56 protein-coding genes (2 of these 56 running past the window's edge) are annotated in these 57,671 nt (G+C 48.3%); 45 read left to right on the forward strand and 11 right to left on the reverse strand.

What is annotated here, in order from left to right; all coding sequences use genetic code 11:
• The 11 genes from BT105_RS09880 to BT105_RS09930 all read left to right on the forward strand — a co-directional run.
• Nucleotides 1-1,496, forward strand: partial view of a GGDEF domain-containing protein gene (locus BT105_RS09880; protein WP_072300601.1) — the 3' portion only. The gene continues 289 nt to the left of window position 1, outside the view; only the last 1,496 of its 1,785 coding nucleotides appear in the window; the start codon falls outside the window, past its left edge; the stop codon is at nucleotides 1,494-1,496.
• Nucleotides 1,497-1,938: 442 nt separating this feature from the next.
• Nucleotides 1,939-2,364: an Hsp20/alpha crystallin family protein gene (locus tag BT105_RS09885; protein WP_028516057.1), complete on the forward strand. Its 426-nt coding sequence runs from the start codon at nucleotides 1,939-1,941 to the stop codon at nucleotides 2,362-2,364.
• Nucleotides 2,365-2,741: 377 nt separating this feature from the next.
• The gene (locus BT105_RS09890; RefSeq protein ID WP_177243959.1) at nucleotides 2,742-3,563 is read left to right on the forward strand and encodes an HAD family hydrolase; all 822 of its coding nucleotides are present in this window, start codon (nucleotides 2,742-2,744) and stop codon (nucleotides 3,561-3,563) included.
• Between the two features lie 94 nt (nucleotides 3,564-3,657).
• Nucleotides 3,658-5,388, forward strand: coding sequence for an indolepyruvate ferredoxin oxidoreductase subunit alpha (gene iorA, locus BT105_RS09895; RefSeq protein ID WP_028516059.1), 1,731 nt, complete (start codon nucleotides 3,658-3,660; stop codon nucleotides 5,386-5,388).
• A gap of 313 nt (nucleotides 5,389-5,701) precedes the next feature.
• Nucleotides 5,702-5,929 (forward strand): hypothetical protein, encoded by a 228-nt coding sequence (locus BT105_RS09900; RefSeq protein WP_072300603.1) that lies wholly within the window; start codon nucleotides 5,702-5,704, stop codon nucleotides 5,927-5,929.
• A complete protein-coding gene (locus BT105_RS09905) occupies nucleotides 5,907-6,305 on the forward strand; it encodes a hypothetical protein (RefSeq protein ID WP_072300604.1) in 399 nt (132 codons plus the stop codon). Before BT105_RS09900 ends, BT105_RS09905 begins: the two co-directional genes overlap by 23 nt.
• Before the next feature lie 26 nt (nucleotides 6,306-6,331).
• Nucleotides 6,332-6,907 carry an indolepyruvate oxidoreductase subunit beta gene (locus tag BT105_RS09910; protein ID WP_072300605.1) on the forward strand — a complete coding sequence of 192 codons (576 nt, stop codon included), beginning with the start codon at nucleotides 6,332-6,334 and terminating at the stop codon, nucleotides 6,905-6,907.
• Between the two features lie 222 nt (nucleotides 6,908-7,129).
• Nucleotides 7,130-8,437: a phenylacetate--CoA ligase family protein gene (locus BT105_RS09915; protein WP_072300606.1), complete on the forward strand. Its 1,308-nt coding sequence runs from the start codon at nucleotides 7,130-7,132 to the stop codon at nucleotides 8,435-8,437.
• Nucleotides 8,438-8,507: 70 nt separating this feature from the next.
• Nucleotides 8,508-8,732, forward strand: a complete 225-nt coding sequence (locus BT105_RS09920; RefSeq protein WP_072300607.1) for a hypothetical protein — start codon at nucleotides 8,508-8,510, stop codon at nucleotides 8,730-8,732.
• 143 nt (nucleotides 8,733-8,875) lie between these two features.
• Nucleotides 8,876-9,310: an amino acid-binding protein gene (locus tag BT105_RS09925; RefSeq protein WP_028516066.1), complete on the forward strand. Its 435-nt coding sequence runs from the start codon at nucleotides 8,876-8,878 to the stop codon at nucleotides 9,308-9,310.
• Between the two features lie 123 nt (nucleotides 9,311-9,433).
• Nucleotides 9,434-9,868 (forward strand): zinc ribbon domain-containing protein, encoded by a 435-nt coding sequence (locus BT105_RS09930; protein ID WP_072300608.1) that lies wholly within the window; start codon nucleotides 9,434-9,436, stop codon nucleotides 9,866-9,868.
• On the opposite strand, the gene BT105_RS09935 is transcribed toward BT105_RS09930, so the two are convergent.
• Entirely contained in the window at nucleotides 9,869-10,285 is a 417-nt protein-coding gene (locus BT105_RS09935) for a putative ABC transporter permease (protein ID WP_072300609.1), read from the reverse strand. It abuts the gene before it with no gap.
• Between the two features lie 78 nt (nucleotides 10,286-10,363).
• Here BT105_RS09935 and malQ point away from each other — a divergent pair, with 78 nt between their 5' ends.
• The 9 genes from malQ (at nucleotide 10,364) to BT105_RS09975 (ending at nucleotide 17,904) form a co-directional block, all read left to right on the forward strand.
• A complete protein-coding gene (gene malQ / locus BT105_RS09940; protein ID WP_072300610.1) occupies nucleotides 10,364-11,836 on the forward strand; it encodes a 4-alpha-glucanotransferase in 1,473 nt (490 codons plus the stop codon).
• Between the two features lie 145 nt (nucleotides 11,837-11,981).
• Nucleotides 11,982-14,327: a glycogen/starch/alpha-glucan phosphorylase gene (locus tag BT105_RS09945; protein ID WP_072300611.1), complete on the forward strand. Its 2,346-nt coding sequence runs from the start codon at nucleotides 11,982-11,984 to the stop codon at nucleotides 14,325-14,327.
• Between the two features lie 446 nt (nucleotides 14,328-14,773).
• Nucleotides 14,774-15,211: a hypothetical protein gene (locus BT105_RS09950; RefSeq protein WP_072300612.1), complete on the forward strand. Its 438-nt coding sequence runs from the start codon at nucleotides 14,774-14,776 to the stop codon at nucleotides 15,209-15,211.
• A 4-nt stretch (nucleotides 15,212-15,215) separates the two neighbouring features.
• On the forward strand, nucleotides 15,216-15,710 hold the full coding sequence (locus tag BT105_RS09955; RefSeq protein WP_072300613.1) for a hypothetical protein: 495 nt from the start codon (nucleotides 15,216-15,218) through the stop codon (nucleotides 15,708-15,710).
• A gap of 514 nt (nucleotides 15,711-16,224) precedes the next feature.
• Entirely contained in the window at nucleotides 16,225-16,347 is a 123-nt protein-coding gene (locus BT105_RS15360; protein WP_278289636.1) for a hypothetical protein, read from the forward strand.
• Complete coding sequence (locus BT105_RS09960) at nucleotides 16,337-16,543, forward strand: helix-turn-helix transcriptional regulator (RefSeq protein ID WP_028516074.1); 207 nt, start codon at nucleotides 16,337-16,339, stop codon at nucleotides 16,541-16,543. The genes BT105_RS15360 and BT105_RS09960 overlap by 11 nt, the downstream gene beginning before the upstream one ends.
• A gap of 11 nt (nucleotides 16,544-16,554) precedes the next feature.
• Nucleotides 16,555-16,986, forward strand: a complete 432-nt coding sequence (locus BT105_RS09965) for a hypothetical protein (protein WP_072300614.1) — start codon at nucleotides 16,555-16,557, stop codon at nucleotides 16,984-16,986.
• Between the two features lie 20 nt (nucleotides 16,987-17,006).
• A complete protein-coding gene (locus tag BT105_RS09970) occupies nucleotides 17,007-17,432 on the forward strand; it encodes a DUF2178 domain-containing protein (RefSeq protein ID WP_072300615.1) in 426 nt (141 codons plus the stop codon).
• 28 nt (nucleotides 17,433-17,460) lie between these two features.
• Nucleotides 17,461-17,904 (forward strand): DUF2178 domain-containing protein, encoded by a 444-nt coding sequence (locus BT105_RS09975; RefSeq protein WP_072300616.1) that lies wholly within the window; start codon nucleotides 17,461-17,463, stop codon nucleotides 17,902-17,904.
• A 320-nt stretch (nucleotides 17,905-18,224) separates the two neighbouring features.
• Here BT105_RS09975 and nifJ read toward each other — a convergent pair whose 3' ends face one another.
• Complete coding sequence (gene nifJ / locus BT105_RS09980) at nucleotides 18,225-21,752, reverse strand: pyruvate:ferredoxin (flavodoxin) oxidoreductase (protein WP_072300681.1); 3,528 nt, start codon at nucleotides 21,750-21,752, stop codon at nucleotides 18,225-18,227.
• Nucleotides 21,753-22,590: 838 nt separating this feature from the next.
• Between nifJ and BT105_RS09985 the strand changes: the two genes are divergently transcribed.
• Together BT105_RS09985 and BT105_RS09990 are read left to right on the forward strand one after the other, a co-directional pair.
• On the forward strand, nucleotides 22,591-23,028 hold the full coding sequence (locus BT105_RS09985) for a SpoVA/SpoVAEb family sporulation membrane protein (protein WP_072300617.1): 438 nt from the start codon (nucleotides 22,591-22,593) through the stop codon (nucleotides 23,026-23,028).
• Nucleotides 23,029-23,123: 95 nt separating this feature from the next.
• On the forward strand, nucleotides 23,124-23,402 hold the full coding sequence (locus tag BT105_RS09990) for a sporulation transcriptional regulator SpoIIID (protein WP_431767979.1): 279 nt from the start codon (nucleotides 23,124-23,126) through the stop codon (nucleotides 23,400-23,402).
• A gap of 236 nt (nucleotides 23,403-23,638) precedes the next feature.
• Here BT105_RS09990 and BT105_RS09995 read toward each other — a convergent pair whose 3' ends face one another.
• From BT105_RS09995 to BT105_RS10010, 4 genes are read right to left on the reverse strand one after another with little or no spacing between them, the layout of a single operon-like run.
• On the reverse strand, nucleotides 23,639-25,012 hold the full coding sequence (locus tag BT105_RS09995; protein WP_072300619.1) for a DUF4340 domain-containing protein: 1,374 nt from the start codon (nucleotides 25,010-25,012) through the stop codon (nucleotides 23,639-23,641).
• Nucleotides 25,012-26,559, reverse strand: coding sequence for a Gldg family protein (locus tag BT105_RS10000; RefSeq protein WP_072300620.1), 1,548 nt, complete (start codon nucleotides 26,557-26,559; stop codon nucleotides 25,012-25,014). Before BT105_RS10000 ends, BT105_RS09995 begins: the two co-directional genes overlap by 1 nt.
• Nucleotides 26,560-26,565: 6 nt before the next feature.
• Entirely contained in the window at nucleotides 26,566-27,315 is a 750-nt protein-coding gene (locus tag BT105_RS10005) for an ABC transporter permease (protein ID WP_072300621.1), read from the reverse strand.
• 2 nt (nucleotides 27,316-27,317) lie between these two features.
• On the reverse strand, nucleotides 27,318-28,358 hold the full coding sequence (locus tag BT105_RS10010; RefSeq protein WP_072300622.1) for an ABC transporter ATP-binding protein: 1,041 nt from the start codon (nucleotides 28,356-28,358) through the stop codon (nucleotides 27,318-27,320).
• Nucleotides 28,359-28,939: 581 nt separating this feature from the next.
• Here BT105_RS10010 and BT105_RS10015 point away from each other — a divergent pair.
• The 16 genes from BT105_RS10015 to spoVM all read left to right on the forward strand — a co-directional run bounded on the left by BT105_RS10015 (nucleotide 28,940) and on the right by spoVM (nucleotide 45,381).
• On the forward strand, nucleotides 28,940-31,504 hold the full coding sequence (locus tag BT105_RS10015) for a glycoside hydrolase family 48 protein (protein ID WP_072300623.1): 2,565 nt from the start codon (nucleotides 28,940-28,942) through the stop codon (nucleotides 31,502-31,504).
• 173 nt (nucleotides 31,505-31,677) lie between these two features.
• The gene (locus BT105_RS10020; RefSeq protein ID WP_028516084.1) at nucleotides 31,678-32,556 is read left to right on the forward strand and encodes a YicC/YloC family endoribonuclease; all 879 of its coding nucleotides are present in this window, start codon (nucleotides 31,678-31,680) and stop codon (nucleotides 32,554-32,556) included.
• Nucleotides 32,557-32,559: 3 nt separating this feature from the next.
• On the forward strand, nucleotides 32,560-32,817 hold the full coding sequence (locus tag BT105_RS10025; RefSeq protein WP_024861623.1) for a DUF370 domain-containing protein: 258 nt from the start codon (nucleotides 32,560-32,562) through the stop codon (nucleotides 32,815-32,817).
• Complete coding sequence (gmk, locus tag BT105_RS10030) at nucleotides 32,810-33,415, forward strand: guanylate kinase (RefSeq protein WP_028516085.1); 606 nt, start codon at nucleotides 32,810-32,812, stop codon at nucleotides 33,413-33,415. Before BT105_RS10025 ends, gmk begins: the two co-directional genes overlap by 8 nt.
• On the forward strand, nucleotides 33,408-33,617 hold the full coding sequence (gene rpoZ, locus BT105_RS10035) for a DNA-directed RNA polymerase subunit omega (RefSeq protein WP_028516086.1): 210 nt from the start codon (nucleotides 33,408-33,410) through the stop codon (nucleotides 33,615-33,617). Before gmk ends, rpoZ begins: the two co-directional genes overlap by 8 nt.
• A complete protein-coding gene (priA, locus tag BT105_RS10040; RefSeq protein WP_242940117.1) occupies nucleotides 33,578-36,067 on the forward strand; it encodes a replication restart helicase PriA in 2,490 nt (829 codons plus the stop codon). The genes rpoZ and priA overlap by 40 nt, the downstream gene beginning before the upstream one ends.
• A gap of 18 nt (nucleotides 36,068-36,085) precedes the next feature.
• Complete coding sequence (gene def, locus BT105_RS10045) at nucleotides 36,086-36,556, forward strand: peptide deformylase (RefSeq protein ID WP_028516088.1); 471 nt, start codon at nucleotides 36,086-36,088, stop codon at nucleotides 36,554-36,556.
• The gene (gene fmt / locus BT105_RS10050; protein ID WP_072300625.1) at nucleotides 36,553-37,482 is read left to right on the forward strand and encodes a methionyl-tRNA formyltransferase; all 930 of its coding nucleotides are present in this window, start codon (nucleotides 36,553-36,555) and stop codon (nucleotides 37,480-37,482) included. The genes def and fmt overlap by 4 nt, the downstream gene beginning before the upstream one ends.
• Before the next feature lie 12 nt (nucleotides 37,483-37,494).
• Nucleotides 37,495-38,262 (forward strand): zinc metallopeptidase, encoded by a 768-nt coding sequence (locus BT105_RS10055; protein ID WP_081367857.1) that lies wholly within the window; start codon nucleotides 37,495-37,497, stop codon nucleotides 38,260-38,262.
• A complete protein-coding gene (rsmB, locus tag BT105_RS10060) occupies nucleotides 38,262-39,554 on the forward strand; it encodes a 16S rRNA (cytosine(967)-C(5))-methyltransferase RsmB (RefSeq protein WP_072300626.1) in 1,293 nt (430 codons plus the stop codon). Before BT105_RS10055 ends, rsmB begins: the two co-directional genes overlap by 1 nt.
• Before the next feature lie 9 nt (nucleotides 39,555-39,563).
• Complete coding sequence (rlmN, locus tag BT105_RS10065) at nucleotides 39,564-40,622, forward strand: dual-specificity RNA methyltransferase RlmN (RefSeq protein WP_072300627.1); 1,059 nt, start codon at nucleotides 39,564-39,566, stop codon at nucleotides 40,620-40,622.
• Nucleotides 40,619-41,344, forward strand: coding sequence for a Stp1/IreP family PP2C-type Ser/Thr phosphatase (locus tag BT105_RS10070; RefSeq protein WP_072300628.1), 726 nt, complete (start codon nucleotides 40,619-40,621; stop codon nucleotides 41,342-41,344). Before rlmN ends, BT105_RS10070 begins: the two co-directional genes overlap by 4 nt.
• A gap of 16 nt (nucleotides 41,345-41,360) precedes the next feature.
• On the forward strand, nucleotides 41,361-43,715 hold the full coding sequence (gene pknB / locus BT105_RS10075) for a Stk1 family PASTA domain-containing Ser/Thr kinase (protein ID WP_072300629.1): 2,355 nt from the start codon (nucleotides 41,361-41,363) through the stop codon (nucleotides 43,713-43,715).
• Nucleotides 43,715-44,593: a ribosome small subunit-dependent GTPase A gene (gene rsgA, locus BT105_RS10080; protein WP_177243960.1), complete on the forward strand. Its 879-nt coding sequence runs from the start codon at nucleotides 43,715-43,717 to the stop codon at nucleotides 44,591-44,593. The genes pknB and rsgA overlap by 1 nt, the downstream gene beginning before the upstream one ends.
• Nucleotides 44,590-45,240, forward strand: coding sequence for a thiamine diphosphokinase (locus tag BT105_RS10085; RefSeq protein ID WP_072300630.1), 651 nt, complete (start codon nucleotides 44,590-44,592; stop codon nucleotides 45,238-45,240). Before rsgA ends, BT105_RS10085 begins: the two co-directional genes overlap by 4 nt.
• A gap of 24 nt (nucleotides 45,241-45,264) precedes the next feature.
• On the forward strand, nucleotides 45,265-45,381 hold the full coding sequence (spoVM, locus tag BT105_RS15425; protein WP_143186570.1) for a stage V sporulation protein SpoVM: 117 nt from the start codon (nucleotides 45,265-45,267) through the stop codon (nucleotides 45,379-45,381).
• A 40-nt stretch (nucleotides 45,382-45,421) separates the two neighbouring features.
• On the opposite strand, the gene BT105_RS10090 is transcribed toward spoVM, so the two are convergent.
• From BT105_RS10090 to BT105_RS10110, 5 genes are all read right to left on the reverse strand, one after another.
• A complete protein-coding gene (locus BT105_RS10090; RefSeq protein ID WP_072300631.1) occupies nucleotides 45,422-46,618 on the reverse strand; it encodes an ABC transporter permease in 1,197 nt (398 codons plus the stop codon).
• Nucleotides 46,608-47,792, reverse strand: a complete 1,185-nt coding sequence (locus BT105_RS10095; RefSeq protein WP_072300632.1) for a transglutaminase domain-containing protein — start codon at nucleotides 47,790-47,792, stop codon at nucleotides 46,608-46,610. Before BT105_RS10095 ends, BT105_RS10090 begins: the two co-directional genes overlap by 11 nt.
• Nucleotides 47,793-47,856: 64 nt before the next feature.
• The gene (locus BT105_RS10100) at nucleotides 47,857-49,134 is read right to left on the reverse strand and encodes an adenylosuccinate synthase (protein WP_072300633.1); all 1,278 of its coding nucleotides are present in this window, start codon (nucleotides 49,132-49,134) and stop codon (nucleotides 47,857-47,859) included.
• 740 nt (nucleotides 49,135-49,874) lie between these two features.
• Nucleotides 49,875-51,254: a diguanylate cyclase domain-containing protein gene (locus BT105_RS10105; protein ID WP_072300634.1), complete on the reverse strand. Its 1,380-nt coding sequence runs from the start codon at nucleotides 51,252-51,254 to the stop codon at nucleotides 49,875-49,877.
• A 131-nt stretch (nucleotides 51,255-51,385) separates the two neighbouring features.
• On the reverse strand, nucleotides 51,386-52,249 hold the full coding sequence (locus tag BT105_RS10110; RefSeq protein ID WP_072300635.1) for a ComEC/Rec2 family competence protein: 864 nt from the start codon (nucleotides 52,247-52,249) through the stop codon (nucleotides 51,386-51,388).
• 198 nt (nucleotides 52,250-52,447) lie between these two features.
• On the opposite strand from BT105_RS10110, the gene BT105_RS10115 reads away from it, so the two are divergent.
• From BT105_RS10115 to mutS, 7 genes are all read left to right on the forward strand, one after another.
• Nucleotides 52,448-52,936: a dockerin type I repeat-containing protein gene (locus tag BT105_RS10115; RefSeq protein WP_072300636.1), complete on the forward strand. Its 489-nt coding sequence runs from the start codon at nucleotides 52,448-52,450 to the stop codon at nucleotides 52,934-52,936.
• 150 nt (nucleotides 52,937-53,086) lie between these two features.
• Nucleotides 53,087-54,460 carry a tRNA (N6-isopentenyl adenosine(37)-C2)-methylthiotransferase MiaB gene (miaB, locus tag BT105_RS10120; RefSeq protein ID WP_072300637.1) on the forward strand — a complete coding sequence of 458 codons (1,374 nt, stop codon included), beginning with the start codon at nucleotides 53,087-53,089 and terminating at the stop codon, nucleotides 54,458-54,460.
• A gap of 5 nt (nucleotides 54,461-54,465) precedes the next feature.
• The gene (locus tag BT105_RS10125; RefSeq protein WP_072300638.1) at nucleotides 54,466-55,242 is read left to right on the forward strand and encodes a hypothetical protein; all 777 of its coding nucleotides are present in this window, start codon (nucleotides 54,466-54,468) and stop codon (nucleotides 55,240-55,242) included.
• A 107-nt stretch (nucleotides 55,243-55,349) separates the two neighbouring features.
• Nucleotides 55,350-55,757 carry a YlbF/YmcA family competence regulator gene (locus BT105_RS10130; protein WP_028516101.1) on the forward strand — a complete coding sequence of 136 codons (408 nt, stop codon included), beginning with the start codon at nucleotides 55,350-55,352 and terminating at the stop codon, nucleotides 55,755-55,757.
• An 18-nt stretch (nucleotides 55,758-55,775) separates the two neighbouring features.
• On the forward strand, nucleotides 55,776-56,384 hold the full coding sequence (locus tag BT105_RS14835) for a hypothetical protein (protein ID WP_143186571.1): 609 nt from the start codon (nucleotides 55,776-55,778) through the stop codon (nucleotides 56,382-56,384).
• Between the two features lie 3 nt (nucleotides 56,385-56,387).
• Complete coding sequence (locus tag BT105_RS10145; protein WP_072300641.1) at nucleotides 56,388-56,696, forward strand: hypothetical protein; 309 nt, start codon at nucleotides 56,388-56,390, stop codon at nucleotides 56,694-56,696.
• 13 nt (nucleotides 56,697-56,709) lie between these two features.
• A protein-coding gene (gene mutS / locus BT105_RS10150; protein WP_072300642.1) for a DNA mismatch repair protein MutS crosses the window boundary here: on the forward strand, nucleotides 56,710-57,671 show its 5' end (the start). Its footprint extends 1,657 nt past the window's final position; only the first 962 of its 2,619 coding nucleotides appear in the window; its start codon is at nucleotides 56,710-56,712; its stop codon lies off the right edge, out of view.

Here is a 57,671-nt window from a genome sequence, read left to right on the forward strand (position 1 = left end):
AGCCTATGTACAGCATGAATTTCAGCGACGTTTTCTCGCTGGAGTCCCTTGCCTACAGCCGTCAGCGAAAGCTCTCGGAGTACCGCTATGTGCTGAGCCTCATATCCGACCTTGCATTCGAGTACAGCTTCGAGACAAAAAAGATACGCATATATATGTTTGACTGCTTCCGCGAGATAGTCCTTGTGGACGAGGAGCTGGAGCAGTGGCGGAAGAACGCCATAGATTCAGGCTATGTCCTGACGCGCTACATCGAGACATTCAACTCCCTTTGCAGGGATATCAGCAGCGGAGCCTACCGCTTCGACCATGAGCTGGAGACCTCTGTGCTCACCGAGGGCAAGACCAAGGAGGTCTGCCTTTTCCGAGGTCTTACACGTTACGACGATCCCGAAAACCGCAAGGTGACAGGTATAATCTCGGTAGTGAGCTCCCGTGGCAGGGGCAAGGAGGTCAATCTCGCCCTTGAAGCCAACAGGGATTCACTGTCGGGACTTCTCAATAAACGTGCCATAACTGCCTTTGCGCAGGAGATACTGGCGGAAGAACCTCACCACAGCGTACACCTCGTTATTCTTGATATCGACGACTTTACCGATATAAACAACGGCTACGGACACCTTTTCGGCGACGAGGTCATCTACACCGTGGCAAGTATAATCAAGACCGAAATCGGCTCCCGCGGCATTGCAGGCAGGATAAGCGGCGGCGGTTTCCTCATCGTTTTGGAGGAGATACGTGACGAGGAGGACCTGCGAAGCATTCTCCGCGCTATCCGCACTAATATCGAGTTTTCATTTACGGACAGGTTCGAGAAATTCCGCCTGACCTGCTCTATGGGAGTTTCTACCTACCCCATTGACAGCAGGAGCTACGACGAGCTTTTCATGCAGGCTGACAAAGCCCTGTATATCGCACAGGAAAAGGGACAGAACCGCTACGTCATCTACGATGTGGTGAAGCACGGTCCTGTTGAAAAGGACATGGGCAACAGGATAGCCTTTCTCAGCGGAAAGGGCGAGTCCTCGGAGAAGCTCAGCTTTGTGGGCGGACTGGCGGAAAGCCTTGTTCTTGGCAGGATACCCGATATATCCGTGCTTTTGGAGCAGGTGAGAGTTCAGTTTGACCTTGACGATATCTGCGTATTTTCGGGCAGTGATATGGGACTTATGCTCAGCTGCGGAAATGCGGCTCTGAAAAACGCGGCTTATCTCCTTGAAAACGGCTATACAGACCGATTCACAGGGGACGGGCTCTTTGTTATCGACAACGTCAACGAGCTTGAAGGACGCGACGACAACGCCTTTGCACAGCTTGTAGCGCAGAATATCGGCGGTGCGGTGCAGTACCTCATCACCGAGGACGGCATGATAAAGGGAATGATTTCGTTCTGCTACATCGGGCGCTTCAAGAAGTGGTCGGTGGCTGACATAAACTACTTCGCCATAATCGGCAGAGTCATCTCGGCGATACTGAAAAAGCAGGCGTATATCTGATTCCATAGACGTTATGCACTAATAACCGATAGCTGTTTTGTTTATTCATACAAAGTTTTCAAAAAAATGCAACAAAACGGGCTTCTCAGGAGACTTATACAGTAGAGACTATTTTTTTGAACCGTATTTTTCATATATAATAATTAGGGGGTTATATTATGGAAGAAGCATTGGCGGCTGTTTCAGCCATAGTTCTGCTATTAGGCTGCTATGCAGGCTGCGGCAGGGATAAAAAGAAGAAAAAAGACGATTAGCACTCTCGCATTGAGAGTGCTAATTTTCATTGTACTGTCACATAACCTTGATATTCCTTTCAAATAACCGCTGTATCATATAGACAATGAAACGAAAGGAAGCGATACCAATGGAAAGCGTGAAAAGTGTATATTATAATGAAAACTGCATAGGATAAATATGAAATTATCAATTGGAGGTATGATTTATGTATGGACTTACACCTTTCGGCGGCACAGGCTTTGGTCTGTGGGACGCATTCAATGACTTTGACAAGAATTTCTTCGGCGGCAGTATGCCGATGAGCAGCTGCAAGACCGATATCCGCGACGACGGCGACAAGTACGTCCTCGAATCGGAGCTCCCCGGCTTTGAGAAAGAGGATATCAAGCTCGACCTTAGCGGCACACAGCTCACCATTACGGCTGAGCACAGCACAAACAACGACGAAAAGGACGACAAGGGCAATTATATCCGCCGCGAGCGCACTTTCGGCTCGTATAAGAGAAGCTTCAATATCGGCGATATTGATACAGAGGGAATCAATGCGGAATACAAGAACGGTATCCTGACCATTGAGCTCCCGAAGAAAACTCCAGAAGCTCCTGTCGCAAAGAGACTGGAAATCAAATAAGGCAAGCCTGCCAATAACCATATAACACCACTCCATAAGCCCGTAAGAAGCTGCTTCTTACGGGCGTTTTTTTATTAGTGATTAGTGCTTAGTGATTAGTAAGTAGTGAGTAGAAAGTAGTGAGTAGTAGGGGCGGCGTTTCGCCGCCCGCATAATTTTCATAAAATGTGCCGTAAGCGATGTACGATTAACGGTTCTGACAGGTGTAAGCGAGCTGGCTCAGCTCGTTTATGCAGGATTAACATTCCAAAGGGATAAAATCCGTCGGAATGTACAAATCTATTTCTGACAAAAAATATATCTTCACTTTTCTCGCTAAATATGTTATAATACTATTATGAATATCCACGTAAAGGCTCACGGAGGTGACCGCCCAATTGAAAAGGCTCTATATCAGCGATCTTGACGGAACTCTTCTGAGCCCAAAGCCCGAAATAACTGCTCATACAGCGGAAATAATGAACGCTCTTGCCCGAAAGGGTATGAACTTTACATTCGCTACTGCAAGGTCTATATATTCGGCAGTTCCCATTACATCGGCACTGGATATAAATGTGCCCTGTATTCTTATGAACGGCGTGAGTATCTATGATATAAAAAATGAACGCTATGTCAAAAACGAGTTCATAGAGCCTGCGGTGTCTGCAAAGCTCCTTGACATATATAAGCGCCACGGCGTTGAATGTTTCATGTACCGCATAGACGAGGGCGCTCTTACCTGTTACTATTCGCAGCTCACAAGCAGAGTAATGCAGAGCTTTGCGGAGGTAAGAAAGCATGAGTACAAAAAGCCCTTTGTACAGTGCCGACTTGAGGACTATGCCGACGAATACACGGTATACTTCACCACAAGAGCGACCTATGACGAGCTTTTGCCCGTAAAGCTTGAAGCAGAGAAGATAGCAGGCGTGGATATAGCATTTTATCTTGACGTTTACGACGATTCGTGGTATCTTGAGATATTCTCACATAAAGCCTCGAAGTCCAACGGACTGCGTTTTCTCCGCGAGGAATACGGCTTTGACGAGGTAGTGGCATTCGGTGATAACCTCAACGACCTGCCTATGTTTGAGCAGGCTGATATAAAAATCGCAGTCGGCAACGCCAGAGATGAAGTTAAGGCTGCCGCCGATATCATCATCGGGACAAACTCCGAGGACGGAGTCGCAAGGTGGCTCCTTGACGAAATGAAAAAATGAGAATTGAGAGTTAATGTGTTCACTTCGTTAACTGTCAACTCTCAACTAACATAATTGATATGATTATTTTTAACATGAAAGGAAAATACATAATATGAAGAAATTAATGCTTGGAAACGAAGCCTTCGCAAGAGGCTTGTATGAAGCGGGCTGCCGCGTAGTATCAAGCTACCCCGGTACTCCCTCGACTGAGATAACTGAGGAAGTTGCAAAGTACGACGAGGTCTACGCAGAGTGGGCTCCTAACGAAAAGGTCGCTATGGAGACAGCTCTCGGAGCTTCTATTGCAGGCGCAAGAAGCTTCTGCGGAATGAAGCACGTTGGTCTCAACGTTGCTGCCGATCCGCTCTATACAGCAGGATATACAGGCGTAAACGCAGGTATGGTCATAGCAGTTGCCGACGATCAGGGTATGCATTCCTCTCAGAACGAGCAGGACAGCCGTCACCACGCTATAGCTTCTAAAGTTCCAATGCTGGAGCCTTCTGATTCTACAGAATGTAAGGAGTTCGTCAAGCTTGCTTTCGAGCTTTCCGAGAAGTTTGACGCACCGTTCATAGTAAGAATGTCCACAAGAGTTGCTCACTCACAGAGCATCGTTGAAATGGAGGACAGAAACGACCTTCCTCTTAAGGACTACGAAAAGACACCTAATAAATTCGTTATGATGCCTGCTTACGCAAAGGGCAGACACGTATTCGTTGAAGAGCGTACAAAGAAGCTCATCGAGTATGCTGAGACAACTCCTCTCAACAGAGTTGAGATATCCGACAAGGCTGAGTTCGGCGTTATCACAAACGGCGCTGCTTATCAGTACGTCAAGGAGGCTCTCGGCGACAAGGCTTCAGTGCTGAAGCTTGGTATGGTAAATCCTCTCCCTGTCAAGCTCATTCAGGACTTCGCAAAGAAGTATGAGCAGATATACGTTATCGAGGAGCTTGACGGCATAATCGAGGAGCACTGCCGCAATATCGGCGTGAACAACGTTAAGGGCAAGGAGATATTCGGCTATATCGGCGAGCTTCCACAGTCTGTTATCGCAGAGAAGCTTCTCGGCGAGAAGAAGGACTTCGTGGCTCTCGAAGATGATATCCCTGTACGTCCTCCTGTAATGTGTGCAGGATGTCCACACAGAGGACTGTTCTACTGCTTAAAGAAGCTTGGTGTTACAGTATCAGGTGATATCGGCTGCTACACTCTCGGAGCTGCCGCACCTCTCAACGCTATCGACACAACAATTTGTATGGGTGCTTCTATATCAGGTCTCCACGGCTTCAACAAGGCAAGAGGAGCAGAGTCCGAGCACAAGAGCGTTGCAGTTATCGGTGATTCAACATTCATGCACAGCGGTATGACAGGTCTTGTAAATATCGCTTACAATAATTCAAATTCAACAGTTATCATTCTCGATAACTCTATCACAGGTATGACAGGTCATCAGCAGAACCCGACTACAGGTAAGAACCTCAAGGGCGATCCTGCTGCGGCAGTTAATCTTGAGGAGCTCTGCAAGGCTATCGGTATCAAGCGCGTCCGCGTAACTGATCCTTACAAGCTTGCCGAGACAGAGGCTGCTATCAAGGAGGAGCTTGCTGCTGACGAGGCTTCGGTAATTATTTCCAGACGTCCGTGCGCACTTCTCAAGTACGTTAAGCACAATCCGCCTGTAAAGGTAAATACAGACAAGTGCGTAGGCTGCAAGATGTGCATGAAGCTGGGATGTCCTGCTATCTCAATGCGCGACGGCAAGGCAGTAGTTGACCACACTCTCTGCGTAGGCTGCGGCATATGTCAGGAGCAGTGCAAAGTCGGAGCTATCCAGTAAGCACATTCAAGGCTTTGAATAAAAGCTCCTAAGACGGGGGCGGAGGCTCTCCGCTCAGGAGCAGTGTAAAGTCGGAGCTATTGAGTGATTAGAGCTAAGAACTAAGAACTAAGAGCTAAGTAGGGGAGCCCGCCCTCGGGCTCCCGTGAGTGATAAGAGCTAAGTAGGGAACGCCGCCCTCGGCGTTCCGCAGATGACGCAATAAATACAAATGACCTATGTAGGGTACGCCGTCCTCGACGTCCCATATGCGGCGTCCCTGACGTTACCTGCATACAAACAATATAACGGTGCACTAAAACGGGGTATAACTATGAAAATCAGAAAGATAAGCTGTCCATATTGCAATATACTTATGGAATACAAAGGAACAAAGCGTATGCAACTGGGACGCACAGGCTTTATTATAGGAGATATTGACAATCTCTTTTCTGGAGCGCTTACAACAAGCATCTATGAGTGCCCGAAGTGCGGAAAGCTTGAATTTTTCAGATTTAAGAAAACAAAGAGGAAAAAAGATGATACAGTTGCCGATATATGAGGAGTTCGCCCACTGGCTGGACGATATCCTCGAAAACAACGAAATGCCAGAGGAAACAAAGGCGTTCTGCTTCAATCTCTATGAGGAGTCCGACGAGGAGCACATCTGCGGCGTCCAGATTATTGCCGCAGGAGAGTACGATCCCGAGGACAAGGACGGCGAATGGGCTTGCGAGGAGGTCTGGAGCAGTGAGGAGAATATCTTCACGGTTGATACCTCCGACGAGGAAGACACGAGCTGGGCTCACGCACAGGAGCTCATAAAGGAAATGATAGAGGAATACCTCAGAAACGGTAAATACTCAGGCATTCTCAGCGGAGCAGCGGCAGTTGCCGTAGGCTTCGTTGACGGCGAACTGGATATCATTTCGCAATGAATATTGACTTTAAGGAGTAATATAAAATGGAAACTAAATCAATTATGATAGTCGGCGTCGGCGGACAGGGTTCGCTTCTCGCTTCAAGACTTCTCGGCAATGTGCTTCTTGCACAGGGCTATGACGTAAAGGTAAGCGAGGTACACGGAATGAGCCAGCGCGGCGGTTCTGTTGTTACATACGTAAAGTACGGCGATAAGGTATATTCGCCTGTTATCGAAAAGGGCGAGGCAGACGCAGTTATCTCCTTCGAGCTTCTCGAAGCAGCAAGATGTCTCCCTTATCTTAAAAAGGGCGGCAAGCTTATCACATCTACACAGCAGATAGATCCTATGCCTGTTATCACAGGTGCTGCAAAGTATCCCGAGAATCTCGTTGAGAAGCTCAAGGCAGCAGGTGTAGAGCTTGTAGCAGTTGACGCACTGTCACTGGCTGAGCAGGCTGGTACAGCAAAGGCTTCAAACGTAGTTCTCATGGGCGTTCTTGCTTCACGCATGGACTATCCCGACGAGCTCTGGCAGAAAGCACTGGAGCAGTGCGTACCGCCTAAGTTCCTCGACCTTAACAAGAAGGCATTTGAGCTCGGCAAAGCAGCTAAGTAATAGAGCTAAGAATTAAGAGCTAAGAACTAAGAACGATGTAGGGGACGCCGCCCTCGGCGTCCCGCAAGTTGCGAAATAAATATAAATGACCGATTGCAGGGGGGGCGATGCCTACATCGCCCCGCTGGCACGAGTTTATTATATCGGGCGGATAATATCCGCCCCTGCACACGAACATCATATCATAACATAATAAATCCATAAATAAGGAGTAGAAGTCCAATGGAAAAGTATTGGAACAAAGAGATCGAATGTATGCCCCGTGAGGACATGAAAAAGCTTCAGGACCAGCGCCTTGTGGCACAGGTAAAGCACGTATATGAAAACGTGAAGTATTACCGCGATCTCATGGACAAAAAAGGCGTAAAGCCCGAGGACATCAAGGGGACTGACGATCTTCACAAGCTGCCGTTCCTCAGCAAGGCTGATCTTCGTGAGGCATATCCCTACGGACTCCTTGCAAAGCCCCTCAGCGAATGTGTAAGGATACACTCCACCAGCGGTACCACTGGCAAGCGCGTCGTTGCTTTCTATACTCAGAACGACGTTGATATGTGGGAGGACTGCTGTGCGAGGGCTATCACTGCCGCAGGCGGCACTAACGAGGACGTAGTTCAGGTAGCATACGGCTACGGTCTGTTCACAGGCGGTATGGGAATCCACGGCGGCTCACACAAGGTAGGCTGTCTTACTCTTCCGATGAGTTCAGGCAATACTGAGCGCCAGATACAGTTCATGCGCGACCTCAATGCGACTATACTTTGCTGTACTCCTTCCTATGCGGCATATCTCGGCGAAACTGTCCGCGAAATGGGACTTACTCCCGACGACCTCAACCTCAAGGCTGGTATCTTCGGTGCCGAGCCGTGGACTGAGGAAATGCGCCGCAGTATCGAGCAGTCACTGGGTATCAAGGCTTACGACATCTTCGGACTTACAGAGTCCAGCGGTCCCGGCGTTGCATTCGAGTGCTCTGAGCAGAATGGTATGCACATCAACGAGGACAACTTTATCCCAGAGATAATCGATCCCGAGACAGGAGAGGTTCTCCCCGAGGGCGAGGTAGGCGAGCTTGTGTTCACAAGCATAACCAAGGAGGCATTCCCCCTTCTTCGCTATCGTACACGCGACCTCTGCAAGCTCACAAGGGGCAAGTGCTCATGCGGACGTACTCTCGTAAAAATGGCTAAGCCTATGGGCAGAAGCGATGATATGATGATTATCCGCGGAGTAAACGTATTCCCGTCGCAGATAGAGACTGTTCTCATCGAGCAGGGCTATTCGCCTAACTACCTTATCGAGGTCGACCGCGTAAACAACACGGATACCCTCGATATCAACGTTGAGATGAACCCCGACCAGTTCTCGGACAAGGTCAAGGATATGCAGAAGCAGGAGAGAGACCTTGCTGTTGCTATTAAGACCATGCTGGGAATCAACCCCAAGGTTCACCTTGTATCGCCTAAGTCTATCGCAAGAAGCGAGGGCAAGGCTGTAAGAGTCATCGACAAGCGCAAGCTTCACGACTAAGTTAAAAGCAGACCGCCGAAGCAGTCTGTTGAATAAAAATATCTTTAATCATTTTAAGGAGGTTTCATTTATGAAAATCAAATTATTTTCCACAAATTATATGCCTGAGCAGGAGAAGTATCAGAGATTTGCAGCTTTTGAGAACGAGCTCAATCAGTTTATCCAGACTGTAAAGGTCATCGATATCAAGTACACTACTTCCGCAGGTCTTTGCCATGATGCACAGACTCACGTAAACGAGTACGTTGACGAGCACTCTGTTCTCGTTATGTATGAGGATATCGACAAGAAGTAATAACTTCTTCTGCGGTCGGCAGGACTATCGTAAAGATATTGGCTGTCCTTCCCTGATATGCACAGGGAAGGACGCAAGGCAGCTTTAAGCTGTTAGGGGCTTTGCGGTCAGTCGCCGAAACAATCTAAAAGGAGGATCGTCGTATGTCAAACGTAAGACAGATCTCGGTTTTTGTAGATAATATGCCAAATCAGGCGGCAGGCGTCATGAGGATAATCAAGGAGAAAGGTATCAACCTGAGAGCCCTCAGCCTTGCCGATACCGCTGATTTCGGAATAATCAGGCTCATTGCCAATGATACCGAAAAGACAGTGGATATCCTGAGAGCGGCTTCATACGCAGTAAATGTAACAGAGGTGCTGGCAATTTCCATTCCCGATACACCGGGACAGCTCAGCCGTGTGCTGGACGTGCTCGGTCAGGACAATGTAAATGTTGAGTATATGTACTCGTTCCTCGGTACCTCAGACAGGGCTGTATCCTTCGTTATCCGTGTTGATGACAACGCTCAGGCTTCTGAAGCGCTCAACAGGGGCGGTATTATTCAGCTTACCGAAAATGATATTGCTGAAATGTAAAATTTGCACAAAAAGAGAACCTGTTTTGAAAAAATATTAAAAACGCTTGACATAATTCCCGTTGATGTTGTATAATTATAATACGATATTTAGCGAGAAAATATTCGACAGGAGTGATGGAAAATGGGTATTCTCGATAAATTTAATGACGCAAGCAGGGGTGTGTCGGAAAAGGCTAAGAATATCTCCGAAGCCAATAACCTCAAGAGGAAGATCCTTTATGAGGAAGAGCGTATAGTGGAGATATTTACTGATATCGGAAAGAGATATTACAAGAATCCGGGAGATGATCCTGCGGCTCTTAAAGTACTTTGCGACGATATAGATACAAGACGCAGAAGAATAAAGAAGATGAGATATGAGCTCAACGGCATAAGAGGCTACAAGGTATGCCCCAAGTGCGACGCTGAGGTCAATGAACGCTTCCAGTTCTGCGGACGCTGCGGCGCAAGACTTCCCGATATCGAGGACGAGGACTTCATGTCCCTTGAAGCAAACGATTATTACACAGAAAGCAGCAATAACTTCTTCAATGCTGATTCTAACAAGAACTATTGATCACATAGGCTGTTCTGAGACTATCGGAACAGCCTTTTTATTACAGAAGCGAGCGCTTATGTGCTTGCAGATGAGCCTTGCAGGGATACACAGCACGAACCAGAACGCCGAAAAGGGTATGCATATCTGCCCAAGAAAATTGAAGGGCATATTGGAGTAATCCCAGACGTTCCAGTGCATAATAATGTTATCGAATATGCCCACGGCAAGCTCTATCATTGTTATGAGAAGCGAGCCGAGAGCGCAGCTTTTCATAAGAGTCATAGTCCGGCGGCTGTTTATGGCATAGAGGATAGTCATGACAAAGCCGCCTGTCAGGCACATCGTCCAGTGGGTGTAGCCGCGGAGGACTATCTCTACAAGGCTGTAGCAGAAGTAACCCATAAGGAAAGAAAACAAAAGCTGTGATAGCTTCATGGTATCACCTCGAAATATGATATAGCCATATTATTACCATTTTTATTTTGAATATTCAGAAAAAGGAGTTGAATAAATATGCGGAAAAGCTGTATACTTATGCACATATCCAGCCTGCCGTCGGAATACGGCATAGGTCAGATGGGAAGGGCGGCATTTGAGTTCGTGGACTTTCTGAAGTCCGCTGAGGTCAAGTGCTGGCAGATACTGCCCCTTTCTCCTACGAGCTACGGCGATTCGCCCTACCAGTCCTTCTCGGTAAAGGCGGGCAATCCCTACTTCATCGACTTTGAAGTGCTGGAGTGTGACGGGCTTCTGGAGCACCATGAATTCGCCTCGTTTGAATGGGGAAACAACCCTAAATCCGTGGACTACAGCCTGTTGTACAAGCACTGCTATGAGGTGCTGAAAATCGCCTACGGACGCTTCAAGCCTGCAAAATTCCCCGAGTATAAGAAGTTCTGCGAGGAGAATAAAAAGTGGCTGGACGAGTACGCCCTGTTCATGGCGCTGAAGTTCAAAAACGGCGGCAAGCCGTGGTATGAGTGGGACGAGGAGCTGTCCATGCACAAGGCAAAGGCTGTATCAGCGGCGAAAAAAGAGCTGAAAAAGGACATCGGATTCCATAAGTTCATACAGTTTGAGTTCAGCCGTCAGTGGTCAGAGCTGAAAAAGTACGCCAACGACAACGGCATAGAGATTATCGGTGATATCCCGATTTACTGCGCTCTGGACAGCGTTGAGGCGTGGTCGTCACCGAGACTTTTCCAGTTCGACAGAAAGCGCAGACCTACTGCTGTTGCAGGCTGTCCGCCAGATGACTTCTCACCGCTGGGACAGCTCTGGGGCAATCCGCTGTATAACTGGAGCTATCATAAAAAGACGGGCTATGAGTGGTGGATAGACCGTATCAGAGCCGCAACGGAGCTCTATGATATCGTCCGTATCGATCATTTCCGCGGCTTTGAGAGCTACTACACCATTCCCTTCGGCAACGAGGACGCTACCATAGGCGAGTGGAAGAAAGGTCCGAATTATGAGCTTTTCAGGCTTGCCGAGGAAAAGCTGGGCAGGCTGAATATCATCGCCGAGGATCTGGGCTTCATTACTCCCGAGGTAAGGGAAATGCTGGACAAGTGCGGCTATCCGGGTATGAAAGTCCTGCAATTCGGCTTTTCGGACGGCAAGAACGAGTATCTGCCCCATAATTTCAGCAGTACAAATTATTTCGCATATACGGGAACTCACGACAACGAGACTCTCAACGGCTGGGTGGAGACCTTGGACAAGAAGTCCCTGAAATTCGCCATGAAATACCTTAACGTCAAGAAGAAAAAGGATATCCCCATGGCGGTAGTCCGTGCGGCTTGGGGAAGCGTTGCGGAGGTGGCTGCGGCGCAGATTCAGGACTTCCTTGACAGCCCCAAGGAGGGCAGAATGAATACGCCCTCGACGCTGGGCGGCAACTGGCAGTTCCGCGTACAGAAGTCGGATTTAACGCCCGAGCTTGCGAAGAAGATACGTAAGCTGAACAGATTGTATAACCGATAAACAGTTGAGAGTTGAAAGTGGAGAGTTGAGAGTTAAGGTGTGACCTGTCGGTCACGTATCTGAATTTTTTTAATCTGTTCGCGTAAGCAAATATCGGAACGCCGAGGGCGGCGTTCCCTACAGTTCTGAAAAGGAGTAAGGGAATATGGATAAGAAATTGTTTATGGAAAAATTCACAGGAAGACTTCCAAAGGACATAAAATCTGCGACACCGCAGCAGCTTCACGACGCGCTGGGCAAGACAGTAATGGAGATGTTCGCTGACCGTTGGGACAATGCCCGTCAGGAGCACCTTTCAAAGCGCCGTGCGGCTTACCTCTCTATGGAGTTCCTCGTTGGCCGTGCAGTATACAATAACCTGCTCGTTCTCGGTATTTACGACGAGGTGGAGGAGACTTTCAAGGAGCTCGGTCTTGACCTTGCAGACCTTGAAGAAATAGAGGACGCCGCTCTCGGAAACGGCGGTCTCGGAAGACTTGCGGCTTGTTTTCTTGACAGTGCCGCAACTCTCAGCCTGCCCCTTGACGGCTACGGCATACGCTATAAGTACGGACTTTTCAAGCAGTCGATCGTTGACGGCTTCCAGCGTGAGGACATCGACGACTGGACGAAATACGGCGATCCGTGGTCGGTTCGCTGTGACGAGGACACTGTCCTCATCGAATACAGCGGTCAGACCGTAAAGGCTGTGCCCTATGATATGCCTGTATTCGGTTTCCGCACCGAAAATGTGGGTACTCTGCGACTCTGGCAGGCTGAGCCTGTAAAGGAGTTCGACTTTGATGTGTTCAACAAGCAGGATTACCTCGAAGCTTCAAAGGAGAAGATATACGCCGAGGACATCTCCCGTGTGCTCTATCCTAACGATGATACCGACGAGGGCAAGAAGCTCCGTCTGAAACAGCAGTATTTCTTCAGCTGTGCTTCGCTGACGGATATAATCAGGAAGCACAAGGCTCGCTTCGGCACTCTCGATAATCTTGCGGACTATATCTCGGTACAGCTCAATGATACTCACCCTGTTATCTCTATCCCCGAGCTTATCAGACAGCTTGTGGACAACGAGGGCTACAGCTTTGAGAAAGCCCTTGAAATGGCTAAGAGGATATTCAACTACACCAACCACACCGTTATGCAGGAGGCTCTTGAAAAGTGGCGCACAGACCTTGTTGAGGAGCTTCTGCCCCGTATCTACGCTATAATCATTCAGATAAACGAGGCTCTTATGGCGGAAATGTACGCAAAGGGCGTGGAGCGCTCCAAGATAGACCGTATCAAGATAATAAAGGGTGACCTTATCCATATGGCGGACATGGCTTGCTATGCTTCAAGCCATATCAACGGCGTTGCCGAGATACACACACAGATACTCAAGGACACTGTTCTTGCGGACTGGTTCAGTCTCTGTCCCGAGCGTTTCCGCAACGAGACCAACGGCATTACTCAGCGCCGCTGGATAGCGCTATGCAACAGGGAGCTGTCTGCGTACATCAGTGAGCTTCTTGGCAGTGACGACTGGATAAATGACCTTGACAAGCTGAAAGAGCTTTCCAAATATGCCGACGATGAGAACGTGCTTCGCCATTTCATAGACATCAAGCAGGGCAAGAAAAAACAGCTTGCTGACTTCATAAAGGCTCACGACGGCATTTATATCGACGAAAATTCTGTTTTCGATATCCAGATAAAGCGCCTTCACGAGTACAAGAGACAACTTCTCAATGCGTTCTCCATACTGTGGATATACTACGGCATAAAGGACGGCAGTATACAGAATTTCAAGCCTACAACGTTCATTTTCGGAGCTAAATCTGCTCCGGGTTATCGCCGTGCAAAGGCTATTATCAAGTTCATCAACGAGGTGGGCAGGATAGTCTCCGAGGACAAGGACACCCGTGACCTTATCAAGGTTGTGTTCGTGCAGAATTATAATGTATCCTACGCCGAGAAGCTCGTTGCGGCGGCTGATGTTTCCGAGCAGATATCCACCGCAGGCACTGAGGCAAGCGGCACGGGCAATATGAAGCTCATGCTAAACGGCGCAGTAACTCTCGGAACCTACGACGGCGCTAATATCGAGATAGTGCAGGAGGCAGGAGAGGATAACAACTACATCTTCGGTGCCCGTGTTGAGGACCTGGAGAAGATATTCCCCGAGTACGACAGCCGCAGTATATTCTCCTCTGACGATATGATACGCGGGGTAGTGTCCTCACTTATCGACGGTACTGTTTCCGACGGCGGCAGCGGTGATTTCCGCGAGCTTTACATGGCTCTCCTTGACGGCGCAAGCTGGCACGCTCCCGACCATTATTACCTCCTCGGCGATATCAGGGACTACGTTGAGACTAAGCTGCGCTGCATAAACGACTACAGCAGCGACAGAATAGGCTTTGCACGTAAGCAGTGGCTCAATATGTGCAGCGCAGGCAAGTTCAGCTCCGACAGAACAATCGCAGACTATGCGGAGAATATCTGGGGGATAAAATAACAGCTATTTATCGGGGAAAACCTTTCTGAGGAAAGGTTATTCCCCGAACCCCTTTCCAAAGACTTTTAGCTGTTTTTTTCTATGACAGAGCCCCCTTTTAGTTTATAAGAGGGGGCAAATTTGTTTTGGGGCTCTATCATAGAAAAAACGAAATAACGGTCACTGAATGGGATACGGGAAAATCTTCTTCAGAACGGCTGCCTCAATAATAAGCATTATCCTCCCTCATATATACTCCCCAAACCGCGTTTTTTCAACGCGAACACGTTGAATTTCAGAAAAATAATTTTCAGGTTCTGCGTTTTATACAAAAACTATTATCCGCATTTGTGAGCTTTCACAGATGCGGATCTTTTTGTGACAAATGTCACTGAAATAGTGACAAATGACACTTTAATGTGCTGCCTTTAATATGGTATTATAATATCAGAAAAGGGGGAGTGACTATGAAAAAGTCAATGAAAGTATTGCTTATTGTTTCAGCGGTGATGACAGTGATCGGTGCTGCTTCACTGATATTTGCATGGAGCTTGCGTATTCTGTTTACCATAGGGCTCAGTATGGGCTTCGGTGTAATAATATCACATTTTATCGGCAGTAAGGAAAGAGACAGAGTGCCTGTCTGGCTGAGCATTCTATTTGTGCTTTCGTTTATTCCCATAATGCTCTGCTTTTACTGGTCCATAGATGCAGCAGTCAACGGTACAGGCGGAGGAATGATATTCCGCAAAAAACACGGCTGGGAGGCATTCTCTGAGACTTTTCTGATAACAACGTTACTGCTTACGGTGATACCTGCTATACCAATGGCAGTTATAGTGCAGATCAGATTCATAGCATTGTGTATAAAGCTGAGGAAAAAGAGGATTTCTGAAAGGAGCTGAGCTTATGAATAAGGTCGAGAAGATTCTGATAGGCGTTTTCGGAGTAGGAACGATACCGTATTTTATGCAATGTATACGCAAGGGAATGCGTTACGGCTTCGGAAGTGGAATGATGAGATATTTTAAATCAGAGCTTATTACTCTGCACGGAGCTTTATTCGCATTGTCGGTGATAGGCTTGATAACGGTGTTTATTGTTCATGCTATCATAAAGAGAAAGAAAAGGAGCGAGGTCAGGATAACAAAGGCTGACAAGATATGGTTCGCAATATCCTTTTTGCCTGTTATACTGCTTCTGCTCTACGGACTGTACGGTGCTGCGACAGGTGTGAATTTTTTATGGTCGAGTTACTATGGTATCGACGGCTTTATGTTAGCTGTTATCTTCGGCGGCATACTTATCCTGCCTGTACTGCCCCTGTGTATCATCTGGCAGATAATATTCCTCGTAACACGGCATAAGGCTAAGAAAGCGGAGGCTGCTGTTAAAAGTGAGTAGAGAGTAGTGAGTAGAAAGTAGTTTAGGGGCTGGTGTTCTCGACAGCACGCGAATCAAAATGACACTATCCGCGTTCAAATCCCGAAAGGAGCTGAGCTTATGAAAAAGCATGAAAAGTATTTACTGGGCATATTCGGCGGCTGTGCCCTGTTATCCGCAGCGTTTCTGAGACTTTACTTGAGGTCGTGGTATGGTATGCAGTCATTATATTCGGACTGATTTTCCCTGTTTTTCCGCTGATGATATTCTGGCAGGTGCTGTATATCGTCAAGAGGATACAGTATAAAGAGCAAATGAAAGTTGTTAGTGATTAGTGCATAGTGATTAGAGATTAGAAAGTAGTGTAGGGGACGCCGTTTCGGCGTCCGAAAAAGAGCTTCATGTTTTATGACATGGAGCTCTTTTATGTTAAAATATAAAAATATGTAAAGCTAGCTTGACAAAAAATGTAAAGCGTGCTATACTATAATCACAGAAAAAGTAAAGCCAACTTTACATCAAAGGAGGAGTCATCATGATTGAAAATATACACGATTTCATAGAGGCGGCTTTGCCGTGGGTGACATTGGCTACAGCAATAGCAGTTTTCAGCGTTTGCAGAGACAGGGCTGAAAAGGAGAATAAACATGAAAAATAAGATTCAGGAGCTGCGGAAAGCCCGAAAGGTCACGCAGCAGGAGCTTGCAGACGCCCTTAGCGTCACGCGGCAGACTATAATATCACTGGAAAACGGAAAATACAATGCGTCCCTCACTCTTGCCCACAAGGCGGCGCAGTTCTTCGGCGTTACTATCGAGGAGCTGTTCATATTCGAGGGCGAGGAGAACTTATAAGGAGGATTATTATGGAAGAATTCAAGAAAAAAATAAAGTTCAGATTTCAGTTATGCACAATGTATACGTGTTCGGGAACAATGTTATATTTCTTACTCAGTCGCTTCACCGAGAATGTTCCCGACTTCTCAAGAGGAATGCTGGCAGGACTTCTCGTAGGCGGCGACTTGCTTGCGGTATTTTATATGATAAGATGTTTTGTTCTTCTGCATTACGAGAAGAAACTGAAAGAGGCATACATAAAGTCTGCTGATGAGCGAAACAAAGAGATCTCCAAAGAGACAATGCGTACCGCATCAGTTATCTCTCTGATGTGTACAGGACTTGCAATAATAATAACAGGCTTTTTCAGCAAGACAGTAAGCATAACCCTTTTTTTGGACATGACAGCAAGTGCTTTGATAACGGTATTTGTAAATCTGTATTACAACAAAAAAATGTGAATTTGTAAAGGAGGAACATTATGGAAAAATTCAAAAAACAACTTGTAACAAGCAACTGCATTTACTGGCTTTTTATACTCCTTTCGATAATAGGAGCAGTTCTTGTCGTTGTATTTAGTCCGAATCATCGTGACGGCAACGGTACAATCGGATTTTTTGCTGCTATGATAGCTATTTCGGTGATTAATATACACAGAAACAGGAAAGCGCTCAAGAACGAAAAGCTATTGAAAGAAATGTACATCAACAGCGTTGACGAAAGAAAAAAACAGATTCTGCTCCAAGCATCAAAAACCTCATTCTTTATTATTCTTGCAAGTATGCTGATAGCTTCTATTGTGTTCAGATTCATCAGCATGACAGTAAGCATTGTTCTTACCTGCTGTATGATGTTTATTCTTATCGTTTATTTTGCGGTTACGGCTTATTACAATAAGAAGATGTGAATACCGAGTATTTATAAGGAGGATAATTATGGAAGAATACAGAAAAAAATTAAAGAAGAGATCTGTTTTATATCTGCTTGTACTTATCGTCTCTTTCGCAGGGATAGGAACGTTTTTCGTATTTGGCAGGGTATTGTTCGGCATGGACGTTGAGCTAAGGCGAAGCTTCGGCGGTATATTCGGCATTTTGTTTCTTGCTTCGTTTGCAGGCATTTTAAGCAGCACAATGACGCTCGGCGATGAAAATAAGCTTAAGAAAGAGTATATACGCAGCACCGACGAAAGGAACCTCGTTATCGAGGCAAGATCATCTAATGTGACTTTGAACATTGTAATGGCAGGTCTTTATATAGGATTCGTAATTATTACGCTTTTCTCCGACAACGGTGCGGGAAAAGTTTTGGGAATATGCTGTTACAGCACATTGCTTATAAAAAGTATTGTGAAGTCTTATTATAATAAGAAGATGTGAAACAAAAACTCCCCGACACATAAGTATCGGGGAGTAATTTTATATTCGTTTGTACATAGTACACGTTAAACTGCCGTAAGCGATAGCAGACTATCCGTTTTACATAGAGTGAGCGAGTTTACGAGCGTCAACGTGGACGGGTGCAGCGTCACGCTGCAAAAACTCCCCGACACCTGTTCGTATCGGGGAGTAATTTTATATTCGTTTGTACATAGTACACGTTAAACTGCCGTAAGCGAAAGCAGACTATCCGTTTTGCAGAAAGTAAGCGAGTTTACGAGCGTCAACGTGGCAAGGCAGCGCGGACACCGCGCCGCTGCTTACTTCTCAGCGAGCTTTGTGAGGTACTCGTAACGATTAGCAGCAGTCTTCTCTGCCTTCGCGAAGAGCTCCTTAGCACGGTCTGGGAATGAACGTGTGAGTGCGCTGTAACGAGCCTCGTTCATGATGAAGTCCTGATATGACTCTGTTGGAGCCTTGGAATCGAGCTGGAATGGGTTCTTGCCCTCAGCAGCGAGACGAGGATCGTAACGGAAGTTGTTCCAGTAACCGCACTTAACAGCCTTCTCCATCTCAGCCTGACAGTTAGTCATACCGCCCTTGATAGAGTGCATCTCACAAGGTGCATAGCCGATGATGAGTGATGGGCCCGGATAAGCCTCAGCTTCCTTGATTGCCTTGAGTGTCTGGTTCATATCAGCACCCATAGCGATCTGTGCAACATAGATGTAGCCGTAGCTCATAGCGATATCAGCAAGACGCTTCTTAGCGATTGCCTTACCAGCTGCTGCGAACTGTGCAACCTGACCGATGTTAGAGGACTTGGAAGCCTGTCCGCCTGTATTTGAGTAAACCTCGGTATCGAATACCATGATGTTTACATCTTCGCCTGTAGCGAGAACGTGGTCAAGACCGCCGAATCCGATATCATAAGCCCAGCCGTCGCCGCCGAAGATCCATACGGACTTCTTGGAGAGGTAGTTCTTGTTCTCAAGGATATCTGCCTTCTTATCGCACTTGCAGTCGCACTTTTCGAGCTCAGCAACGAGTGCAGCAGTTGCAGCTGTATTCTTAGCACCGTCGTTAACTGTTGCGAGGTACTCATCAGCAGCAGCCTTAACCTCTGCAGAAGCCTTGTCGCTTGCAGCGATTTCCTTTACTTCCTCAATGAGTCTCTCACGGATAGCCTTCTGACCGAGATACATACCGAGACCGTGCTCAGCGTTGTCCTCGAACAGTGAGTTTGCCCATGCAGGACCGTGGCCATTTGCATCAACAGTGTATGGTGATGTAGCAGCAGGACCGCCCCAGATCGAAGAACATCCTGTTGCGTTGGAGATGTACATTCTTGAACCGAAGAGCTGAGTGATGAGTCTTGCATATGAAGTCTCAGCACAGCCTGCGCATGAACCTGAGAATTCGAGGAGTGGCTTCTTGTACTGGCTGGAGATAACAGTAGCGTCAGTTGCTACATCTGTCTTCTCTGTAACCTTAGCAACACAGTAATCGAATACTGCCTGCTGTGGCTCCTGTGACTCTCTTGGAACCATCTTGAGTGACTTAGTTGGGCAGACACCGATACATACGCCGCATCCCATACAGTCCATAGCAGAAACAGCGAGAGTGTACTTGTACTCGCTCTTTACGATCGGCTTAGGAGCGATCTTGATGTTCTCAGGAGCAGCAGCAACCTCAGCGTCTGTCAGAGCGAAAGGACGGATAGTTGCGTGTGGGCAGACAAATGAACACTTGTTACACTTTGCACAAGTATCCTGATTCCACTCAGGAACCATAACAGCTACGCCGCGCTTCTCATATGCAGAAGCACCCTGCTCGAATGTACCGTCAACGTGATCTGAGAATGCAGAAACAGGGAGAGTATCACCGAGCATCTTGCCTACAGGGTTCATGATGCCGTCAACCATCTTGACGAGCTTCTCTGGGCCCTCGAGCTTAGCAGGTGCGGAATTATCAACAGCATTTGCCCACTCAGCAGGAACATCTACCTTAACGTAAGCATTTGCGCCTGCGTCGATAGCCTTCTCGTTCATCTGAACGATCTCGATACCCTTCTTCATGAACTTCTGAGCCTTCTCCTTCATGTAGCCGATTGCCTCAGCCTCAGGAAGAACCTTTGAAAGTGAGAAGAATGCAGACTGGAGAATTGTATTTGTACGCTTGCCAAGACCGATCTCCTGTGCAAGGTCTATAGCGTTAACCAGATAGAGCTGGATATTGTTCTTTGCGATATACTGCTTTGTATCAGCTGTGAGGTGCTGATCGAGCTCCTCAGGCTTCCACTGGCAGTTGATAAGGAATACACCGCCCGGCTTTACATCGTTTACCATCTTGTAGCCCTTGAGGATGTAAGATGGGTTGTGACATGCAACGAAGTCAGCCTTGTTTATGTAGTAAGGGCTCTTGATTGGCTTATCGCCGAAACGGAGGTGTGAAATTGTGATACCGCCGGTCTTCTTTGAGTCATACTGGAAGTAAGCCTGAACGTACTTGTCAGTGTGGTCGCCGATGATCTTGATAGAGTCCTTGTTAGCGCCAACAGTACCGTCGCCGCCGAGTCCCCAGAACTTGCACTCGATCGTGCCTTCTGCTGCTGTGTTAGGAGCATCTTCCTCAGCAAGTGAGAGGTTTGTAACATCATCAACGATACCGAGTGTGAACTGTGGCTTAGGATCAGCCTTAGCGAGCTCAGCATATACAGCGAATACAGATGCAGGAGGAGTATCCTTTGAACCGAGACCGTAACGGCCGCCGATCACCTTGATACCTGTTCTGCCTGTAGCATTAAGAGCTGCAACAACATCGAGGTAGAGAGGCTCACCGAGAGAACCTGGCTCCTTTGTTCTGTCGAGTACAGCGATTGCCTTTGCAGATGCAGGGATTGCTTCAACGAGCTTCTCAGCAGAGAAAGGACGGAACAGGCGAACCTTAACGATACCGACCTTCTCACCCTTCTTGTTGAGGTAGTCGATAACTTCCTCAGCAACGTCGCAGATAGAACCCATTGCAACGATTACGCGCTCTGCATCAGCAGCACCGTAGTAGTTGAAGAGCTTGTAGTCTGTGCCGAGCTTTGCGTTTACCTTGTTCATGTACTCCTCAACGATACCGGGAACAGCGTTGTAGTAGGAGTTGCAAGCCTCACGGTGCTGGAAGAAGATATCTCCGTTTTCGTGAGAGCCGCGCATTGTAGGATTCTCAGGATTAAGAGCACGGTTACGGAATGCCTTAACAGCATCCATATCGCACATTTCCTTGAGATCCTCGTAATCCCATACGGCGATCTTCTGGATCTCGTGTGATGTACGGAAACCGTCGAAGAAGTTGATGAAAGGAACACGGCTCTTGATTGAAGCGAGATGTGCAACAGCAGCCAGATCCATAACTTCCTGTGGGTTTGTCTCGGCGAGCATTGCAAAACCTGTCTGACGGCAAGCATAAACGTCAGAGTGATCACCGAAGATGTTCAGTGCGTGAGAAGCAACGCAACGAGCAGAAACGTGGAATACGCAAGGAAGAAGCTCACCTGCGATCTTGTACATATTCGGGATCATGAGGAGAAGTCCCTGAGAAGCAGTATAGGTTGTGGTAAGAGCACCAGCGTTCAGAGAACCGTGAACAGTACCTGCTGCACCGGCTTCGGACTGCATCTCCTCAACCTTAACGGTAGTGCCGAAAATGTTCTTGACACCCTGAGCTGACCACTGATCAACGTAGTCTGCCATTGGGCTGGAAGGTGTGATCGGGTAGATACCGGCAACTTCCGTGAAGGCATAAGAAACATATGCAGCGGCATTATTACCGTCCATTGTTTTCATTTTTCTTGTGATTGCCATAGGAATGACCTCCTAAATATTATAATAATTAGGTTATAGAAATGGTTAGCGGGTGATAACGTTAACCACATATAACTACTGTGAAATATTATACCACATATCGAGATTTTTGTAAACACTTTTTTTGCGGAATTGTTAGGAAATTATCAGGGGTGTTTTTGGCGGATTTGTCTATATTTAGAGGAGTATTCAGTATAAGCAGCGGCAGCGGTCCGAAAAGATATACAGCTGTCAGCATTTTTGAAAGGATTCTTATGAAATATGCGATAGAAAGGGCGGCAAAAGTTGTGCATATTGACAAAAGTTGGTGATTTTACTTGACGGAAAGTCAGAAATAAGGTATAATAACTACAGTGTTAAATAATCTTTAATTATTAACACTCGTTTTGTTGTCTCCTTTCTTTTGTTCTACACATATTTATTTTTATCTGTTTATCTAAGACAAGCAGGGCTTTATGCCCTGCATTTTTTTTGGCAGCGTGACGCTGCACCCTTGCCACGTTGTCGCTCGCAAGCTCGCTCACTCTTATCAATGCTGATGATCGTACATCGCTTATGGCACTATATGGAATATATATTTTTCTATCATAGAGCGTGCCTGCGCTCCCTGACCACGTTGTCGCTCGCAAGCTTGCTCACTCTTATCAATGCCGATAATCGTACATCGCTTACGGCACAAAAATAAACTATGTAGGGCTGCCTTTTGCAGACGGCAGCGGAACGCCGAGGGCGGCGTTCCCTACAAGGACATACGGGCTGCCTCCGGCAGTCAGTTTTTTATATGCATATTTTTCATAAAGCCGCAGATAATACCGTAAAAGGAGCTGATATTATGAAAATAACCCCTGAGCTTTACGGTGATATGACACGGCAGGCTTCTCCCAAATCCAATTACAAGGTGAATATCACGACTGCATTTTTAGTCGGCGGAGCTATCTGCGCCTTCGGACAGATAATACTCTCGCTGCTGGAAGGATACGGTCTTGACCGCACGGAAGCAGGTACATGGACTTCTATAATACTTGTCGGATTAAGTGCAGTCTGCACGGGCTTCGGCTGGTATTCAAAGCTTGCAAAGCACGCAGGCGCAGGAACTCTCGTGCCGATAACGGGCTTCTCAAATGCTATTAGCTCGTCAGCGATAGAAGCGCGTTCCGAAGGGCTCGTTCTCGGCGTCGGAGCAAAGATATTCACAATAGCAGGACCTGTTATCCTGTTCGGCTGTTCTGCTGCCACGATTTACGGATTGATATATTATTTCTTGAAATAAGCAGAGGACGACCATTGGTCGTCCCTACAGCTGAATGCTGATAATAATCACCTTTTTCATGACATATACATTAATAAATGTTATGAAAAGAGGTGATGAGCTTGAAGATCCAGCAAGAGGGGCGGGCGGTCATGCTTGGGAGATATATTACTGAAAACAAGACCACGGTCCGTGCCGCGGCAAATCATTTCGGGATCTCAAAAAGCACCGTACATAAGGACGTCAGCGAGCGGCTCCGTACCGAAGATCCCGAGCTTTATGCAAATGTGAAGGATATACTTGAAATTAACAAGCAGGAGCGCCATATCCGCGGAGGTCTTGCAACTAAGCGGAAGTACGCGGCTATTGCACACCGCAAAAGACCATATAAGTAAAAAGCAGCACCAAATGTGAAAAAGCCGTAAATAAGCTTTAAGCTTCTTTACGGCCTTTTCTGAAATAATAAAGAATAGAGAATAAATAATAAATAAGAATTAAGGTATCCGTTTCACGGACATATTAAAAAAATATCGCCGAAAGGCAATACCAATATTATTCTTTCTTCTTTATTATTTTAGAGGGCGTGATAAATTTCTTTATCACGCCCTTGCTAATGGTGCTGCTTTTTACTTTATTCAAGTCCTGCAAGCTTCTGGAACTTTATGAAGAATTCGCTGAGAGAATTTCTTCCTCTTAGCATTGATTCGTCGACGTAAGCTCCTGTGTACTTGCCGTTGCGGAATACGTAATAGCTTGTACCCTCGCCCTTGACAAGCTCTATCTTTACGGTGCCGCCCTCATCAAGCTTGAATTCTGCTGTGAGTTCAGGCTCCTTGAGTTCGGGCTTTGCCTTTACGTCTGTGCCTGTGTACTTATAAATGGACATTGAATTGAAGAAGTTGTCAAATGCAACGTAATTCTCGTTGGTGTTGAGATCAACTTCCTTGCCGTTCACGGTGCACTTGTTATTCTCCATATCAAGCTCTGCGCTGATATCTATATTGGCGTACTTCAGCTTGAAGCTCTTGGTGCTGTAGTTCCTTGCGGCAATGTAATTCTCCGATATGAAATCGTAGGGGAGAAGCTGAGTGAAATGCATATCCTGTGTATAGTACTTTTCCACCTGCTCGCCGTCTACAAGCACATAGCAGTATTTGGGATCGTTCTCGTCGACGCTCATAAGGAGCTTTCGCTCTGTGCCGTCAAGTCCCTTTACCACAGCCTCGCCGTAGGGCTTGTCAAAGCCGTACTTGGCAAGGTCGTCGAGCTTTTCGTCCATCATGTCCTCGGCTTCGAGGCGGACTATGTTATTGAACTGAGCTGTTACCTTAGTCTGGTCAAGCTCGATTTCGGAGTACTCCTTTGGGAGCGACCATTTCTGGCTTTCTTCATCAAAGGTGAGGTCGCAGAGGACTTCGCCGTTCTTGTAGGTGGTGACCTGCTTTAAGTCGTAAAGCGTATATGGCAGGAGCTCCTTGTTCTTGATGAGGAGCCTGTCAAGCTTGAGCACGCTTCCCTGCATAGCTTCAATGGCATAGATATTGTTCTTGCCGTCTATGGTAACATAGTAGTAATTGCCTGTAGGACTCATATTTCCTATATGGATAGTGTGAGTGCCCTTTGGTTCGGTCACCTCCACGATATCGGGAGAATCAAGTCCGTACATGGCGAGCTTCTCGTCGGTTATCTCGCCGTAGTTTTCAGCGGCTTCAAGAGTCGATGTGTAGGTGCAGATGAGCTGGCAGTAGGTCTGGTCAACGGCAAATTCGCCTGAATCGAGAGTCCACTTTTTACCGTCGTGTTTGCATACATAAGTCTCGCCGTCCTTTGAGAAGGAAAGCTGTGTGACTGCGTCGCCGTCAAAGTGGAGAAGTGAGTTTTCGGCTATCATTTCCTGCGCCTGTCGGTTTTCATTATCCTTTTTGTTCTTTACGGCGAGGAAGGCTCCTATGGAGCCGCCTGCCGCGATAACTAAAGCAATAAGTGCTATAATAGGTTTTTTCATCAGGAATTTCTCCTTTTAAGCCATACTGCGATACCAATGACTGCTATAACAACAGGCAGGATAAACAGTGAGACGATCGTCTTTGTAGCGTCATTAGAGCCCTCAAAGGTCATATAGTCGTAGGCGTTTATCTTGTTGCCGACACCGAACTGTATCTCGCTGTCGTAGAGCCATGTGTTGCTGAATATCATCAGCATTCTTGTACCGCTGGTGCTTGCGATCTTCTGCTTGTCGGCAGGTATCTCAACTGTAGGAGTACATCTTACGGTATCGATAGGAGCTGTAGTGCCGATAACGATAAGCTTTCCGCCTGATTTTTTGTTGAATGAATAGTAGCCGAAATCAAGAGAAATACCGCTGAGCTTTTCGTCTGCTTCCTTGGCGGTTATATCGTCGCCGCCCATTGCTTTGCTGACAGTTGTATATTTACCATTAAGACCTGTTGTGTTCTTGATTATTGAAGAACGCTCGATGTAGGAGGCTCCGGGGAATGAGTCCTCGGGTATCTCTGTAAGGCTTCTCGTATAGGAGATGCCTGCGGAGAATGAGCCGCTGCTTATCAGCTTGTTGAGGTCTGTGGTAAGGTCCTGAGTGAAGTCGGTGTTTACCTGCGAGCCTGCGGGATACTCGACGCGGAGATAATTCTCGTTCTGGTTCTGGTCGGGGTCGTCAAGCATATTTGCAGGAGTTGTCTCGGTAACGATGTTGTAGTCGAGGACAAGTCCGAATTCCTCCATTATCTTCTCGATGTTGGTGAAGCGTCCCTCTGTGTCGCAGGGATCGAGGAGGAATGACATTGCGCCGCCGTTGTCGGCATATTCAAGGAGAAGGTCCTTTTCCTTGTCTGTGATATCCTTTGTGGGACCTGCAAGATAGATTATCTTTGCGTTGTCGGGGATAGCGCCCTCCTTGCCGAGGTCAAGCTCCTTTACGTCGTAGTTGTTGGTCTTGAGGAGAGCTGAGAATTCAGCAAGGTTAGTCTCGATAGACTTCTCGCCGTGACCTGTGAGGAAGTAAACTGTAGGCAGAGAGCCGCTTGCACAGGTCTTGACAGCCGCTGCGAGGAGCTCCTCGCCTGCGTACTGCTTGGTGTCGTCAGCGCCTGTCTGGAACACTTTGTTTCTGCTTATTTTTTTGATAACGCCGTTTGACTTGACGAAGGTATCGCCCTTTTCAAGTCCGAGCAGTCCTTCGGGATCGAGCTCTTTTGAGAGAGTTACGTTCTCGTCGGGGAGGAAGCAGGTGAGTGTGATATTGTCACGCTGCTCAAGCTGCTTCAGTGTGTGGTAAAGAGGCAGGAACTCGGAGTTTTCCGAGCGTTTGAACTCCTCGAGGTCGTAGAGACAGTAGATGTCGATATGCTTGTCGGCAGTTTCGTCAAGAAGCTGTACTGTCTTTTCGTTGAGTGTGTATTTGCCTGCTGGCGTCATATCGAAGCCCTTGTCGTAATAGCTTACGATGAGATTTATCGGTATGAATATTATCAGTACAAGGAGCGCTGTTATTAAGGCTACAGTGCCCGAAAGATTCATTTTTTTCTTTTTCATTGCAGCTTACCCCCTGTTCCAGCGTCTTTTCTCTATGGCGATGTATGTCCATACGAGAAGCACGATTATTGCCGATGCAAAGAAGGTAAGGTCCGAAAGACGAATAAAGCCCTCAGAGAAGTAAGCGAATCTTGGCTGAGCTGCAAATGCGTAGATAACGGACTGCGCCTTGGGGAACTGTGACATGAAGCCTGAGTTTGCAAAGTCGTCGATAAAGAGGAGTATGAACATCACAACTTCACCGATGATAGCTGCGAGTATGGAGTTCTCGGTAAGTGCGGATATGAGCATACCCAGCGCTATGTACATGAGTCCCCAGCAGAAGATTCCGATATAGGCGCATATGAGCTGGCTCATTACTACCTCGCCCTTGATAGCTGTGATGATAGGGAAGATAAGAGTTCCTGCTATCATAAAGAGGTATACGGTAACGTTTGCAAGGAACTTTGCGATTACTATCTTTGCAACGCTGACGGGAGAGGTCATGAGCAGCACCTCTGTGCCGTTCTTGCGCTCGTCTGCGAATGTCCTCATGGTGAGGATAGGCAGCAGGAAGATAAAGTAGAGTATTACCGAATAGAACATCTCGGTGAATGAGAAAGGCATTACGTTTGCACTGACTGAGCTGTTCTTGCCGAGGTCGCTTATCATATTAGCGATAGGGAGTGCGAAAAGCAGCAGGAAAAGCGCTGCTATAGCATATGCGAAAGGAGTGTAGAAGAAGGATTGCAGCTCCTTTTTATAAATAGGAAACATGATTATTCTTCCTCCTTTTCTTCTTCGTTTTCGTCTGACTCGTCCTCTGTGCCGCCCGACTCGTCGGGAGTCTCTTCAAGGAGCTCTTCAAGTCCCGACTTCTTGGCAGGACGGTTTATGAGCTCGATGAATACGCTTTCGAGGTTTGGCTTGTCCGCGTATATTTCGAGAATGCTTACGCCGTTCTTGATGCATTCAGCCATGATAGCGTCTCTTGCGGTGTCGAAGTCGCCCTCGAGCTGGACTGTGAATGCGTAAATGCTGCTGCCCTCGTCGTCAATGGCGGTTATCTCCTTGACTCCCTTTGTCATCTCGATTACCGACGCAGCCTTTGTTCTGTCGCCCTTGACCTTGATGTGGAGAGTGAGTGTCGAGGAGAAGGATTTCTCAAGATTCTCGATGGTGTCGATAGCTCTGATATCGCCCTTGTTGATGATGACGACGCGGTCGCATACTGCGCTGACTTCACTGAGGATATGGGAGCTGAATATAACGGAGTGCTCCTTTTTGAGGTCCTTGATGATAGCGCGGACCTCTGCTACCTGATTGGGATCGAGACCGACTGTAGGCTCATCGAGGATAAGGAACTTGGGATTGCCGAGAAGTGCCTGCGCAAAGCCGACACGCTGCTTGTAGCCCTTTGAAAGATTGCGTATGAGCTTGCCCTCAACGTCCTTGATCTTGAGAAGCTTCATAACGCGCTCTATCTCGTCCTTTCTATCACCTCTGGGCACTTGTTTCAGACCTGCGCAGAAGGAGAGGTACTCCTTTACCTTCATATCGGGATACACAGGCGGTATCTCGGGGAGATAGCCGATGTTCTTTTTGGCTTTAAGGGGCTCTTTAGTTATGTCGGCGCCGTAGATGCTGACAGTTCCGTCGGACATGGGCAGATAGCCTGCTATCATGTTCATGGTTGTCGATTTGCCCGCTCCGTTGGGACCGAGGAAACCGAGGATCTCATTATCGTTTATTGTAAAGCTTATATGATTTACAGCACGGTTGCTGCCGTAATACTTGGTAAGATTTTCAATAGTGATCATGAGGCGCTCCTTTCTGATCTTAAAAATCAAATATTTAATATAAAATAGTATACTATAGTGCAGTATAGCATACTGCTTTATTATTACAGAATAATATTAACGTGGGATTAACAAAATATGAATAAAATGTTAATTCCAGCGATATTGGTCAAAGACTTTACGCGGTGCGGACACATAGCCTCAAGTATATATTATAGCCGAAGTGTGTGGGTTTTGTGAGAGATTATTGAGTTTGAGATGAATGTTTTGACTTTAAGTTCGTTTACGGAATTTGTTAATATTTCGTTAACATATAGGGAAAACCTTGGATTTTTCGGGTAGACAAAATGTACAAAAATGGATTTGCTATTGTGTGCATTGCAACAAAAATGACTTTGGCGGATTGGTAAAACAACCTAAACTGTTGACACAAAGTTAAAGGTGGGCTATAATTATCTTGAAAATAGTTTGAGAATTGTGTGTAGTCTGCGTGAAAATACACACAGTGTACGAAGTATTTTCGTATGCGCTCCCCGAAACATCGCTTTCAGGGGGCAATTAACCATTTTTTAAACCTATACTACAGAGAGGGGTAAAAAACAATGATAAGCAAAAAGAATAAGGCTCTCGCAGCAGGCATTCTTGCTGCTGCAATGTCTGCTTCAGCAGTAATGCCTGTTATGGCATCAGCTGCTCCTACAGCAGAGGCTGCAAAGTCTAACGGCTCTTACAAAGAGATGTTCTCATCACTTTATGATGACGTTATTACAAACGGTGTTCAGAACGGATATCTCAGCAGCCAGACTAATGGTTCGGGCTTCGGAATCCCTTACCATTCAGTAGAGACATTCATCGTTGAGGCTCCTGACTACGGTCACGAGACAACTTCTGAGGCTATGTCCTACATCGTTTGGATGGCAGCTATGCACGATGTTCTCGAGGGAACAGGCACAGCAAGCGACATCAAGAAGGCTTGGAACACAATGGAGGCTATGATCCCTGGCTGGTCAAAGGCTTCAGGCAGAACAGATGTTAAGTATGATACAATCTGGAAGCAGTCAAGACTCAAGGCTGATACAGCTGAGGAAGGTGACCTTCCTACTGACTATCCTACAAAGCAGCCACAGGTTGACGCTATCAACCCAATGTTCGATACATTCAAGTCTGCATACGGCAGCGATAACGGTTACTATCTCATGAACTGGCTCGCTGACGTTGATGACTGGTATGGTTTCGGCGGAAGCGGTAAGTTCACATTTATCAACACCTTCCAGAGAGGTGAGCAGGAGTCTTGTTTCGAGACTGTTCCGGCTCCTTGTCTTGAAGAGCTCAAATATGGTATGGAGAGCAGCGGCGATAACGGCAACGGTATCAAGGCTATCTTCAACGGTATCGGCAAGGTACCAAAGCAGTACTCATTCACAAACGCTCCTGACGCTGAGGATCGTGCTATCCAGGCTATCTACTTCGCTAACCAGAACGGCGTAGACTGCGGCGAGATCTCAGGTCTTGCAGGTAAGATGGGTGACCAGTGCCGTAACGATATGTTCGATAAGTACTATAAGGCTATCGCTAAGGATACAAAGCTCACATCTTCATCAGCAGGCATGGATTCCAAGCACTATCTCATGGCTTGGTACACAGCTTGGGGCGGAGCTCTCGGCAACTACGACTGGGCTTGGCAGATCGGCTGCTCACATTCACATCAGTTCTATCAGAATCCTCTCGCTGCTTACGCTCTTCTCTATGATGAGGGCATCAACAGCGGTATGAAGGGTAAGGACGCTGCAACAGACTATAAGGAGTCTCTCAAGCGTCAGATCGAAATGTATCAGTGGCTCCAGTCTAAGGACGGTCCTTTCGCAGGTGGTTGTACAAACAGCTGGAGAGGTCGTTACGAGGAGTATCCTTCAGGTCACGCTACATTCTATGAGATGGCTTACGTTCCACATCCTGTATACGCAGATCCTGGTTCAAACCACTGGATCGGTAACCAGGTATGGTCAACACAGCGTCTCTGTGAGCTCTATTACTATGTAACCAAGGACGGCGATAAGAGCGGTCAGACATACGGCGGACTCAAGCTCGACGAGGCTCTTGATAAGCTTCTTGAGAGATGGATCGGCTGGTTCGAGGAGAATACACACTTCAACTGGACAGATCCTGAGGGCCACAAGTACAGCTATTGTATCCCTGCAACTCTTGACTGGGGTTCAAGCGATACAGACTATACTTGCACACCTGATACATGGACAGGTACATACAGCGAGAGTGCTAACCAGAAGCTCACCTGCAAGATCGGCGGCTATGGTCAGGGAGACGTTGGATGCGTATCCTCACTCTGTAATACACTTATCTACTATGCAAAGGCTAAGGGCGTAGATGCTAAGTACGCTACTGAGGAAGGCACATCTGTTGCTGAAAAGGGTCTCTACCTTGCTAACAGACTCCTCTCTGCTCAGTATAATCAGGGCCGTGACGATATCGGTCTCACATTTACAGACAGCAACCCAAGCCTCAAGAGAGTATTCCACGAGGAAGTTTATATTCCAAAGGAGTACAGCGGTACAATGCCTGACGGTTCTAAGCTTGAGTACGGCGCTACATTCTCATCTATCCGTAAGAACTACGAGAAGGATGAGATGTGGCAGGAAGCTAAGAAGTATGACGAAGGCAAGGGCGAAGATAACAACGGCGACGGAACAGTTGATATCAAGGACTTCCAGTTCCAGTATCACAGATTCTGGCACGCTGGCGACGCTATCGTTGCTTACGGTACAATGGCACTTCTCTATCCTGAGGTTAAGCCACTTCCTGATCCTGATGACGTTACAACAACTACAACTACAACAAGCACAACAACTACTACAACTACAAGTGTAACTACAACTACAACAGACAAGAAGCCTGATGATGTTAAGGCTACACTTTGGGGCGACGCTAACTGCGATAAGGACGTTGATATGTCAGACGTTGTACTTATCATGCAGAACCTTGCTAACCCGAACAAGTACGGTCTTAACGGTTCTGATGACAAGCACATCACAGAGCAGGGCCTTGCTAATGCTGACGTTGCTGAGCACGGCGACGGCGTAACAGCCGGAGACGCTCTCCGCATTCAGGAGTACCTCCTCAAGAAGGTTGCATCTCTTGATCCTACTAAGTAATTAGTATATAGAATCATTAAAGCTGCACGGCGAAAGCTGTGCAGCTTTTTTATGTCCACAGGGGCTGAAATGGGCAATATTTTCAGAAAAACCCTTGCATTTTAGCAGGAATAATGTTATAATATTAGAATAGCATATCTATGCGAATAAATAAAAAGAAAGCAGGCGATAAGGTGCTTAGAAGTATGACAGGCTACGGAAGAGCGCAGCAGATACTTAACGGACGGGATATTCTCGTGGAGATTCGCTCCGTGAACCATAGATATTATGAGTATTCTTCAAGAGTTCCAAGAACTTACAGTTATATAGATGAAAAACTCAAGGCTTTGCTGAAAACGGGCATCTCCCGCGGTAAGGTGGAGGTAGCGGTAACTATCAACAACATCGAGGGCAAGGACGCTGAGATAGCTATCAACAAGGGCGCTGCTCAGGGCTATGTGGACGCTCTCAGAGGCATTGCCGACGAGCTGGGTGTTGAGGACGATATCACGCTCTCAAAGCTCATGAAGCTCCCCGATATATTCAATATACAGAAAACTCCCGACGATGAGGAGCAGGTATGGGAGGACGTTTCCGCAGTTGCTTCCGAAGCTATACAGCGCTTCGTTGAAATGAGACAGGTTGAGGGTGAACGCCTGAAAGCCGATGTCACCGAAAAGGCTGAGGGTATCCTCAATATGGTATCCAAGGTAGAGGAGCTGTCTCCAAAGACCGTTGAAAACTACAGGAACCGCCTTTACAAGAAGCTCAGCGAGGTTCTCGAGGGCAAGGATATAGACGACCAGAGAGTCCTCACGGAAGCTGCTGTTTTTGCTGAGAAAATTGCTGTTGACGAGGAGACTGTACGCCTGAGAAGCCATATCGCTCAGCTGGAATCAATGCTGGCAAGCGACGAGGCTGTAGGCAGAAAGCTGGACTTCATCGTTCAGGAGATGAACCGCGAGGTAAACACTATCGGCTCAAAGGCTCAGGACCTCAATATCACAAAGGTAGTCGTTGATATGAAGGCTGAGATAGAGAAGATACGCGAGCAGATACAGAATATAGAGTAAGCTATGAAACTGATAAATATTGGCTACGGAAATATGGTGTCGGCAGACAGGATAGTTACTATCGTAAGTCCCGAGTCTGCTCCCATAAAGCGCCTCGTTCAGGAGGCTCGCGACGACGGCAGAGCCGTTGACGCAACTTACGGACGCAAAACAAGAGCCGTTATGATAATGGACAGCGGTCATATTATACTGTCCTCACTCATTACGGATACTCTTGCGGCAAGAATAAACGGTTCGGGAGGTTCGGACGAAGATGAATAAAGGCAGACTTATAGTTTTTTCTGCGCCGTCAGGCTGCGGAAAGGGCACTATGCTGGAGGAGATACTCAAGGACAAGAGTTTTGCGATATCTGTTTCGGCTACTACAAGAGCTCCCCGTGAGGGCGAAAAGGACGGTGTGAATTATCACTTCCTTACCCGTGAGGACTTCGAGCAGAGAATCGCCGACGGCAAGTTCATCGAACACGCCGAGTACTGCCAGAACCTCTACGGTACTCTTTCCAGCGAGGTGGACGGCAGACTGGAACAGGGACTCAACGTTATCCTCGAAATAGAGCCGCAGGGCGCTATGAAGATACGCGAGAAGCGTCCCGACGCGGTATTTATATTCGTTGTTCCGCCGTCGATAAACGAGCTCCGCCGCAGACTCAAAAAGCGCGGCACCGAGACCGACGAGGTCATCGAGGAGCGCGTTTCCAAGGCAGCTTGGGAGATATCTCAGGCTGAAAAGTATGATTACGTTATCGTCAATGACGCCCTTGAGGACGCTGTAAGCGACTTCTTCGCAGTTATCCGCGGAGAACAGCTGAAAGTGGACTACTCGGGAGATATTATAAATGAGGTGTTGAAAAATGCTTAGACCAGCAGTAAACCAGATTATCACAAAGAATGAGAGCTGTTATTCTCTCGTTATCGCAGTTGCAAAGCGTGCAAGACAGATCTCAGAGGAGCTCTATGAAAAGGGCGAGACTCTTGAGGAAAAGCCTGTTAAGACAGCTGTTGAGGAGCTTGCAAGCGGCAAGTGCAAGATAGTGAACACAGCTCCGACTATCAGCGAATAATGCCCCTTACAGCGGAGGTAGCAGTCAGCGGAACAGCCTATTCCTTTGATATGCTGTTCAGCTATGCTGTGCCCGAAAAGCTTGCGGCAAAAACTGCCTGCGGCTGTCGGGTGCTGGTACCCTTCGGAAAAGGAAATAAGCGCAGGATAGGCGTGGTGATGAAGCTCACCGAGGGCGATACAGCCCGTCTGAAGCCCCTTGTATCCCTTGTGGACGAGGAGCCTGTTGTCTCAGAGGAGCTTCTGCGGCTTGCTCTATATCTCAGGGAGCAGACCTTCTGTACCTACTATGACGCAGTAAAGACCATGCTCCCACCTGCAATGAGCGTAAGCACTAAGGAAACGTTCAGGCTTGTTAAGAATTTCACGGGCGCTGGATCGCTGAGTCCTGCGGCGGCGGAATTGCTTGACAGACTTGCCTGTATTACGGACAATAAGGAACTGAACGCTGTTATTGAGGAGCATATCATCGAAAACGGCAGGCGGCTCCCTGACGAGCTCTGCGACGCAGGCGCCATGGACTCGGACAATGTGTTCAGACAGGCGGTCGGCGACGCGGCAGTGAGAATGGTGCGGCTTTCCGACAAGTACATGAGCGCTCCCGAGAGCTTTGACCTTACTCCGAAGCAGAAGCAGGTAGCGGAATTTCTCAGCGAGTACGGCTCTGCGGCGGTACGTGAGGCGGCATATATGTGCGGCGTTACGGAGTCCGTGGTGAAGCGGCTCTGCGCAGGCGGAGCGGCTGAGGAGTACGAAGCAGAGGTGCTGAGACGAGTTGAGGGCGATGCTGAGGAGAAAAGGCGTCCCGAGGACATTGTTCTTTCTCCAGAACAGCAAAAGGCTCACGACGCGGTGCTGGCACAGCTTCATGAGCGCAAGCCTGCGGTATTTCTGCTCCACGGCGTTACGGGAAGCGGCAAGACCTCGGTCTTTGAGAAGCTCATAGACGACACGGTGAAAATGGGACGGCAGGCAATGCTGCTCATTCCCGAGATAGGTCTTACGCCTCAGATACTCAAGCGTTTCCGCTCGCTTTTCGGTGAAAGAGTAGCCGTTATCCACAGCGGTCTCTCTCTCGGTCAGAGGCTTGACGAGTACAAGCGCATAAAGCGCGGCGACGCGGATATAGTAATAGGTACGCGAAGCGCTGTTTTTGCTCCGCTCAGTAATATCGGCATTATCATAATCGACGAGGAGGGCGAGCGTTCCTACAAATCGGACAGCTCCCCGAGATATACCACCCATGACATCGCCAAGCAGCGCTGTGCTTATCATAACTGCGCACTTCTGCTGGCTTCGGCAACTCCTTCTATCGAGAGCTACTACCTTGCCGAAAGGGGAGCGTACAGACTTCTCGAAATGAAGGAAAGATACGGCAATGCGCCCCTGCCCGAGGTGAGTATCATTGATATGAACCTTGAGCGCGAGGCAGGCAACCGCAAGGAATTCAGCCGCAAACTGGCTGAGGAGATAAGCGCCAATCTGAAAAACGGCGAGCAGTCAATACTGCTGCTGAACAGGCGCGGCTATCATACCATTATAAGCTGCTGCGACTGCTATCAGCCCGTGTACTGCCCCAATTGCTCGGTACCGCTGACATACCACAAGAAAAACGACAAGCTGATGTGCCACTACTGCGGCTACGTCAGTCCGCCTGTAGACACCTGCCCGTCCTGCGGCTCAAAGCACCTGAAAAATATGGGCTTCGGCACCCAGAAGCTGGAGGAGGAGCTCTCAACGTTCTTTCCGTCCGCGCGTATCCTGCGCATGGACGCGGATACTACGTTCTCGCGGTATTCCTACGAGAAGAGCTTCACGGACTTCCGCGACGGCAGATACGACATAATGATAGGCACTCAGATGATAGGCAAGGGACTGGATTTCCCCAACGTTACGCTGGTTGGAGTCCTCTCAGTCGACAAGGCTCTGTATGCGGGAGATTTCCGAAGCTATGAGCGAACCTTTTCCCTTATCACTCAGGTGGTGGGACGAGGGGGACGCGGTGAGCGCCGCGGACGCGCTATACTACAGACCTTTATCCCCGAGCACTACATCATGAACCTTGCAGCCGCTCAGGACTACAAGGGATTCTACAACGAGGAAATAGCTATCCGCCGCGCGATGATATTTCCGCCCCTCTGCGATATGTGCATTTTCTGCTTTTCGGGAAATGAGGACATATCCGTAAGGCTGGGCGCGGAGGCGGTGCTGCGGCTTATGAACGGGAAATTAAGGGAATTGCAGCCTAAAACTCCCGTGAGAGTACTGGGACCTGTCCGCTGCTCATACGGCAGGATAAACGGCAAGTACCGCTACAGGATAATAATGAAATGCAAGAACAGCGCCGAAATGAGAGGCTTCATCAGAGAAGTCCTTACAGAGTCGGCAAAGCTGAAGGAAATGAAAGGCGTCGCTCTTTACGCCGATATTAACGGCGATGTGGGCGTATAATAGAAAAGGATAGATAATATGGCACTTAGAAGGATTTTAACAGATAAGGACGAAATGCTCCACAAGGTTTGCAAGCCTGTGGATAAGTTTGACGAGAAGCTTGCACAGCTTCTTGACGATATGCACGAGACTCTCAACAAGGCTGAGGGCGTAGGTCTTGCGGCTCCCCAGATAGGCATATGCCGCAGGATATTCATCATGCACCTTGACGAGAATGACAGCATCGAGGCTATAAACCCCGAGGTTACAAAGAAAGAGGGCAAGCAGAGAGTGCAGGAAGGCTGCCTTTCCTGCCCGAATGTATGGGGATATGTAACAAGACCTATGAGCTGTCACTTAAAGGCTCAGGACAGGAACGGCAACTGGTTCGAGCGCGATTTCACAGAGCTTGGCGCACAGTGCACCTGTCATGAGAACGACCACCTTGACGGTCACGTTTTCACAGAGATAGTTGAAGAATTCTTCGTACCCGAGGAGACTAAGCAATGAAAATAGTATTTATGGGAACTCCCGATTTTGCCGTGCCATGCCTGCGTACTCTTGCAGAGAGCAGCCATGAGGTTGCGGCAGTGTTCACACAGCCCGACAAGCCCAAGGGCAGAGGATACAAGCTTATCCCCACACCTGTAAAGGCTGCGGCTGAGGAATACGGGATACTCGTTTATCAGCCCCTTTCACTGAGAAAGGGCGAGGACGCAGAGGAGTCCATGAGGATACTCCGCGGGATAGCTCCCGACCTCATAGTCGTAACGGCTTACGGACAGATACTCCCCAAGGAGATACTGGAGCTGCCGAAATACGGCTGTATCAATATCCACGCTTCCCTCCTGCCGAAGTACAGGGGAGCAGCTCCCATAAACTGGGTGCTCCTCAACGGCGAAAAGGAGACAGGCGTTACTTCCATGCAGATGAGCGAGGGACTTGACACAGGTGATATGCTCATAAAGAGAGCTGCGGAAATAGGCGAGAATGAGACCTATGAGGAGCTCTATGCAAGGCTTTCTGCTATGGGAGGCGAAGTTCTTGCGGAGACTATAGAAGCTATCGGAAATGGCGCGTTAAAGCCAGAGGTGCAGGACGACAGCCTGAGCTGCTATTCTCCTATGATACGCAAGGAGATGAGCGCTCTTGACTTCTCGAAGACTGCGGCGGAGGTACACAACACTATCCGCGGCGTTACGGGCTTTGCAATGCTGGAGGGCAAGCGCCTGAAAGTATTCAGGTCGGAGATAGCACAGGGCAGCTTCGACGGTGCCGAGAACGGCGCTATCGTGGATACTGCAAGCTTTGCGGTCAAGTGCGGCGACGGAAAAGCCGTTATCTTCCGCGAGGTACAGCCCGAGGGCAAAAAGCGTATGAAAACAGAGGACTTTCTCAGAGGAAAGAAGCTCGTAAAGGGCGATATCCTCGGATAAGGAGGAATAGTTATGTATATCATGAATATGTTTATGGCACTGTCAAGATATTATCACTACTACGGAACAGGCTACGGCACACGCAGTACAAGCGACCACATCGGTATTTATATCCTGCTTTATGTTGCTATACTGGTAATACCGCTCATTGCCCAGATAAACGTATCTTTCACATTCAAGAAGTACAGCAAGATAGCCAATTCAAGAGGTCTTACCGCAGATCAGGTGGCAAGAATGATACTTGACGCAAACGGACTTCAGTATGTTGAGATACAGCACATCAAGGGCAAGCTCAGCGACCATTTCGATCCTAAGGCAAACGTTGTAAGGCTTTCAGATTCTGTTTTCGGACAGCGCTCTGTAGCGGCTATCGGTGTTGCGGCTCACGAGTGCGGTCATGCCTGTCAGCACGCTGAGAGCTACGGCCCTATACTTCTCAGAAGCAAGCTGGTACCCGTTACCAATATCTGCTCACACCTCTGGTACATCGTTCTCCTGATAGGCGTCGCACTGAGCAGTCTCACTATCGGTACAGGACTTATTTACCTTTCTATCGCTATGTTTGCGGCAGTTGTCATCTTCCAGACAGTTACTCTCCCGGTAGAGTTCGACGCAAGCAACAGAGCGCTCAAGACTCTTGCAAACGATGGTATCCTTGAACCAAGTGAAGTTCCTCACGCAGGCAAGGTGCTCAAGGCAGCAGCTCTCACATATGTTGCAGGACTTCTTTCTTCGATACTCCAGCTGCTCAGACTTCTCCTTTCAGTCAGAAGAAGATAATGACAGATCCGCGATATCTTGCTGTAAAGCTTCTCGACAAGACCTTTTCAAGCGGCAGCTATTCAAATTTGCAGCTTGACAGCGGTCTCAAAGGCTCGGATCTTGACGACCGCGGCAGAAAGCTCTGCTCCGCTCTATACTACGGAGTCATCGAGCGCAGGCTCACTCTTGACCATATGATCGGCGGTCTCAGCTCCCGCCCCATAGAGAAGCTTGACGGCATAATACTGAATATACTGCGCTGCGGCGTGTACCAGATAATGTACATGGACAGCGTTCCCGACAATGCGGCGGTAAACGAGAGCGTGGCTCTTGCAAAGAAGTTCCGCAAGACCAGCGCTTCGGGCATGGTCAATGCGGTGCTCAGGAATTTTATCCGCGGCGGCAGGGAGCTGAAGCTCCCAAAGGACGGCGTAAAGGCTTTATCCGTGAAGTATTCTGCTCCTGTTGAGCTGGTAAAGAGCCTTGCGGACGACTACGGCAGAGAGGCGGCGGAGAATTTCCTTGCGGCTTCTCTTGAAAAAAATGTCACATATCTTCGTCTCAATCCGATTAGATGTACAGAGGAAGAATTCCTTTCTGCACTGGGCGGTATAAAAGCCGAAAAGCTCATGGATAACTGCTTCATGGCGGAGAGCGGCGATCTTACGGCAACAGAAGCCTTCAAAAAGGGCTGGTTCCACGTTCAGGGGCTTGCTTCGCAGCTGTGCTGCATGAGCCTTGCTCCCACGGAGCAGGACAGAGTCCTCGATATATGCGCTGCCCCGGGAGGTAAGACCTTCACTATGGCGGAGCTCATGGGCGGCAAGGGCGAGATATATGCCTTTGACCTTCATGAAAAACGTGCGGAGCTCATACGCAAGGGCGCTGAAAGACTTGGTCTCACCAATATAAAGGCGGCGGCAGGGGACGCAACGAAGTTCAACCCCGAACTGCCGAAATTCACGAAGATACTCTGTGATGTCCCGTGCTCGGGACTGGGAGTCATCGGCAGCAAGCCCGAGATAAAGTACAAGAACATCTCGGATTTTGCGGGGCTCCCCGACATACAATATAAAATAGTGTGCAATGCGCTGAATTACCTCGATTCGGGCGGAACTTTAGTCTATTCCACCTGCACGGTGAGAAAAGCCGAAAACGAAGCGGTCTGCGAGAGACTTCTCCGCGACCATTCGGAGCTTGAAGCCGTGGAGCTTCCCGAGCTCATGGGAGAAAAATTCGGCACTATGGCTACACTTATGCCGCCGAAATTCGGAAGCGGCTTCTTTATAGCAAAATTCAGAAAAAAGTAAGGTGATAAATTGGAAAAAGTAGATATTCTCAGTCTTGATCTGGACGAACTTACGGAAGCTCTCGTTGCTCTGGGAGAGAAGAAATTCCGCGCAAAGCAGATATTTCAGTGGCTTCACGTCAAAAGAGTCCTTGATTTCGACAAAATGTCTGATATATCTATCCAATTGCGCAGTACTTTAAAAGAAAAATTTTGTATAAATGGACTATTTATACAAAAAAAGCTTGAATCTGCTATAGATAATACGGTAAAATATCTTTATAGGCTTTCTGACGGCAATTTTGTGGAGACCGTCCTGATGGAGTACAGCTACGGATACAGTATCTGTGTGTCCACTCAGGTGGGGTGCAAAATGGGCTGTCGTTTTTGTGCGTCTGCGATAGCAGGCTACGTGAGAAGTCTTGCTCCCTCGGAGATACTCATGCAGATATATGAGGCTGAGAGGGACTCGGGCAAAAAGGTCTCGGGTGTGGTGCTCATGGGCATCGGCGAGCCTCTTGACAATTTCGACAACGTTATGAAGTTCCTCACGCTGCTCTCCCACAAGGACGGCAACGATATGAGCCTTCGTCACGTATCGCTCTCCACCTGCGGTATCGTACCGCGTATATATGAGCTGGCTGATAAGAAATTACAGCTCACGCTCTGTATTTCTCTGCACTGTGCAGACAACGAGGGCAGAAGCGAGATAATGCCCGTAAATAAAAAATACGAGCTGTCAAGTCTTATGGAGGCTTGCAGATACTACATCGAAAAAACAGGACGCCGCGTAACCTTTGAGTACGCCGTCATCGACGATGTGAATAATTCCGCGGCGGACGCCGACAAGCTGGCAAAGCTGCTGCGGGGCATGAACTGCCATGTGAACCTTATTCCCGTTAATAAGGTCAGGGAACGAAATTATCGTACAGCCCGTTCAGGTGTTGCGGAATTCGCAAAACAGCTGGGCAGGCGGGGGATAAACGCTACCGTGAGAAGAACTCTCGGCAGCGATATAGAAGCGGCGTGCGGTCAATTGCGGCGTGACGCTGCTGCGCAAAGTCAACAGAATGGGGGTGCGGATACTTGAGGTTTCGCTACGGCACGGATATCGGTCTGATTCGCGATGAAAATCAGGACGCGGTCAGATGCGAATACTTCGGCCATAATGTGCTTGCCGTCGTGTGCGACGGTATGGGCGGCGAACGAGCTGGAAAGGAAGCCAGCGAGCTCGCAATAGAAGAATTCTTCCAGCGTTTTTCGGCGGATTATAAGGAGAGCCTCAGCGATGAGGATATCCGCAAGCTCCTTATATCATCGATATCAGCGGCAAATTCCGTGATATATACACGGGCGAGGTTCGATTTCAAAAACTTCGGCATGGGTACGACCTGTGTGGCTGCCTTTGTTACAGGTAAAACAGCCTTCATAGCCAACGTCGGCGACAGCAGAGCATATCTCATCACCGACACAGGCCTCGTCAGGATAACCACTGATCATAATGTAGCAGCTTTGCTGTTTGAGCAGGGGAAGATAACCGAGGAGGAAATGGAGGTACACCCTCAGAAGCATATGCTCGTAAGAGCTGTAGGCGTGGATAAAACGGTGCTCACCGATACGTTCATGCTGGACTATGAGGATAAGATAAGTCTGCTGCTGTGCTCGGACGGCCTTTCGGGATATTGCAGTGATGATGAAATATACGACGTCATTCTCAACTCTGATTTTGATGACGCCGCAGATCAACTTATAAAATTAGCTCTCACCAAGGGCGGCCGTGACAATGTAACTGTTGCGGTAATTTCTGACTAACGCAGGAGGAAAGGAAATGGACAAGAATATTGGCAAGAAGCTCGACGGAAGATATGAGATAACCGAGCTCATCGGCGTCGGAGGTATGGCTGAGGTCTACAAGGGCGTCGATGTTATCGACAACAAAACGGTTGCCATTAAGATACTCAAGAAGGAATTTGCAGAGAACGAGGAATTTCTCCGCCGCTTCCGCAATGAGTCAAAGGCTATCGCAGTTCTCTCACACCCGAATATCGTAAAGATTTACGACGTGGGCTTCTCCGAGAAGATACAGTACATCGTAATGGAGTACATCGACGGTATCACTCTCAAGGAGTATATCGAGGAGGAAAAGGTCCTCACATGGAAGGACACAGTTCACTTTGTTATACAGATACTCCGTGCTCTCCAGCACGCTCACGACAAGGGCATAGTTCACCGTGATATCAAGCCCCAGAACATCATGATGTTCACTGACGGCACTATCAAGGTCATGGACTTCGGCATTGCAAAGTTCGCCCGTGAGGAAGGCAAGACAGCTACCGATCAGGCTATCGGAAGCGTTCACTATATCAGCCCCGAGCAGGCAAGCGGCAGCGTTACCGACGCAAAGAGCGATATCTACTCCGTCGGTGCAATGATGTACGAGATGCTCACAGGCAAGAAGCCTTTCGACAGCGATAACCCCGTTGCTATCGCAGTTATGCATATGCACGATATCCCCGAGCGCCCGAGAGCTATCAATCCGTCTATCCCCGACGGTCTTGAGGAGATAGTTCTCAGAGCTATGGAAAAGGCTCCCGAGGACAGATACCAGACAACTGCCGAGATGATAAGCGATATCGAAGCATTCAAGGCTGATCCGCATATCTCATTCGGTTATTATACTGAGGAGACCGACGAGTCCGAGGAGTTGCTTGACAGCTCCGCAGGCACAGAGGTAGAGTCCGAGAGCAGACAGGAGGTAGCCAACGCTTACGCTTCAAAGGCTAAGGCTCCTGTGGCAGCTGCTGCCGCAGCAGGCGCAGGCTCGGGCTATTCATCGGGCGGCTCTGTATCACAGAGATACAACGACGCTTATACCGACAATTACGACGAGTACGATGATGACGAGGACGATGACGAAGAGGAGGAAGAGCGTTCCTCACTGGTAGTCCCCGTACTTACGGCTGTAGTCGTAGTAGTTATCATAGTTGCCGTTATATTCGTAGCAACTATGCTCAGCGGACTTCTCAGAAACAGCGCAAACAAGAACGGCAAGACCATGCCAGACCTTTACGGCTGGGACTACAATCAGGCTTATGCAGCTTACAGCGGCGATATCAAGTTTGAGATAGAGAGTCAGGAATACAACGAAGCCGACGAGGGAACTATCATCAAGCAGAGTATCGAAAAGGGTACTGTATTCAACAAGGGCGATGTCTGCAAGGTAGTTATCAGTAAGGGTATGGAGACCGTTGAGGTACCTCATGTACGAAATGTTAACCTCGAGCTTGTAAAGACTCAGCTCCGTGAACGAGGACTTGAACCCAAGATACAAAAGACCTCGGACGCAGAGATAAAGCCTGATTACGTTATCAAGTCCGAGCCTGAAGAGGGTACTATGGTACACAAGGGTACAACTGTTATCCTCTATGTCAGCATGGGCGCTAACGCAGAGCAGGTAACTCTGGACGATTATATCGGCAAGACAGCAGAGGACGCTGCTATCCTTGCAGGCTATAAGAACCTTAAGGTAAAGACAGAGCCTACACCTTCATATGAGAAGGAGGGTATCGTTGTAGATCAGGAGCCTAAGAAGGGCACTAAGCTCGAGGGCGGCTCAGAGATCACACTTTATGTCAGCGACGGTACTGTTCCGAACGGAAAGGTAGATATCGACCTCAGCTTCCCTGGTGAGGCTTCAGGACGATTCAGCATCGACTTTATCCTCACAGATGAGAAGAACAAGACAAAGGCTGTATCAACAGGTACCCTTATCTGTCCTGAAATGGCAGGCTACTCACTGACTATCGAGGGCTCCGGACAGAGCGTAAGAGCTTCAGCTATCCTTACAAACCTTACAACAGGCGCTAAGGCAAACTACGGAAGCTACACCTTCAACTTCGCTAAGGGCACATATACCACCGACAGCGAGAACGCTTGGGGCGCATTCGATCAGGTAGGCGCATTCAAGAAGGAAGAGCCTACAACAGAGACTCCTACACAGGCACCTGCTCCTACAGATCCTCCTTCACAGGCTGGCAGAGATCCTTCTATCGTAGAGGGCAACACCTACTACGGAAAGTACAACAATGAAGGCGCTTGGGAGTGGTACGGACACTTTGACGAAAACGACAAGTGGGTCTGGGAAGGCTACTGGAACGACCAGAACGAGTTTGTTCACTATTAATGAGTAAAAACGTTATAAGCGGAATAATTATAAAATGCTTAGGGGGACTCTACAGTGTAGAGTCCCCTGACGGTATATATGAGTGCAAGGCGAGGGGAGTTTTCCGCAACAGGGGGATAAGTCCCTGCGTGGGCGACCGCGTTGACGTTGAGGACGGCGTCATCACGGAGATAGCTCCGCGAAAAAACTGTATCATAAGACCTCCGCTTGCAAATCTGGATCAGCTCATATTCATAGTGTCCACCTGTGAGCCTGCTCCGAATTACCTTATTCTGGACAAGTTCATAGCCATTGCGGAGTACAAGGGCATAACCCCCGTAGTGGTCATAACCAAGACAGACCTCGGGGACAGCCGTCCCATACATGAGATATACGGCAGTATCGGTATTGATGTTGCTGAGGTCAGCTACGATGACGAGGCTTCCATTGAGAAAGTGCGTCAGCTGCTCAGCGGTAAGATAAGCGCCTTTACGGGCAACTCGGGAGCAGGCAAGTCTACCCTGCTCAACGCAGTAGATCCTACTCTGAATATTGCCACAGGCGAGATAAGCCGAAAGCTTGGCAGAGGAAGACACACCACCCGTCATGCTGAGCTCTACAAGCTCAGCGGCGGCGGTTATATAGCCGATACTCCCGGATTTTCCACCTTTGAGACAAATCGCTACGACATTATCCGCAAGGAGGAGCTGGCGGACTGTTTCCGCGAGTTTGACGGACTTACGGATAAGTGCCGTTTCAGGGACTGCGCACACCTCTGCGAAAAGGGCTGTGCGGTAGTCGAGGCAGTTGAGAGGGGAGAGATATCTCTCAGCCGCCACGAAAGCTACAAGACAATGTACGAAGAAGCTAAGCAGTTAAAGGAGTGGGAGCTCAAATGAGAAAATGCGCGATATTTGCAGGCGGAGATATGCCTGACCTGAGATGCTACAAAAAGTGGTCATACTGGGAGAAGTACAGCTGCTTCATCTGTGCCGACTGCGGCTACAGACACGCCTTAAGACTGGGGATACTTCCCGATGTTATCGTGGGGGATTTCGATTCCTACAGTGATGAACTGCCAAAGGGCGTTGAGAAGCTGAGAAGCGTTCCCGAAAAGGACGATACCGATACCCTTATGGCTGTGAAAAAGGCTATAGAAATGGGCTACAGCAATATCGACCTCTACGGAGCTCTTGGCGGAAGGCGCTTCGAGCACAGCTTCGCCAATATACAGGCTATGATATACGCATTGCAGCAGGGCTGCCGCCTTGAGATAAAGGGCGAGAGCCACCTGCTTGTACAGGAGGCGGACGAGGGCACTGTTACATACAAGAATATGGACGGCGGCGTTTATCTCTCGGTATTCGCACTGACAGAGAGCGTTGGCATAGAGTATCTCCGCGGCGTTAAGTACCCCCTGGAGGACTACCGCATGGTACAGTCCTTCCCCATAGGCGTCAGCAACGAGATAGAGGACGAAAAGGCTGTCCTGCGCATAAAGGACGGACTTGCACTGGTCATCATAACGCCGAAGATAGTGGTGTAACAAAAAGCTCCCTTGCGGAATATAATGAGATATATCCTGCAAAGGAGGGGGTACATATTGAAGATAGTGGTCATCAAGAGCCCGAAATTCATATCGGGGATACTGAGAGCCATTTTCGGTATTAAAAAAGAAGAACAGTAGAAAAAAGCCGTGATAAAGTTTCCTTTATCACGGCTTTTTATCAATAATCGTCGCGTTCGCGTCTGTTGAGGTTGTCGTTTCTGGTAAAGAACTTGCCTACAGGCTCGCTGCCTGAGAGCATGAAGAATGTAACTACTGTTCCTGCCAGTGCAATGACATACAGCAAAACTACAAGAGCCATATTGCCCTTGTGCTGAGGTATCATCGGAAGTCCGGGGAATATCTGGACGATACCAAAGAGCAGCAGTACGAATGAGCACAGGGACTTCAAGCCCTTGATGCCTGCTATGAGTGAAAGTGTGCATACGCCCACGATACCTGCGATGTACAGTGCGGAGTTCTTTATTACCTTGCCGAAGCCCTCGAGACCGTTCTTGTAGCCAAGACCTAACTGTCCCGAATAGAGCAGATAGAATGCGATTGCTGAGATAACTCCCACAACAGCAAGCACGATACATATCTTGAAGCCCTTTTCAGCCTCTTTCTGTCTTGCTTCTTCCTTGAGCTCAAGCATCATGCGCAGGCTTTCCTTTGAGTCCTTCTGCTCTGATACAAGCTGGGCGGAAACTGCCTTTTTGGAAGCCTCAGCCTTGGCTCTTTCAAGGTCCTCGTCCACGTATTTCGGCTGATACTTAGGGGGCTCTGGCTCGTCGTCCAGTATAGGAGCCGCTACGGGAGCCTCGGGCTGCTTAGGTTCTTCAGTTTTCGGGGGCGGTGTGTAATTGTCCTCGTCAAGTACAGGAGCTGTTACCTGTACGGGAGGAGCAACTGCTCCGAGCTGAGTTCTTCTCATGTCGATTATCTGCTGCTGCTTGTCGGCAGGGAGAGCGTCGAAGCGTGCTTTCAGCTCGGGGGTAAGTCCGCCTATGATATCCTCGTCGGAGAGAACCAGCTGCTGGTGAGTATATGGTACAGAGGCGTCGTCAAGTACGGGAGCGGTAACGCCTGTGGGAGCACCCTTCTTTTCGCTTACATATGGGATATTGTCGTCAAGTACAGGTGCGGAAACTCCTGTAGGAGCGCCCTTTTTCTCAGTGTCCGAGCCGAATGAAGCCATATCGTCCAGAACAGGTGCGCTGACGCCTGTAGGGCCGTCCTTTTTGGCTGTGGGAGCCACATATCCGAAGTCGTCCAGAACGGGAGCGCTTACTCCTGTGGGAGCCTCTTTTCTCGGAGCGTTGGGGGTATATTCTATCTCCTCGGGCATAACGCCGCTGAGACCATTTTCATCGTACATTATTCAACACCTCGTTTTTAATATAATCATCTATAGAGCCTTTGCCGCCGCAGGATACATGAGCGTAATACGAAAGAACGCAGGAGGCGTCCACGGCATTTACGCTGTTATCCTTGTTTACGTCGGCACAGCTTTGCTGCGATACGGTAAAGGCACTTGTACCGCAGGTAGAAACGCGGGAATAGTCGCTGAGGATAGCAGAAGCGTCCACAGCGTTTATGCTGTTGTCTCCGTTGATATCTCCCTTACTGCACACAGGCGAGGGAGCGTTCTCCGAAAAGACAGGATATGCGTTTCGGAAGTCGTCGGAATCATATTCGGGGAAGGTCAGACCGTTGTCGTTCTGAGGGATATGTTTCATGTTGAAGGTGCTGTCGAAATCATTGCTTCCCTTTAAAAAGTATCGGAAGTTATCGCCCTCTGCCCTGAGGTCCCATGTGGGATCGGAGAGGTAGTATCTGCCGTCTATTTTTGTTACCAGCCATACATGATAGCTGTCCTCACGGGCTCCGCTGGTATCATGGGCGACGCCTGCGATAATGCGGCAGGGTATACCCGAATCGTTATAGAGCCTGTAGAGCAGCTGTGCTACGCCCTGACATACAGCATGACCGTTTTCAACGGCACTGTAGGCTGTGTAGGCGTATTTATCGGTGATATCCGATGAGTAGGTCACATTTGAGGTGACATATCTGTACAGCAGGAGAGCCTTGTTGTAGTCCGAAAGTCCGTTGGTATTCAGCGAAGCAAGGGCAGTGTCCAGCTTTCGGGTGAGATTTTCCTCTTCCTCGGCTGTAGTGTAGTAATCCAGATGATAGACCAGCTTGTACTCGTTGTTTTTCCAGTATATCTTGCAGTTCAGCTTTTTTACTGCGAAGCGGAGGTAGTCTCCCTCCGAGCCGTCTCCCGTTTCATCGAAGGCTTTGAATATCATGAGCTGTCCCACGGTCTCCTTTGAAGCGACAGAGGAGCTGACAGCAATCTCGAAATCAGGGTTTCTCTCCCTGATGTATTTTCTCATCTGTACAGCAGCGTCGTCAGCCGAGCTGAAAACGCAGCTCTGTGATATCTCGGGTACTGAGACCTGAGCCGCAGAAGCCGTTGAAGGCAGGGCAAAAGCACTGAGCAAGGCAAAAGCCGAGACAACAGCCAGTTTTTTTGCGGAGAATTTCATACAAAGCCTCCTTTCGGAAAAAGGCGGTATAAGCGAACAGCCGCCGAAGCGGCTGAACAAAGTCTTATCTTTCCAGTATCTGTGCTCTGTCAGGACCGATACCTACCATGCTTACATGGCAGCCTACCAGCTCTTCAAGACGAGCGATGTAGCTCTTGCAGTTAGCAGGGAGCTCGTCGAAGCTTGTGCACTTGGAGATATCCTCTGTGAATCCTGGGAACTCCTCATAGATAGGCTCGCAGCCCTCAAGCTCCTCCAGTGTCGGCGGGAACTCCTTGATGATGCTGCCGTCGGGCTTCTTGTAAGCCACGCACATTTTCAGTGTATCGATATTAGCGAGAGTATCCAGCTTGTTGATAGCGAGGCTGTCAAGGCCGTTTACTCTTACTGAATGACGAACGATAACAGCGTCGAACCAGCCTGTTCTTCTTGGTCTGCCTGTGGTAGTACCGAACTCGCCGCCTACGTTTCTTATCTGATCGCCTGTAGCGTCGTCAAGCTCTGTGGGGAATGGTCCCTTGCCTACACGAGTAGTGTAAGCCTTTGCAACGCCGATGATGTTGGTGATTACCTTAGGACCTACGCCTGTACCTACGCAAACGCCTGCTGAGAGTGGGTGCGAAGATGTAACGTAGGGATATGTACCGAAGTCGATATCAAGGAGAGTAGCCTGAGCGCCCTCAAACATGATAGTCTTGCCTGCCTTGTGAGCCTCGAATGTGAGTACGGAAACGTCGTCCATGTATGGGAGAAGTCTCTTGCCGTACTCTGTGTACTCCTTAGTAACAGCGTCAAGGTCGAAAGCCTCACCGCCGTAAACCTTGGTGATTATCTCGTTCTTGAGCTTGCCTGTGGACTGTATCTTTTCAGCAAGCACCTCAGGGTGAACGAGGTCGTACATACGAATGCCGCAGCGCTCGTATTTATCCATATATGTAGGACCAATGCCTCTCTTTGTCGTACCGATGTCCTTACCGCCGCGGAAAGCCTCAGAAAGACCGTCGAGAGCGATATGCCATGGCATAACGATCTGAGCACGGGGATCAACCTTAAGGTGTCCCTGAGTCTTTATGCCTCTTGACTCGAGATTGTCCAGCTCGCCGATAAAGTCCTTGGGATCAAGAACTACACCTGCGCCGATGAGGTTGAGTGCATTGGGGTAAAGAATACCCGAAGGTACAAGGTGAAGCTTGTAGACCTCACCGTTATTTACAACAGTGTGACCTGCGTTGTTGCCGCCCTGTGAGCGGACTACAACGTCTGCGCGGGAAGCAAGGATATCAATGATCTTGCCTTTTCCTTCGTCTCCCCATTGAGTTCCGACTACAATATTTGCAGGCATTTGTTTTCCTCTTTTCATAATATTAAAATTTGTGCTTGCAGAGCATTATCTGCTGAAAAAGCACGCTTACAATCTATTATAACACATGGAATCAGAAAATGCAACAGTAAATATTGCTGAATCGCAGGCATTTTTTGCTGTCAATATGTAGGGGCGCACAGTGTGCGCCCGTGTATTACGATGAAAACATGAATAATGCGCTGTAGGGGCTGATGCCCACATCAGCCCGACCAATAGATACGTGGAACCACGGGGCGATGTAGGCATCGCCCCCCTACAATAGTCAGCCGTTGTATTATCATAATCGGGCGGATATTATCCGCCCCTGCATTGGGCTGTCGAGGACGCCGGCCACTACAATTAAAATCCGTCCACTACTTACTGCTCACTAAAAAGGCGTGACATAACCATGATACTCATATAGAAGTTTTATAATTATTATTGAGAGAACCCCTTTTGAAAAAGGGGCTCCTCTGACGGAGGACGTCCCCTCTGTCACTGCGTGACATCTCCCCGCACTGCGGGGAGTCACTCTCAAACTCTATCCCTAAAACTTTAGTTTTGTTTTTTCACAGATAGGGCGCACCTGCATTTTTGCAGGTCTTTTTTTTTTTAAGAAGCGCCCTATCTGCGAAAAAACCAGATAAAAGTCTTTGGAAAGGGGTATGGGGGAGAACCTTTCCTCAGAAAGGTTTCCCCCATAATTAACTGTAAGCTTCTATATAAGTGTTGCGGTTAAGTCACGCCTTTTTGTTCTTATAGTATTCCGCCTTGTCGTTCTGCATATTTTCTCTTGCGACGATGAATACCTGACGGTAGTTCTCATACTTTTCAGGTCTGTAGGTGTTGAAGCCCTTTGCTATGCCGAGGGGGTGAGCGATCTTTTTGCCTGCGTTGAAATTTCCCAGTTCCTTGTCAAATTCAGCAAACAGGTCCTCCATATCGAGAGTGTTCTTTTTGCGCATAAGAGCAATGAACTCGTCGCCTGCAACACGATAGACATTATCGCTGCCGAATACCTTTTTCAGCAGTCTTGCAGCATGGAACATCAGCTCGTCGCCTGCCTCAAAGCCGAAGTTAGCGTTGACATTTTCCAGACCGTTGAGGTCGAAGAATGCAACGGAGAATGATGGTGAATCGGTCTTGATATCCTCGTCCAGCTGTCTTATAGCGTTCTTGTACGCCGCCTTGTTATGGGTATTGGTCAGCTCGTCCTTGTGGATGTTGGTATCCACGTACTTCATGTACTTGTTGAGCTTATTGCAGACAGACTGAAGATTCGATGTTACCTCCTCATACTCGTCGCTGAAGGACTGCTTTTTTTCCTCGCCGTCTGCAAGAGTTTTAAGAAGTTCTCTCTCTGTGTCGGGGAGAAAATCCAGCTTTTTGATAGAGGTCTGCATAAGCATATCGTTCATTTTCTGGGTAGTTGTATTGAGCTGGTCTATCTCTTTCAGCATAGCCGCAAAACGCTTTCTGTTCTGCGACATGATGATGAACGCGAGGACTATACCTACGGTAAGAGCCGCCATAAGGATAACTATGGATATTACCGTATTATTGCTGAGCTTATCGTCGAACCAGTCGGCGTTGAAATCAACGCCGATAATGCCGACAACCTTGTTTTCTGAATCGAAAATAGGGCTGTATGCCGAGTAGAAGCGTCCCCATTTGTCGGAGTATGCCTTTTGATCAACAGCGGCAACACCGTTTGCAGCGCTTACGAGAGCGTCTGTAGTAACTATCGGCTCACCAAATTCACCAGGGTCATCAATAGCAGGATCAATAGTAAATGTAAAGGTGCCGTCGGGTTCAGGATTTATACCATAGATGTAGTCAAGAGCGATGTTTTCCTGAAAGGCACGGAGTGTTTCAAGAGCGCGGTTGTATGGCTCTGTGCCCTCGTCTTCCTTGGTGATATTCTTTATCTCATCGCCGTCTATCATATAAGCCGCCGTATTTGCCACGTCCAGCATACGCTGTTCTATCTGCTCGCGCAGGTTCTTTTTGGCAAGCGTGGACAGTGTCATAGCCATGAGAATATTTGTAAGCAATAGTAAAGCAAGAGCTATAATGAAGTTGCGTTTGCTTGTTCTGATTTCTTTTTCCTGTTTGCTCATAGTTGTCCCCCCCTGTATCAAAACGATATATTAATCGAATAAAGCTATATGATAATTATATCATTTTGGCAGGAGTACGTCAATAATAGATGACAAAAAGTCAAAGCCGCTTCACTGCTTTTTGTGAAATATCACAAAGACGAGCCCTTTTCTGTGTCGATTTTTATCTGACTGCCGTCACTGACAGCGTTTATCTTACCGTTGAAGCAGGTTGCATAGGTGTTTATCTTCTGCTTTTTCAGCAGGTCCTGCATCTTGCCCGAAAACTCGTTGCTGTCCGTGCAGACTACTGCGCATTTCGGCTCCGTAGCTTTGAGAAAATCGCCCAGATTATCAAGCTTTCTGCCGTGATACGGGACTTTCAGCAGGGTGCACTTGCCGATATCCATTATCTCGTCCAGTCTTTCCTCCATAGCGTCGCCTGTGAAAAGCAGGATGTTGTTATGGTGGACAGCCTTTGTAACGAGGGAGAAATTGTTCTCGGCGCTGTCGCCGTCGCCGTAGAAGTCCTTTTTCGGCGCATAGACCGTATAATCCACGTCGTCAAGGGTAAAGGAGATATCCTCTTTCAGCTTCATGGGAGTAATGCCCCTGCCGTCGAGAGTCTCCGCGAATTTGTCGTATTCGCTGACATTTCCCGTGTAATCGGGAGTGAGAACGTTCTTGACGTCAAAGGTTTTCAGCACCTTGGGAGCTCCGCCCACGTGGTCTTTATCGAAATGAGTGATTATCAGGTAGTCGATAACGGTTGTTCCGCTCTCTTCGAGGATCGAAGATATCTTCTTGCCGTCGCCCTTTTCTCCGCAGTCTATGACCACGGTGGAGCTTTCGGACTGGAGCACAATAGCGTCAGCCTTTCCCACGTCGAGAAATGTGACTTTCAGCTCCTTGGCATTCGCCATGTCGTGGGGCTTTTTCTCGTTGCAGGCAAACAGCGAAGAAACGGCAACAGCCGATGTAAGCAGCAGAGCTGCGGTTTTCTTTATATTCAGCATAATAATTTCCCCTTTCGGAAGTGAGTATACACTTTCACATAATATATTATATCATATAATCTTAAAAAAAGCTTTAAAAATCTTATATAAATATCTATTGACAAAATTGAGATAAAATGTTAATATATAAATGCTTGATATTTGACATAAACAAGTCATATATTTAGCAAACAATATTTTTAAAGGAGGAATTTCAAAATGAAATTCAACAAGATCGCAGCAATTCTTATGGCTTCAGTTATGACAGCAGGCGCAGCAACAGTTATGGGAGCAGCTGCCGCAAAGAAATCATCTTCATCTCCGGCAGTAAGAGCAATGAAGGGCGACATCAACGGTGATACAGATATCGACATCGAGGATCTTCAGGCTGTTACTTGGCACGTTAAGGGCATCAAGGCTATTCCTGCAAGCAGACTTGCAAGAGCAGACGTAAACTGGGACGGCAAGGTAGATGTTACAGATATCTCACTTATCTCCTATGATATCAACGGCTTTAGTCCTATCAGATCAGGCAACGTTTTAGGCCGTTCATATGTAACAAACGAGGATCTTGACGCTATCATTGATTATATCAACGGTGTAGATCCTCTGACAAAAGCTGAGAGAACCCGCGCTGACCTCAACAAGGACGGCAAGATAAATGTCACTGACGCAGTACTTCTTTCAAGATATCTCTATGTAAGATAATTACATCGCTGTATTGAAAAGGACTTTCCCTTGCGGAAGGTCCTTTTTTTGTAAAACTTGATGTCCGCAATTATCGGCACTTGAAATCTCCTTTTATATATGGTATAATTATACATTACAGGATTTTCAAGGAAGGCGAGGTTCTGCCAATTGAAGGACAATACCGCGGAAATAAGCGAAATAAAGGCACTGCTGGGCGATAAGCCCCGAAAAGCCTACATAAGGAGCTTCGGCTGTCAGCTGAACGTGTCCGACGGCGAAAAGATAAAGGGCTTGCTGAAAAAAATGGGCTACGGCTTCACCGAGGACGAGCATGAAGCCGATCTCATCATACTCAATACCTGCGCCGTCCGCGAGAGCGCCGAGGACAGGGTTTTCGGCATAGTGGGCAGCATGAAGAAGCTCAAGGAGCTGAAGCCCTCCCTTATCATCGGCATTGCAGGCTGCATGACGGCTCAGAGCCATATTGCCGAAAAGATAAAGAAGTCCTACCCACAGGTGGACCTTGTGCTGGGTACCTCCGCTATAAGCGCCCTGCCAAGGCTTCTTCTTGAAGCTCTCAGGGGAGCGAAGTTCTCGGCGGATATCACCGAGTACGATGACTTTTCCGAGGCGGCTGAGCAGGTGCGCGAGAGCAGCTTCAAGGCTTCTGTGCCAATAATGTTCGGCTGCAACAACTTCTGCACCTACTGCATAGTGCCGTACGTCCGCGGACGTGAGCGAAGCCGCCGTCCCGAGGATATAATCGGCGAGGTCCGCGAGCTGGTATCTCAAGGCTACAAGGAGATAATGCTGCTCGGTCAGAACGTCAATTCCTACGGCAATGACCTTGGCGGCGAGTGCAGCTTTCCTCAGCTTCTCCGTGAACTGAATAAAATAGAGGGGGACTTCTGGATACGCTTCATGTCCTCACACCCCAAGGACGCCTCAAAGGAGCTTATCGACGCCATATTTGACTGCGAAAAGGTGGCGAAGCACCTGCACCTGCCCGTACAAAGCGGCAGCAGCGCAGTGCTTGACCGCATGAATCGCCGCTACACCATGGAGAAGTATCTGGGCATAGTCGATGAGATACGCCGCAGAGACGACGATTTCTCACTGACTACGGATATAATCGTGGGCTTTCCAAACGAGACCGACGAGGAGTTCCGCGCGACTCTCGATGTGATAAAAAAGGTCAGGTACGACAATATCTACTCATTCATCTATTCCAAGCGTTCGGGAACTAAGGCTGCGGAAATGCCCGACAGTATCTCCGACGAGGAAAAGGGACATCGCATGAGAGAGCTTCTTGAAGTCCAGCGCGAGGTCTCCACGGAGCACTACAAGCGCTTTATCGGCAGGACTATGCGAGTTCTTGTTGACGGAGTTTCGAAGAAAAAGGACGGCTGGCTCACAGGAAAGAGCAGCGAGTTCATAATAGTTGAGTTTGAGGGAGACAGCTCCCTTATCGGTCAGTTCGCTGACATTGAGATAACCGACGCCATGAACTGGGCTGTAACTGGTCATATAAAGAAAGGATAAGAAAAATGAAACGAATCATCGCATTATCATGTTTTGCAGCTCTGGTTCTTGCAGGCTGCGGAAAGACAGGTCAGAGCAGCTCTTCATCTGAGAGTACCACGGCAGCCACAGCGCCGACAAGCGCTGAAACTACAGCCACTGAGGCAGCTACAGAGACAGCTGTGATAACTGCTGCCGATACTACAGCAGCAGGAACAGAAGCCGAGCCCGCTACCCACGAGGCAAATGTTTCCGCAGGCGGACGCATGGATATGTACCCTGCAATTTATCAGGGCGAGATACGCTATGTTTTCGAGCAGACTGCAAAGGATAACGACGGACTCTCCAGTATTGAATACGCATTCCGCGACATGGACGCTGACGGTATTCCCGAGCTTATCCTGAAATACGGCACCTGCGAGGCTGATTACGCTATCCATGTATACAGATTCGATGAGAACTGCGAGCTTCAGGACTTAGGCACTTTCGGCGGCGGACATACAAGCTTCTGCTATGACGAGAACACAGGCAATTTCGTTATCCTCTGGGGACAGATGGGATATGCGACTTTGCATTATTTCGTATGGCAGGACGGCACTTTGAAGGTGGCTGACACCTATGATTTCGAGCTTGACGAGCAGAATCCGTCTTACGATGATGTTCTCAGGGAAAAGGGCATACACCGCATTGATTTCGTGTCGGCATATCAGACTGATATCAAAGGCGGCGTCAAGTCGTGGTTCTATCACGAAAACGGCACTACCGAGGAGTTTGACGGACTTTACCTTGATTACATGGGTTAAACGCTGATTCTATCCGAATTAAGTCGGGAGAATTCTTAACTTTGCGTCCTTTTCACGCCGCAGGCTTAGAAAAGGCAGAAAAATCAATTATTAAGGAGAATTTAAAAATGGATATTATGGAAATGACAAGAGAGCTTGGAAAGGCACTTCAGCAGGACGACAGATACACAGCTTATATGCTTGCAAAGCAGGCTAACGATGAGGATAAGGAGCTTCAGGAGGACATCGCTCATTTTGAGGACCTCCGCATGAATCTTGGCACCGCTATGAGCGCAGAGGAGCCCGATTCCGACAACATCAAGGCTCTCGATACAGAGCTCAAGGGCGTATACAACAAGATAATGAAGAACCCGAAGATGATAGTTTTCTCAGGAGCACAGCAGGCTCTTGAAAAGCTGGTGTCAAATATGCAGCAGATAATTAGTATGTGCGCTAACGGCGAGGATCCAGAGACCTGCCAGATACCCGAGGGAGGCTGCACAGGCAGCTGTGCTTCCTGCGCAGGCTGTCACTGATAAAGGAGAAAAGGGGGTATGGGGAAATTTCAGAATACTAACAACGAGCTTATGGCGAGGATATCGGCGGTTAACGACCTCATAAAGTCGAATTATATTACACCGCCGCCAGAGCGCTTTGCTCTGACGCAGCCCGAAATCAGCATAAAGCAGTGCAGGACCTCTGCTTTTCTGTCGCTGCTCAGCTGTACAATGCTCGCTATAGGAACGCTGCTGAGTCCGAGATTCAGCATTTTCAGGCTATTGCTGCCTGTGGGCTTGCTTGTAAGCAGCATTATTTCATTCATATCTATTTCAACCATGAAAAAATTCCGCATAGACGTAAACGGTCAGGAGATCACTGTTAAGGGAAAAACCTGCCACAGCAGCGAGATAGACTGCATAAAGGGCACGGTCATGAACAGCATGAAGATAGTTTCGGGGGGCAAGGATATCATAACGTTCAGCAAGACTCTTGACAACTGCGGTGAGCTGATAAAATGGGCAAGGTGCAATCATGTGGAGATACATGACGATGGGGCGAACGATCCCAAAAAATCGCAGAAGGCACGGGAACTCATAATCGCTTTATCTATTCTTCTGGGCATTGTACTGGGAATACTTTTTGTGTTCCTGAGCAGAATGTAAGCTATGGGATTTGAATTTGACAGGGAGCAGCAGGCGGAGCTTAGATATATAAGCGCAGACAGCGATATCGACAGGATAAGCTTCAAGGGCTATGACGTGAATGTTCTGAGCGGCGGCAGGACTGTGCTCGGGCTCAAAAAGGCGGACAAGGGCTGCGAGGAGCTTATAAGATGGGCGAAAGTCTATGATATAGCTATCGAAAATACAGGCGGCGAGCCCTCAGGCTCCGTGAAAGTCCTCATGGCTGTGGGAGCTGTGCTGTTCGTTGCAGCTTTTACCGTTTTATTGTTTTTTATCGTAACTAAGATGTAAAGGAGCTAAACCAATGGAAATCGACAGAAGTAAGATATCCCCCATGATGCAGCAGTACTTCGAGGTCAAGGACAAGTATACCGATTGTATCCTGTTCTTCCGCCTCGGCGACTTCTACGAGATGTTCTTCGACGACGCGGTAGTTGTCTCAAAGGCTCTGGAGCTCACCCTTACGGGCAGGGACTGCGGTCTGGAGGAACGCGCTCCCATGTGCGGAGTTCCCTATCATGCGGCGGATATGTACATAAAGAGGCTTATAGACATGGGCTTCAAGGTGGCTGTCTGCGAGCAGCTCACCGATCCTGCCGAGACCAAGGGAATAGTTGTCCGCGACGTTATCAGGGTAGTTACTCCCGGTACTCTCACCGAGAGCAGTATGCTGGACGACGGCAGCAACAACTACATTTGCAGTATCTACTACGACGAGGAAAGCAAGACCTGCGGCGTGGCTTCTGCCGACCTTTCCACAGGCGAGGCGGCTCTCAGCTATTTCGAGGGCAAGGACTTGGAAGCAGGCGTTATCAACGAGCTTTCACGCTGCAAGCCTGCGGAGATAATCTTCCCTCAGAACTTCCTGTCCCTCAAAGCGGCTGCGGAGTTCGTAAAGGTGAGACTTTCCTGCGCGGTGACTCTCCGCGATACCATATGCTTTACTCCCTCTGCACGGAGGGACATGGCTGCGGCAGTATTCGGCGTTAAGTCCGTCACCGAGCTCGGCATAAGCGAGGACGGAGCAGACTGCGCGGCAGTATGCGGACTTTTTGACTACATAAACGATACCCAGAAGACCTCGGTATCGAGATTTACGAAAATAGAGCTTCTCAACGGTGAGCAGTTCATGGGACTTGACCTCAATGCAAGGCGCAACTTAGAGCTTACTGAGACTCTCCGCAGCAAGGAGAAAAAAGGCTCTCTCATGTGGGTTCTGGACTCCACCAAAACATCTATGGGACGCCGTATGCTGAGAAACTGGAT

Source organism: Ruminococcus flavefaciens (genome assembly GCF_900119075.1).
GTDB lineage: Bacteria > Bacillota > Clostridia > Oscillospirales > Ruminococcaceae > Ruminococcus > Ruminococcus flavefaciens_Q.

What these genes read in the sequence shown, in the direction of transcription:
- BT105_RS09885 (WP_028516057.1), top strand. Translation starts at nt 1,939, where the DNA reads ATGTATGGACTTACACCTTTCGGCGGCACAGGCTTTGGTCTGTGGGAC.
- iorA (WP_028516059.1), top strand. Translation starts at nt 3,658, where the DNA reads ATGAAGAAATTAATGCTTGGAAACGAAGCCTTCGCAAGAGGCTTGTAT.
- BT105_RS09900 (WP_072300603.1), top strand. Translation starts at nt 5,702, where the DNA reads ATGAAAATCAGAAAGATAAGCTGTCCATATTGCAATATACTTATGGAA.
- BT105_RS09905 (WP_072300604.1), top strand. Translation starts at nt 5,907, where the DNA reads ATGATACAGTTGCCGATATATGAGGAGTTCGCCCACTGGCTGGACGAT.
- BT105_RS09910 (WP_072300605.1), top strand. Translation starts at nt 6,332, where the DNA reads ATGGAAACTAAATCAATTATGATAGTCGGCGTCGGCGGACAGGGTTCG.
- BT105_RS09915 (WP_072300606.1), top strand. Translation starts at nt 7,130, where the DNA reads ATGGAAAAGTATTGGAACAAAGAGATCGAATGTATGCCCCGTGAGGAC.
- BT105_RS09920 (WP_072300607.1), top strand. Translation starts at nt 8,508, where the DNA reads ATGAAAATCAAATTATTTTCCACAAATTATATGCCTGAGCAGGAGAAG.
- BT105_RS09925 (WP_028516066.1), top strand. Translation starts at nt 8,876, where the DNA reads ATGTCAAACGTAAGACAGATCTCGGTTTTTGTAGATAATATGCCAAAT.
- BT105_RS09930 (WP_072300608.1), top strand. Translation starts at nt 9,434, where the DNA reads ATGGGTATTCTCGATAAATTTAATGACGCAAGCAGGGGTGTGTCGGAA.
- BT105_RS09935 (WP_072300609.1), bottom strand. Translation starts at nt 10,285, where the DNA reads ATGAAGCTATCACAGCTTTTGTTTTCTTTCCTTATGGGTTACTTCTGC.
- malQ (WP_072300610.1), top strand. Translation starts at nt 10,364, where the DNA reads ATGCGGAAAAGCTGTATACTTATGCACATATCCAGCCTGCCGTCGGAA.
- BT105_RS09945 (WP_072300611.1), top strand. Translation starts at nt 11,982, where the DNA reads ATGGATAAGAAATTGTTTATGGAAAAATTCACAGGAAGACTTCCAAAG.
- BT105_RS09950 (WP_072300612.1), top strand. Translation starts at nt 14,774, where the DNA reads ATGAAAAAGTCAATGAAAGTATTGCTTATTGTTTCAGCGGTGATGACA.
- BT105_RS09955 (WP_072300613.1), top strand. Translation starts at nt 15,216, where the DNA reads ATGAATAAGGTCGAGAAGATTCTGATAGGCGTTTTCGGAGTAGGAACG.
- BT105_RS15360 (WP_278289636.1), top strand. Translation starts at nt 16,225, where the DNA reads ATGATTGAAAATATACACGATTTCATAGAGGCGGCTTTGCCGTGGGTG.
- BT105_RS09960 (WP_028516074.1), top strand. Translation starts at nt 16,337, where the DNA reads ATGAAAAATAAGATTCAGGAGCTGCGGAAAGCCCGAAAGGTCACGCAG.
- BT105_RS09965 (WP_072300614.1), top strand. Translation starts at nt 16,555, where the DNA reads ATGGAAGAATTCAAGAAAAAAATAAAGTTCAGATTTCAGTTATGCACA.
- BT105_RS09970 (WP_072300615.1), top strand. Translation starts at nt 17,007, where the DNA reads ATGGAAAAATTCAAAAAACAACTTGTAACAAGCAACTGCATTTACTGG.
- BT105_RS09975 (WP_072300616.1), top strand. Translation starts at nt 17,461, where the DNA reads ATGGAAGAATACAGAAAAAAATTAAAGAAGAGATCTGTTTTATATCTG.
- BT105_RS09985 (WP_072300617.1), top strand. Translation starts at nt 22,591, where the DNA reads ATGAAAATAACCCCTGAGCTTTACGGTGATATGACACGGCAGGCTTCT.
- BT105_RS09990 (WP_431767979.1), top strand. Translation starts at nt 23,124, where the DNA reads ATGAGCTTGAAGATCCAGCAAGAGGGGCGGGCGGTCATGCTTGGGAGA.
- BT105_RS09995 (WP_072300619.1), bottom strand. Translation starts at nt 25,012, where the DNA reads ATGAAAAAACCTATTATAGCACTTATTGCTTTAGTTATCGCGGCAGGC.
- BT105_RS10000 (WP_072300620.1), bottom strand. Translation starts at nt 26,559, where the DNA reads ATGAAAAAGAAAAAAATGAATCTTTCGGGCACTGTAGCCTTAATAACA.
- BT105_RS10005 (WP_072300621.1), bottom strand. Translation starts at nt 27,315, where the DNA reads ATGTTTCCTATTTATAAAAAGGAGCTGCAATCCTTCTTCTACACTCCT.
- BT105_RS10010 (WP_072300622.1), bottom strand. Translation starts at nt 28,358, where the DNA reads ATGATCACTATTGAAAATCTTACCAAGTATTACGGCAGCAACCGTGCT.
- BT105_RS10015 (WP_072300623.1), top strand. Translation starts at nt 28,940, where the DNA reads ATGATAAGCAAAAAGAATAAGGCTCTCGCAGCAGGCATTCTTGCTGCT.
- BT105_RS10025 (WP_024861623.1), top strand. Translation starts at nt 32,560, where the DNA reads ATGAAACTGATAAATATTGGCTACGGAAATATGGTGTCGGCAGACAGG.
- gmk (WP_028516085.1), top strand. Translation starts at nt 32,810, where the DNA reads ATGAATAAAGGCAGACTTATAGTTTTTTCTGCGCCGTCAGGCTGCGGA.
- rpoZ (WP_028516086.1), top strand. Translation starts at nt 33,408, where the DNA reads ATGCTTAGACCAGCAGTAAACCAGATTATCACAAAGAATGAGAGCTGT.
- def (WP_028516088.1), top strand. Translation starts at nt 36,086, where the DNA reads ATGGCACTTAGAAGGATTTTAACAGATAAGGACGAAATGCTCCACAAG.
- fmt (WP_072300625.1), top strand. Translation starts at nt 36,553, where the DNA reads ATGAAAATAGTATTTATGGGAACTCCCGATTTTGCCGTGCCATGCCTG.
- BT105_RS10055 (WP_081367857.1), top strand. Translation starts at nt 37,495, where the DNA reads ATGTATATCATGAATATGTTTATGGCACTGTCAAGATATTATCACTAC.
- rsmB (WP_072300626.1), top strand. Translation starts at nt 38,262, where the DNA reads ATGACAGATCCGCGATATCTTGCTGTAAAGCTTCTCGACAAGACCTTT.
- pknB (WP_072300629.1), top strand. Translation starts at nt 41,361, where the DNA reads ATGGACAAGAATATTGGCAAGAAGCTCGACGGAAGATATGAGATAACC.
- rsgA (WP_177243960.1), top strand. Translation starts at nt 43,715, where the DNA reads ATGAGTAAAAACGTTATAAGCGGAATAATTATAAAATGCTTAGGGGGA.
- BT105_RS10085 (WP_072300630.1), top strand. Translation starts at nt 44,590, where the DNA reads ATGAGAAAATGCGCGATATTTGCAGGCGGAGATATGCCTGACCTGAGA.
- spoVM (WP_143186570.1), top strand. Translation starts at nt 45,265, where the DNA reads ATGAGATATATCCTGCAAAGGAGGGGGTACATATTGAAGATAGTGGTC.
- BT105_RS10090 (WP_072300631.1), bottom strand. Translation starts at nt 46,618, where the DNA reads ATGTACGATGAAAATGGTCTCAGCGGCGTTATGCCCGAGGAGATAGAA.
- BT105_RS10095 (WP_072300632.1), bottom strand. Translation starts at nt 47,792, where the DNA reads ATGAAATTCTCCGCAAAAAAACTGGCTGTTGTCTCGGCTTTTGCCTTG.
- BT105_RS10100 (WP_072300633.1), bottom strand. Translation starts at nt 49,134, where the DNA reads ATGCCTGCAAATATTGTAGTCGGAACTCAATGGGGAGACGAAGGAAAA.
- BT105_RS10105 (WP_072300634.1), bottom strand. Translation starts at nt 51,254, where the DNA reads ATGAGCAAACAGGAAAAAGAAATCAGAACAAGCAAACGCAACTTCATT.
- BT105_RS10110 (WP_072300635.1), bottom strand. Translation starts at nt 52,249, where the DNA reads ATGCTGAATATAAAGAAAACCGCAGCTCTGCTGCTTACATCGGCTGTT.
- BT105_RS10115 (WP_072300636.1), top strand. Translation starts at nt 52,448, where the DNA reads ATGAAATTCAACAAGATCGCAGCAATTCTTATGGCTTCAGTTATGACA.
- BT105_RS10125 (WP_072300638.1), top strand. Translation starts at nt 54,466, where the DNA reads ATGAAACGAATCATCGCATTATCATGTTTTGCAGCTCTGGTTCTTGCA.
- BT105_RS10130 (WP_028516101.1), top strand. Translation starts at nt 55,350, where the DNA reads ATGGATATTATGGAAATGACAAGAGAGCTTGGAAAGGCACTTCAGCAG.
- BT105_RS14835 (WP_143186571.1), top strand. Translation starts at nt 55,776, where the DNA reads ATGGGGAAATTTCAGAATACTAACAACGAGCTTATGGCGAGGATATCG.
- BT105_RS10145 (WP_072300641.1), top strand. Translation starts at nt 56,388, where the DNA reads ATGGGATTTGAATTTGACAGGGAGCAGCAGGCGGAGCTTAGATATATA.